The sequence below is a fragment of the Desulfuromonas carbonis genome, assembly GCF_054658035.1.
Window position 1 is genome coordinate 281,848 of the sequence record NZ_BAAHXR010000002.1, and the last position, 56,800, is coordinate 338,647.

Annotated in this window: 55 protein-coding genes (2 of these 55 running past the window's edge); 37 read left to right on the plus strand and 18 right to left on the minus strand. The window is 58.9% G+C overall.

Annotation, left to right across the window (positions count from 1 at the left end):
* Positions 1-260: the beginning of an IclR family transcriptional regulator gene (locus ACYQ8E_RS03575; protein ID WP_459860119.1), read on the minus strand. It extends 526 nt beyond the left edge of the window; the window shows 260 of its 786 coding nt (coding positions 1-260); it begins with the start codon at positions 258-260; its stop codon lies off the left edge, out of view.
* A gap of 388 nt (positions 261-648) precedes the next feature.
* Between ACYQ8E_RS03575 and ACYQ8E_RS03580 the strand changes: the two genes are divergently transcribed.
* The 6 genes from ACYQ8E_RS03580 to ACYQ8E_RS03605 all read left to right on the plus strand — a co-directional run bounded on the left by ACYQ8E_RS03580 (position 649) and on the right by ACYQ8E_RS03605 (position 5,276).
* Positions 649-807, plus strand: a complete 159-nt coding sequence (locus tag ACYQ8E_RS03580; RefSeq protein ID WP_157471853.1) for a hypothetical protein — start codon at positions 649-651, stop codon at positions 805-807.
* 286 nt (positions 808-1,093) lie between these two features.
* Positions 1,094-1,678, plus strand: coding sequence for an isochorismatase family protein (locus ACYQ8E_RS03585; protein ID WP_066727099.1), 585 nt, complete (start codon positions 1,094-1,096; stop codon positions 1,676-1,678).
* Positions 1,679-1,691: 13 nt separating this feature from the next.
* Entirely contained in the window at positions 1,692-2,072 is a 381-nt protein-coding gene (locus tag ACYQ8E_RS03590) for a nucleoside triphosphate pyrophosphohydrolase family protein (RefSeq protein WP_231875310.1), read from the plus strand.
* Positions 2,073-2,140: 68 nt separating this feature from the next.
* Positions 2,141-2,695, plus strand: coding sequence for a nitroreductase family protein (locus ACYQ8E_RS03595; protein WP_066727101.1), 555 nt, complete (start codon positions 2,141-2,143; stop codon positions 2,693-2,695).
* 176 nt (positions 2,696-2,871) lie between these two features.
* Complete coding sequence (locus ACYQ8E_RS03600; RefSeq protein ID WP_066727102.1) at positions 2,872-4,623, plus strand: AAA family ATPase; 1,752 nt, start codon at positions 2,872-2,874, stop codon at positions 4,621-4,623.
* Positions 4,620-5,276, plus strand: coding sequence for a hypothetical protein (locus tag ACYQ8E_RS03605; RefSeq protein ID WP_066727104.1), 657 nt, complete (start codon positions 4,620-4,622; stop codon positions 5,274-5,276). The genes ACYQ8E_RS03600 and ACYQ8E_RS03605 overlap by 4 nt, the downstream gene beginning before the upstream one ends.
* An 81-nt stretch (positions 5,277-5,357) precedes the next feature.
* Here ACYQ8E_RS03605 and ACYQ8E_RS03610 read toward each other — a convergent pair whose 3' ends face one another.
* The 4 genes from ACYQ8E_RS03610 to ACYQ8E_RS03625 all read right to left on the minus strand — a co-directional run bounded on the left by ACYQ8E_RS03610 (position 5,358) and on the right by ACYQ8E_RS03625 (position 9,307).
* The gene (locus ACYQ8E_RS03610) at positions 5,358-6,167 is read right to left on the minus strand and encodes a ChaN family lipoprotein (RefSeq protein WP_066727106.1); all 810 of its coding nucleotides are present in this window, start codon (positions 6,165-6,167) and stop codon (positions 5,358-5,360) included.
* Between the two features lie 44 nt (positions 6,168-6,211).
* Positions 6,212-8,308 (minus strand): M1 family metallopeptidase, encoded by a 2,097-nt coding sequence (locus tag ACYQ8E_RS03615; protein WP_066727108.1) that lies wholly within the window; start codon positions 8,306-8,308, stop codon positions 6,212-6,214.
* Between the two features lie 114 nt (positions 8,309-8,422).
* On the minus strand, positions 8,423-8,767 hold the full coding sequence (locus ACYQ8E_RS03620; protein ID WP_082820277.1) for a hypothetical protein: 345 nt from the start codon (positions 8,765-8,767) through the stop codon (positions 8,423-8,425).
* 18 nt (positions 8,768-8,785) lie between these two features.
* A complete protein-coding gene (locus tag ACYQ8E_RS03625; protein WP_066727110.1) occupies positions 8,786-9,307 on the minus strand; it encodes a glycine/sarcosine/betaine reductase selenoprotein B family protein in 522 nt (173 codons plus the stop codon).
* A gap of 346 nt (positions 9,308-9,653) precedes the next feature.
* On the opposite strand from ACYQ8E_RS03625, the gene ACYQ8E_RS03630 reads away from it, so the two are divergent.
* The 16 genes from ACYQ8E_RS03630 to ACYQ8E_RS03705 all read left to right on the plus strand — a co-directional run bounded on the left by ACYQ8E_RS03630 (position 9,654) and on the right by ACYQ8E_RS03705 (position 27,796).
* Entirely contained in the window at positions 9,654-10,529 is an 876-nt protein-coding gene (locus ACYQ8E_RS03630) for a cation transporter (RefSeq protein WP_066727112.1), read from the plus strand.
* A 123-nt stretch (positions 10,530-10,652) separates the two neighbouring features.
* The gene (locus ACYQ8E_RS03635) at positions 10,653-11,093 is read left to right on the plus strand and encodes a DUF2318 domain-containing protein (RefSeq protein ID WP_231875311.1); all 441 of its coding nucleotides are present in this window, start codon (positions 10,653-10,655) and stop codon (positions 11,091-11,093) included.
* Positions 11,094-11,105: 12 nt separating this feature from the next.
* Positions 11,106-12,260 carry an ABC transporter permease gene (locus ACYQ8E_RS03640; RefSeq protein WP_066727116.1) on the plus strand — a complete coding sequence of 385 codons (1,155 nt, stop codon included), beginning with the start codon at positions 11,106-11,108 and terminating at the stop codon, positions 12,258-12,260.
* 24 nt (positions 12,261-12,284) lie between these two features.
* Complete coding sequence (locus ACYQ8E_RS03645) at positions 12,285-12,992, plus strand: ABC transporter ATP-binding protein (RefSeq protein ID WP_066727118.1); 708 nt, start codon at positions 12,285-12,287, stop codon at positions 12,990-12,992.
* Between the two features lie 7 nt (positions 12,993-12,999).
* Positions 13,000-13,269 (plus strand): double zinc ribbon domain-containing protein, encoded by a 270-nt coding sequence (locus tag ACYQ8E_RS03650; protein WP_066727120.1) that lies wholly within the window; start codon positions 13,000-13,002, stop codon positions 13,267-13,269.
* A complete protein-coding gene (locus tag ACYQ8E_RS03655) occupies positions 13,266-13,556 on the plus strand; it encodes a hypothetical protein (protein WP_066727122.1) in 291 nt (96 codons plus the stop codon). Before ACYQ8E_RS03650 ends, ACYQ8E_RS03655 begins: the two co-directional genes overlap by 4 nt.
* Complete coding sequence (locus ACYQ8E_RS03660; RefSeq protein ID WP_231875312.1) at positions 13,553-14,710, plus strand: two-component system sensor histidine kinase NtrB; 1,158 nt, start codon at positions 13,553-13,555, stop codon at positions 14,708-14,710. The genes ACYQ8E_RS03655 and ACYQ8E_RS03660 overlap by 4 nt, the downstream gene beginning before the upstream one ends.
* Positions 14,711-14,721: 11 nt before the next feature.
* Positions 14,722-16,071 (plus strand): sigma-54-dependent transcriptional regulator, encoded by a 1,350-nt coding sequence (locus ACYQ8E_RS03665; protein ID WP_231875313.1) that lies wholly within the window; start codon positions 14,722-14,724, stop codon positions 16,069-16,071.
* Positions 16,072-16,310: 239 nt separating this feature from the next.
* Positions 16,311-16,457 (plus strand): hypothetical protein, encoded by a 147-nt coding sequence (locus ACYQ8E_RS03670; RefSeq protein WP_157471855.1) that lies wholly within the window; start codon positions 16,311-16,313, stop codon positions 16,455-16,457.
* Between the two features lie 409 nt (positions 16,458-16,866).
* Positions 16,867-18,186, plus strand: coding sequence for a TolC family protein (locus ACYQ8E_RS03675; RefSeq protein ID WP_066727126.1), 1,320 nt, complete (start codon positions 16,867-16,869; stop codon positions 18,184-18,186).
* Positions 18,183-19,706 carry an efflux RND transporter periplasmic adaptor subunit gene (locus ACYQ8E_RS03680; protein WP_066727128.1) on the plus strand — a complete coding sequence of 508 codons (1,524 nt, stop codon included), beginning with the start codon at positions 18,183-18,185 and terminating at the stop codon, positions 19,704-19,706. The genes ACYQ8E_RS03675 and ACYQ8E_RS03680 overlap by 4 nt, the downstream gene beginning before the upstream one ends.
* Positions 19,707-19,747: 41 nt before the next feature.
* Positions 19,748-22,972, plus strand: a complete 3,225-nt coding sequence (locus tag ACYQ8E_RS03685) for an efflux RND transporter permease subunit (RefSeq protein WP_459860126.1) — start codon at positions 19,748-19,750, stop codon at positions 22,970-22,972.
* Entirely contained in the window at positions 22,965-25,283 is a 2,319-nt protein-coding gene (locus ACYQ8E_RS03690) for a heavy metal translocating P-type ATPase (protein WP_082820278.1), read from the plus strand. Before ACYQ8E_RS03685 ends, ACYQ8E_RS03690 begins: the two co-directional genes overlap by 8 nt.
* Before the next feature lie 34 nt (positions 25,284-25,317).
* Positions 25,318-25,644, plus strand: coding sequence for a P-II family nitrogen regulator (locus ACYQ8E_RS03695; protein ID WP_066727132.1), 327 nt, complete (start codon positions 25,318-25,320; stop codon positions 25,642-25,644).
* Between the two features lie 422 nt (positions 25,645-26,066).
* Complete coding sequence (locus tag ACYQ8E_RS03700) at positions 26,067-26,645, plus strand: hypothetical protein (RefSeq protein WP_066727134.1); 579 nt, start codon at positions 26,067-26,069, stop codon at positions 26,643-26,645.
* Between the two features lie 185 nt (positions 26,646-26,830).
* Complete coding sequence (locus tag ACYQ8E_RS03705) at positions 26,831-27,796, plus strand: HD domain-containing phosphohydrolase (RefSeq protein ID WP_066727136.1); 966 nt, start codon at positions 26,831-26,833, stop codon at positions 27,794-27,796.
* A gap of 34 nt (positions 27,797-27,830) precedes the next feature.
* On the opposite strand, the gene ACYQ8E_RS03710 is transcribed toward ACYQ8E_RS03705, so the two are convergent.
* Positions 27,831-28,472, minus strand: coding sequence for a lysophospholipid acyltransferase family protein (locus ACYQ8E_RS03710; RefSeq protein ID WP_066727138.1), 642 nt, complete (start codon positions 28,470-28,472; stop codon positions 27,831-27,833).
* Between the two features lie 89 nt (positions 28,473-28,561).
* Here ACYQ8E_RS03710 and ACYQ8E_RS03715 point away from each other — a divergent pair, with 89 nt between their 5' ends.
* From ACYQ8E_RS03715 to ACYQ8E_RS03730, 4 genes are read left to right on the plus strand one after another with little or no spacing between them, the layout of a single operon-like run.
* On the plus strand, positions 28,562-29,014 hold the full coding sequence (locus ACYQ8E_RS03715; protein WP_066727141.1) for a VanZ family protein: 453 nt from the start codon (positions 28,562-28,564) through the stop codon (positions 29,012-29,014).
* Positions 29,011-31,692 carry a PD-(D/E)XK nuclease family protein gene (locus tag ACYQ8E_RS03720; protein WP_066727144.1) on the plus strand — a complete coding sequence of 894 codons (2,682 nt, stop codon included), beginning with the start codon at positions 29,011-29,013 and terminating at the stop codon, positions 31,690-31,692. The genes ACYQ8E_RS03715 and ACYQ8E_RS03720 overlap by 4 nt, the downstream gene beginning before the upstream one ends.
* A complete protein-coding gene (locus ACYQ8E_RS03725; RefSeq protein ID WP_066727146.1) occupies positions 31,689-35,000 on the plus strand; it encodes a UvrD-helicase domain-containing protein in 3,312 nt (1,103 codons plus the stop codon). The genes ACYQ8E_RS03720 and ACYQ8E_RS03725 overlap by 4 nt, the downstream gene beginning before the upstream one ends.
* 45 nt (positions 35,001-35,045) lie before the next feature.
* Positions 35,046-35,747: an MgtC/SapB family protein gene (locus ACYQ8E_RS03730; protein ID WP_066727149.1), complete on the plus strand. Its 702-nt coding sequence runs from the start codon at positions 35,046-35,048 to the stop codon at positions 35,745-35,747.
* A gap of 15 nt (positions 35,748-35,762) precedes the next feature.
* Here the strand turns inward: ACYQ8E_RS03730 and ACYQ8E_RS03735 are convergent, their stop codons facing one another.
* The 8 genes from ACYQ8E_RS03735 to ACYQ8E_RS03770 form a co-directional block, all read right to left on the minus strand.
* Positions 35,763-36,263: a hypothetical protein gene (locus tag ACYQ8E_RS03735; protein ID WP_066727151.1), complete on the minus strand. Its 501-nt coding sequence runs from the start codon at positions 36,261-36,263 to the stop codon at positions 35,763-35,765.
* A gap of 102 nt (positions 36,264-36,365) precedes the next feature.
* Positions 36,366-37,259: a HAMP domain-containing protein gene (locus ACYQ8E_RS03740; protein WP_066727154.1), complete on the minus strand. Its 894-nt coding sequence runs from the start codon at positions 37,257-37,259 to the stop codon at positions 36,366-36,368.
* 52 nt (positions 37,260-37,311) lie between these two features.
* Positions 37,312-37,914, minus strand: coding sequence for a chemotaxis protein (locus ACYQ8E_RS03745; protein WP_231875314.1), 603 nt, complete (start codon positions 37,912-37,914; stop codon positions 37,312-37,314).
* A 31-nt stretch (positions 37,915-37,945) separates the two neighbouring features.
* Entirely contained in the window at positions 37,946-38,311 is a 366-nt protein-coding gene (locus ACYQ8E_RS03750; RefSeq protein ID WP_066727156.1) for a hypothetical protein, read from the minus strand.
* Positions 38,312-38,320: 9 nt separating this feature from the next.
* On the minus strand, positions 38,321-38,962 hold the full coding sequence (locus tag ACYQ8E_RS03755) for a DUF8082 domain-containing protein (RefSeq protein ID WP_066727158.1): 642 nt from the start codon (positions 38,960-38,962) through the stop codon (positions 38,321-38,323).
* 32 nt (positions 38,963-38,994) lie between these two features.
* Positions 38,995-40,050 (minus strand): response regulator, encoded by a 1,056-nt coding sequence (locus tag ACYQ8E_RS03760; protein ID WP_066727161.1) that lies wholly within the window; start codon positions 40,048-40,050, stop codon positions 38,995-38,997.
* The gene (locus ACYQ8E_RS03765; protein ID WP_066727165.1) at positions 40,047-41,192 is read right to left on the minus strand and encodes a sensor histidine kinase; all 1,146 of its coding nucleotides are present in this window, start codon (positions 41,190-41,192) and stop codon (positions 40,047-40,049) included. The genes ACYQ8E_RS03760 and ACYQ8E_RS03765 overlap by 4 nt, the downstream gene beginning before the upstream one ends.
* 295 nt (positions 41,193-41,487) lie before the next feature.
* Positions 41,488-42,702, minus strand: coding sequence for an IS256 family transposase (locus ACYQ8E_RS03770; RefSeq protein ID WP_066725531.1), 1,215 nt, complete (start codon positions 42,700-42,702; stop codon positions 41,488-41,490).
* Between the two features lie 178 nt (positions 42,703-42,880).
* Here ACYQ8E_RS03770 and ACYQ8E_RS03775 point away from each other — a divergent pair, with 178 nt between their 5' ends.
* Positions 42,881-44,497 (plus strand): AAA family ATPase, encoded by a 1,617-nt coding sequence (locus ACYQ8E_RS03775; protein ID WP_066727168.1) that lies wholly within the window; start codon positions 42,881-42,883, stop codon positions 44,495-44,497.
* 2 nt (positions 44,498-44,499) lie between these two features.
* Complete coding sequence (locus ACYQ8E_RS03780; RefSeq protein ID WP_066727170.1) at positions 44,500-45,120, plus strand: general secretion pathway protein GspB; 621 nt, start codon at positions 44,500-44,502, stop codon at positions 45,118-45,120.
* Between the two features lie 83 nt (positions 45,121-45,203).
* Here the strand turns inward: ACYQ8E_RS03780 and bioA are convergent, their stop codons facing one another.
* The 3 genes from bioA to bioB are packed head-to-tail and all read right to left on the minus strand — an operon-like array spanning position 45,204 to position 48,299.
* Entirely contained in the window at positions 45,204-46,553 is a 1,350-nt protein-coding gene (bioA, locus tag ACYQ8E_RS03785) for an adenosylmethionine--8-amino-7-oxononanoate transaminase (RefSeq protein WP_459860133.1), read from the minus strand.
* A 29-nt stretch (positions 46,554-46,582) separates the two neighbouring features.
* On the minus strand, positions 46,583-47,323 hold the full coding sequence (bioD, locus tag ACYQ8E_RS03790; protein WP_066727175.1) for a dethiobiotin synthase: 741 nt from the start codon (positions 47,321-47,323) through the stop codon (positions 46,583-46,585).
* Entirely contained in the window at positions 47,313-48,299 is a 987-nt protein-coding gene (gene bioB, locus ACYQ8E_RS03795) for a biotin synthase BioB (RefSeq protein ID WP_066729769.1), read from the minus strand. The genes bioD and bioB overlap by 11 nt, the downstream gene beginning before the upstream one ends.
* 198 nt (positions 48,300-48,497) lie before the next feature.
* Here bioB and ACYQ8E_RS03800 point away from each other — a divergent pair, with 198 nt between their 5' ends.
* From ACYQ8E_RS03800 to ACYQ8E_RS03840, 9 genes are all read left to right on the plus strand, one after another.
* Positions 48,498-49,064: a helix-turn-helix domain-containing protein gene (locus ACYQ8E_RS03800; RefSeq protein WP_066727177.1), complete on the plus strand. Its 567-nt coding sequence runs from the start codon at positions 48,498-48,500 to the stop codon at positions 49,062-49,064.
* A gap of 26 nt (positions 49,065-49,090) precedes the next feature.
* Positions 49,091-49,657: a helix-turn-helix domain-containing protein gene (locus ACYQ8E_RS03805; protein ID WP_066727179.1), complete on the plus strand. Its 567-nt coding sequence runs from the start codon at positions 49,091-49,093 to the stop codon at positions 49,655-49,657.
* Between the two features lie 209 nt (positions 49,658-49,866).
* Positions 49,867-50,961: a tetratricopeptide repeat protein gene (locus ACYQ8E_RS03810; protein WP_459860135.1), complete on the plus strand. Its 1,095-nt coding sequence runs from the start codon at positions 49,867-49,869 to the stop codon at positions 50,959-50,961.
* A gap of 134 nt (positions 50,962-51,095) precedes the next feature.
* Positions 51,096-51,371, plus strand: a complete 276-nt coding sequence (locus ACYQ8E_RS03815) for an HU family DNA-binding protein (RefSeq protein WP_066727183.1) — start codon at positions 51,096-51,098, stop codon at positions 51,369-51,371.
* Positions 51,372-51,862: 491 nt separating this feature from the next.
* Positions 51,863-53,314 (plus strand): OmpA family protein, encoded by a 1,452-nt coding sequence (locus ACYQ8E_RS03820; RefSeq protein ID WP_066727185.1) that lies wholly within the window; start codon positions 51,863-51,865, stop codon positions 53,312-53,314.
* Positions 53,311-53,793, plus strand: a complete 483-nt coding sequence (locus tag ACYQ8E_RS03825) for an OmpA family protein (protein ID WP_082820281.1) — start codon at positions 53,311-53,313, stop codon at positions 53,791-53,793. The genes ACYQ8E_RS03820 and ACYQ8E_RS03825 overlap by 4 nt, the downstream gene beginning before the upstream one ends.
* 9 nt (positions 53,794-53,802) lie before the next feature.
* Positions 53,803-54,276 (plus strand): cyclic nucleotide-binding domain-containing protein, encoded by a 474-nt coding sequence (locus ACYQ8E_RS03830; protein WP_082820282.1) that lies wholly within the window; start codon positions 53,803-53,805, stop codon positions 54,274-54,276.
* A gap of 43 nt (positions 54,277-54,319) precedes the next feature.
* Positions 54,320-54,964, plus strand: a complete 645-nt coding sequence (locus ACYQ8E_RS03835) for a hypothetical protein (RefSeq protein ID WP_157471857.1) — start codon at positions 54,320-54,322, stop codon at positions 54,962-54,964.
* A gap of 95 nt (positions 54,965-55,059) precedes the next feature.
* On the plus strand, positions 55,060-56,751 hold the full coding sequence (locus ACYQ8E_RS03840) for a Na/Pi cotransporter family protein (RefSeq protein WP_066727191.1): 1,692 nt from the start codon (positions 55,060-55,062) through the stop codon (positions 56,749-56,751).
* 10 nt (positions 56,752-56,761) lie between these two features.
* Here the strand turns inward: ACYQ8E_RS03840 and ACYQ8E_RS03845 are convergent, their stop codons facing one another.
* Positions 56,762-56,800: the final stretch of an ISL3 family transposase gene (locus ACYQ8E_RS03845; RefSeq protein WP_066726437.1), read on the minus strand. The gene runs 1,218 nt beyond the window's last position; the window shows 39 of its 1,257 coding nt (coding positions 1,219-1,257); its start codon lies beyond the right edge, outside the window; the stop codon is at positions 56,762-56,764.

Here is a 56,800-nt window from a genome sequence, read left to right on the forward strand (position 1 = left end):
CCCATGTGGGAGAGAAACTTTTGCCCGATTTCATAGGCGGCCATGCCCAGGCGGTACTTTCTTGACCCGGGTTCTCTTTCGACATATCCGCGATTTTCAAAAGTCGCCAGCAGGCGAAAGAGGCTGGCCTTGGTCATGCCGAGGCGATCGCTTAACCCGGAGAGGCTGACCTCTTCGCCTTCCTCGCAGAGGGCTTCGAGGAGAGCAAGGGCATTTTCAACCGAATGAATACAGTAGGTTTCTTTGCCTCGTACCGGCACATCACCCTCCTCCCGAAACGGGATGCCTGATTTTCATAATTCCGGAAATACTCCAGATTGTCTGACAAAATAATACGACGTTTTATTCCTGTCAATAGCCAATTTCAAATAGTTACGTCGAAGAACCATCAAAAAAATTATAGAAAAAATTAACTTTAAAACAGGTTCTTAAGAAATTTATTTATTTGAAACAGGATAGGACTGAAAATGAAACGACTTTTCCAGTGCTACTTCCTTTTCCCGGGCAGGCGCCAGTGGGTGGACAAAAAGCCGAGCCAAACAATGGCGCCGGATCTTTGGTACGGCATTTGCTCCCCAGGTTGGAAATCCGGTTCGGAAAAGTACCGGGGAACTGTTGCCGCCCAATGACAAAAAAGGAGATGCCGATATGGAAGAGGCGAGTTCCGGTTTTGAGAGCTGCAAGCGGCAGGAAAAGGAGATTGTTGCCGGGTTATGTCTCTCTTTTGACCTGCTCAAAGGGATCTGCATGGAGACGAGTCTGCCCTGTGAAATCGAGGCTGGCGGCGAGCTGGAAACAGAAGCCTGATTTGGCACTTCCCTGCGCCACCGGGGTGATATCCCACCCTTGAATGACCCTTTCCGTGCAATTTTTGCATTGTTTTCTATGCAAACATGTCTATAGTTTTCCCTTCTCCTGATGGCGCTGACCCCTTTTCCTCTCGCCTTACGATTTCCCCTCCAGGCCGATTCCCTCTGCCCGGGCAATTCATGATTTGCAATCCGGCGCTCTCCTCCCGCATAATGCGTTCAAGCCGCCTTCGCTTTCGTTCCTGCCGATGGGGGCAAATCCAGCTTCTGAAAGGAAGATAAAGATGACCAATCCCCTTGCACGGTTTCAGCTCGACAGAAGCCGCGTTGGCCTCGTGGTAATTGACGTCCAGCAGCGGCTGGTTCCGAGCATGCCGGAGAAGGTTTATCGGGAAACCCTGAAAAGTATCGCATTTCTTGTCGCTTGCTGTGACCTGCTGAAGGTCCCGGTGACCGTGACGGAACAATATCCCCGGGGGCTGGGTCATACCGTTGCTGAGCTTGCCGGAGCCGGCGGAAGGCCTGCGATTGAGAAGGTCAGCTTCGGATGCTGTGGTGAGACAACTTTTAATCAGCGCTTGCAGGAGCTCGGCTGCTCGCAGATTATCGTCGTTGGCATGGAGGCCCATGTCTGTGTCTACCAGACGGTCCTCGGACTGCTCGCGAGTGGGTTTGATGTCCATCTGGTCAGGGACGCTATCATCTCCAGAGGGAAGGGCGATTACCGCAATGCGCTGGAACTTGCCCGCCAGGCCGGGGCTGTCATTACGACCGCCGAGACCGCCGTCTTTCAACTCTTGCAGGCAGCCGACGTTCCGGAGTTCAAGGCGGTATCGGCGCTTGTAAAGTCCAGGTTTCTCGCTGAATGACAGCCGGAGTACGATGAAAGCGAAAAAGACCGCGATGAAGGATGAACCGGGGAGGGAAGGGGGCGCCCTGTCGAATACTGAAGATTCGCTTGCCTGCGTTACCCGCCACGAACTCGAAACTCTATTCCGCGCCACCCTTGCCACCTGGGGCGAGGAAGCCCAGTACGACCAGGCGGTGGAAGAGTGTGCCGAATTGATCGCTGCCCTGAAACACTACAAGCGGCGCCGGATTGATACCACCCAGTTGGCCGAGGAACTCGCTGATGTGACCCTCATGGTGGGCCAGCTTTCCTGGATGCTCGGCAACGATCTGGTGGAATCAGCTGTAGACCGCAAGTTAATCAAACTTCGGAAATTACTTGCAGCCGAAGAGCAGAACTGCGGTAACCAGTAACCGGCTTCCTTCGATATACCTTGGTGGTTGGAAATCCAGGTCCGCAAAGCCCGTTAATGGAGGGTTTCATGCTTTTGTCCCTGCTCCAAAGTCGCCGCAGTATCCGCCAGTTTCAACCGCGCCCTGTTGAAGCCGAAAAGGTGCAACTCCTGGCTGAGTCTCTGTTGCGGGCCCCCTCCTCCCGGGGACGCAACCCCTGGGAATTTGTCGTCGTCGACGATGCGGAAAAGTTGCAGGCGCTGGCACGCGCCAAAGCGCATGGTTCCGCCTTTCTCGATGGTGCTCCGCTGGCGGTGGTCCTGTGTGGCGACCCCGAGCGCAGCGACGTCTGGATCGAGGATTGTGCCATTGCCACCATCATCCTCCAACTGACTGCCGAGTCCCTTGGACTCGCCAGTTGTTGGGCTCAGATTCGTCTGCGGCTCCACCGCGATGGGCGCACCGCCGAAGATTATCTGCGCCCTCTGCTCGGCCTGCCGGAGCGCCTTCGGGTCCTCGCCATCGTCGGGATTGGCTATCCTGCTGAATCGAAGAGTGGGCATGCCCGCGAATCGCTGGAATGGGGCAAACTGCATCGCAATCAGTTTGGCGTCGACTGGCCAGTCGGTACTTCGTCGGAGTAAACCAAAACCGGGCATTTCCCCTGCGGGGAATGCGGTGGGAAAGATTCCCGGGACTATGATGCTGATACCATCGAGGTCGTCACCACTTCTTTTTTCGGTTGCGAGGCCGAGCCGGATATGAAGAATTGGCCATTGCGGTTGCCGATGAAAAACAAGCACCTACAAGGTTGGAAGCTATGTACCTCGAATTTTTCGGGCTGACGGAAAAGCCTTTTACCATCACCCCCAATCCGCGTTTTATCTTTCTCAGCAAAAACCACAAGGAGGTCTTTGCCCATCTCCTTTACGGTATTCGCAACCACAGCGGTTTCATCGAGGTGACCGGTGAGGTCGGCGCCGGAAAAACGACCGTGCTGCGGACCCTTTTTGAACAGCTCGAGGGGGATGATTACCGCCTCGCTTTCATCTTCAACCCCAGTCTTTCCGCCGGTGAACTGCTGCGCGCCGTCTGTCGGGAATTTCACATCGAGGTCACCGGTTTCAGTACCGGAGAAATCCTCGACGCTCTCAACGATTATCTGCTGCGGGAAAACCAGGCCGGCCGGACCGTCGTCCTGGTGATCGACGAGGCGCAAAATCTCACCCCCCAGGTTCTGGAACAGGTCCGGCTTCTTTCCAACCTGGAGACCGAGGGGGACAAGCTGATCCAGATTGTCCTGGTCGGACAACCCGAATTGGGCATCCTGCTCGATCGTCCCGACCTGCGCCAGCTCAATCAGCGGATTGTCGTTCGCTACCACCTCCGGCCTATCGATGCTGAGGATACCCGCGCCTATATTCGGCACCGGCTGGAGCTGGCCGGGGTTCGCGACCGGGAGCTTTTTTCGCCGGGCGCCCTTCGCAGAATCTACCGGTTCTCCGGCGGCCTGCCACGCCTGATCAATATCCTTTGTGACCGCGCATTGCTCGTGGCCTACAGCGAGGATCGGCGGCAGGTCTCCACCGCCGAGGTCAAGCGCGCCATCGGCGAGTTGCGTCGGCAATCCCGCGACCGTCGCTGGTGGCCGTTACTGGCGATCAGCGGCGGCGCTTTGCTTCTTTTGGCCGGAATCCTCTTCGCCTGGGATATTCTCCTCCCCGGAGCAGGCCGGGACCTGCGGCCGGCCATATCGGAATCGCGAACAATTTCGGCAAGTGCCTCCTCGGTCCCGGCTGCTGGCCTGGACGAGACGATGGCCGCCCCTCCCGCTGCCGGTTTTAAATCAGCCTCCGTACTCCTCCCAGGCGCCCCGATTCAAGTAAAGGAGGAGGATGAGCTGCCTGCCGCAGCTCCTACCGCTACCTTGCCACTTCCAGCCCGGGGGGGCGTTGACTCCGGCTTTCCACTGGTGCATGGCAAGGGGCGGGGGGACGAATTAGCCCACAAGACAGTCCCGGTCTCCATGGCCAGGGCCCAGTATGACAACGGCAAGGCCGATAAACCGGCAGATGCTGCTGCCAGGAAAACGGTATCACCCACGGCGCTTACGCAACTGACCGGGCCGCTCCGCTTTGGGTTTGTACCGGCTGCGAGCGGACCGCTGGAAACTCCCGCACAGGCGGTCCTGCTCGGCGATTACCTCGGCCAGTTGCTCGGCCAGCCGGTAAAGGTTGAATCTTTTAACAATGAGTCGGCACTTTACGAGGGGATCTATCGCTATCGCCAGATCGACCTGGCCCTCTTTCGCCACGAGATACCGAGCCGGATAAACCACTTGCCGTTGCAGCCCCTGGTCGGGTGTCGCAGTCAAGGGGCACAGGAGACTTCTTCCTGTCTGCTGGTTGCCCGTCGCGGCCTTTACGATGGAGCCGCAGAGCTGTTGCAGACCACGTTGGAGAACCTGGGGACGAGGGAAAAAGGGCAGCAGGTACTGGCCGCGGCTGGCGGCCTTGCGTTCATCCCCCTGCAGGCCCAAACCCTGCCTTCCCGGTCTGGAGATCTGCCGTGAGTTCAATCCTCAAGGCGTTGAAAAAACTCGAACAGGAAAAGGTCCTGCGCGGCGAGCGAACGGTCGACCTCGCTTTGGATATTCACCGTGGCGTTCCGCGACGCCGGAGCGGTTCGCCGCTGACCATCCTGTCGGTTATTTTACTGCTGGTCATTCTAATTGCGGGTAGCTGGGTGTTGATGATGCCGGACGGGGAGCAGCGGGAGTCGCTTGCCGGTGGGACCATCGTCGAGACGCCGCCGCAACCGGTGGCCGTCAGCCCCGAAGCAACGCCGCTGGTTGCGCAACCTGCTCCCCCGGTGGACCCTCCCCCTGCCGCGCTGGAAGAACCGTCGGTGGCCAGGACCCAGAAAGATTTTGCCAGGACACCTGCCGCCCCCGCAGCGCAGCCGCCTGCCGCCTCCCCCAACAAGACCCGCTCTTCCACTTCACCGGTTCACAAGGAGGCCAGAAACCAGTTGCGGCAATTTGCCGGCCTGAAGCTGACCGGAATCGTCTGGCAGAGCGATGCGTCTTCCCGGATGGCAATCATTGACGACCTGCCAGTCATGGTCGGGACCGTGATCTCCGGCGCTACCGTGGTCGAAATCCTGACCGACCGGGTGGTTTTGTCCCACGATGGCCAGACCTCCGAGCTGCTGCTGGAACCCTGAAGCAGGCCGTTATAGCATCCCGTTCCAAGGATAATTCGCGCCAAATAAGAGCGGGAGCCGGCCAGGCTCCCGCTCTTATTGTCAGTGCAAAGGACCTTCCTCCGGCCCCAGCAGCAGATAGTCGGCCTCACTGGGCGCCGCATCCCCCTTCTCAATCCGCCCGGGAATTTCCGGCAGGACGATTCGCATCGGGATGTCCAGGTGGCGGCGGACCTGTTCGGGGATGCCGAATTTCCAGGCGTGACCACTCCCGGCGAGGACGACCACCAGCCGCTGCGGATGCTGGTCGAGGTATTCGATCAGGCGTTTTGCCATGACGGCGTCCCAAACCATCTGCGCCTCACAGAAATTCTTGAAAGCTACTCCCTGGTGGGCATGGCTGCCGAGGACCCGGCGCATGTAGTTCTGGTAGGCCTCATCGACATCGCAGCGTACCAGGGGAATGCTGCCGCGCTGGCTCGGGCTGAGGGAGAAAAATCCTGCCTGGGATACCTGGCGGGAAATCTCCCGTGGGATATTCAGGCCGATCATGGGGATGGTTTCCTGCCGGGCATACTGAAAAATATCCCGGTAGACCGGCCAGAGGCTCCAGTTCTCCTCAAAGACTTCCCGGAAACGGTCTTCCTTCATTCCACCCGCAGTCCATCGGTCCAGAGCCTCCTGGCTGTTGCTGCGAAACATTTCCAGGCCGATGGCGACCGGAATTCCAGCCTGCTGCAGGCCGCGGATAATCTGCAGCTGGGCCTGGTGGTGGCCGCGGTTGTCGTGCAGCTCGCCGATAAAAACCAGCCGCGCGTTCGCCAGGTCGGCCAGCATCCGGGGAAAGGTCGTGAATTGACCCTGGTTAACATCCCAGGTGTGGGCGCCGGCCTGGAGCGGGGAGAGCAGCATGGCCAAACTCGTTATGCATAGAAGGTGTTTCAGTCTGGATATCGTCATGGCTTTCCGGCCTCTTGGCTGGTAGGGATGAATTGATGAGTCAGGGGGGAGCTCGTGACCGGCCACACCCCTTTCAAACGATTGTTCCCCTCGCTGAAGGCGAGGTAGCTGAAGGTGCCGTAATGAGGAATCTTGCGGGCGGCGATTTTTGCTCCCGCAGGCGACAGCGGCAGGAAAAGGCCGCATTGCAGGGCAGGGGTTCTTTCGCGGGGAAAGACCGCGAAGAGCACGGCAGAAGGATCTGGGTAGAACTCCCCCCTGAGGATGAAACCCTCCGGATTAATGGTGAGTTCCCCGGGCAACTGCGGTCGCAAAGCCGGCGAGCGCGGCCAGCCAACCAGGAGCAGGTCAGACCTGGAGAGGTCAGCGGCCAGGGCTTGCTTCTCCCGATACCAGGTCGCCTCGCGGCCAAGTCCCGTGAGCAGGTCCGCGGCGGCCTCACCGACCAGGCGATCCACGTCGTCCGCGAGGATGACAACCAAATCCCGGCCTTCGCGCAGGCTGTTGACTGTTGCCGGCACCTCGCTTGGGTCAAGGCGGCGGAAAAAATCCGCCTCCGGATCGATAAGCAGGCGCCGTGGTTGTGACGGACTGCGCAGCAAAAACGGGGTGACCTCCCCGCTGGCGGCCAGGCTCCGGGTCAGCGGGCCGGCTTCGGTCTCAAGGAGCAGGGGGAGCTGCAGCCGGTAGGGCTGACCCTGCTGGATCAGCTGGCCGCTGACGATCCACTCCTGGCCCTGGCGGACCTGTTTGACATCGGCCAACCGCAGCTGCGGGGCGCCGGCCCGGTCGACCCATTGCCGAATAAATTCGGCCAGCTGCAGCTTCCCTTTCGGATCCCAGGCCGCAGCGAAATCGTTCCAGCTCGCCTGGCGGAACATCCTCTCCCTGGCAACCTTCCGCAAACCTCCCCAGAACGCGTCCTCACCCACCAAGTGGCGGGCCATGTGAAAGACCATGGCGCTCTTGCCGTAGCCGATCGCCTGATCGAGTTTGCTCCTGCGCGCGCTGAAATGGCTCAACGGATAGTCCCTGGCAGCCGGGACCAGAGTGGCGTAGTCGCGCAGCAGTTTACGGCGGTAGTCGCTGGCAGCCTGGGTCGATTCGAGTTCCTTGAACAGGTAGTCGGCGACGTAGGTGGCCAGCCCCTCCGACCAGTTCCCCTGGCTGTTGTCGGGGCGTACCCCGGTCCCCCACCAGGAATGGGCAATTTCATGGCCGAGGCTGGTGGTGACGATGAAGGGGAGGGGGACGACGCTGCTGCCGAGCAGGGTCCAGGAGGGGAACCCGTAGCCGGTGGGGAAAAAGTTTTCGACGACGGCGAACTTGGCAAAAGGGTAGGGCCCGAAACGGGATTGGTAGAGCTCCAGCCAGTTCCGGGCGGCCGCCAGGTAAGCGTCGGCCAGGTGCGCATTGGCCGGACCGAGAAAGGTGTAGATCGCCACGCTGCCGTAATCTTCCGCTTTGAAAGACCAGCTGCCGGCGGCCAGGGTCAGGGCGGGCAAGGGGTGGTCCGTTTCCCAGATGCTCACGAACCCCTCCGGCGTTTCGCCCCTTTCAACCAGGCGGCCGGCGGTCACCGCCGAGATGCCGGCAGGCGCCGTAATCTTGACTCGGAACAGGGCTGCGCCAGGAAGGTCAGGGTACCAGCCGGCACCGCCGGCGAGGAAGGTTCCCTGCGGTGTTATCGCCGTCGCGACGCCGTAACTCGGGTCTTCGTTGTTGAGGGGGGCCTGGGGGACCGGATCGGCAAAGGTGCCGTGGTAGGAGATGGCGAGAGTCGCGTCCGCGGGAAGGTTTGGCGGCAGAGGACCGACCTGCAGTCGACCGCTGTCAAAACTCCAGCCCAGAGGTGCTCCAGCTACTTCGACAGCATCAACGCTGACCAATGGAGAAAGTTGAAATTTCAGGAAGCGGTCGGGCGGGGCCGGCAGGGTAATGTGGTCAACACCCTGCAGTGTTCCATTTTCGGAGTTGAGGTGAATAGTCAGGTCATGGCGGACCAGGTTTGCCGCAGCGGTTGCAACACTGGTAGCGGGAAACCAGAGAAGGGTGAGGCATGCGAAGAGCCTTAGCAGGTGAACTCTTTTCATGCTACCCAGTATACCGAGGCCGTTAAATCTTTGCAGCCACCGCACTTCAACACCACCGCACTTCGGCCATGGCCCAATCGGGTGGCCGAAGGGAGCCCCTGGCCTTGTCCTGGGTTATTCCGGCGCGGGAGGCGAGGGCGTAGCGCCAGAAGCGGGCTGGATCGGTTTGGGGAGGGGAAAGGGGGCTGGTTCCCGGTAATCGGCGTAGTCGAAGCGGCGCCAGGCAAAGGGGAGATCGATGATCGCGCCGGGGGTGGTGATCGAGTAGAGGGCCTTGAAGGCTTCGAACAACACCGCCCGCTGCTGGCGCACCGCTCCCGGTTCACCGAGGGGATGGCCAAAGGGCCAGCGCAGGAAGATGGTGCGAGGCGGCTGGATTTTCTCGCTGTAGCTGCGCACGATGGAGATGCCGATGGTCGGGATGCCGGCGGCTTCGATCACCCTCTGGATCAGTCCCACGGACTGATTGCAGAGGCCTCAGGCCGGTGTCAGCAGGACCAGATCGACCTCTGCGGCCCGCAGCAAGGCCGCCAGCTGCGGGGCCGTGCGCTCCTTCAGGGTTTCGAGGTGGGGGCCGACGATATGGCCCATGAAGCTGAAGTGGTCGTTGGCGACGCTCCCGATGATCCCCTCCTGCGCCAACTCCCGCAAGCGCTGCAGGGGGAGGACGATGTTCAGGTCCTTTTCCGCGTCGGTGTGATCGTAGTAGTCGTGGCTGATGGTGAAGTCATCGAAAATGGTTGCGCCATCCAGAACCCGCAGCGAGGGGTCGCCCTCCTGATCGAGCATGTTGAAAGGGCGTTGCCTGCGGTGATGGACGCCTGATGTGGTGACGACCGCAACACGACAGTTTCCGAGGGGTTTGGTGATGGGCGTCCAGGGGATCTGGCCCGCCGTTTCCTGGGGCAGATGCGCCGCGAGCAACGGGGCGGCCAGGCGCGGAAAACGGGTGATCAGTTTGGCAATGAGGCGGTTTTTCCATCGTTCCAAATTGGGCATCCGGACCTCCTGTCGTTCGAATTTCTGGTTTTAAGTCTAGCATGACCTATGTTGCATCGCGGGGGAAAGAAAACCGGGCGGGTAGCAACGGAATATTGAAGCTGGGCGGTAGCTGACCATAACCTGTAGAAAATTCTACAGGGAGGTTCGGAATATTCCTCACGTTGCGCGATGAGTGAGCGGCGGAAATTTTTTGTGATTTGCAAAAAAATCAGAAAATTAAGTACTTACAAGGTTATTCACGACTGGCACGAAGGGTGTATATGGTTGAGCTGCCTCCTGAACGGCAGAGTCCCGTTGTCCTGAGCATGACGCGAAAAGGCTCAATTTTTCCTTGGGAGATTACATGATGAAGAAATGGATTGTCCTGGTTGGCCTGACGGCAGTGATTGCCCTGGCCTTAGGTGTCGGCCTTTTTTGGCCGCAAAAGTTGCAGAGTGACCAGGCAGCATTGGTTGAACTCGGCATCGATAAACTGACGTGTGGATCCTGTGTCGAGAATGTGCGCGAGGCCTTGGCTGATCTGCCTGGGCTCGGCCTGATCGAAGTCAATGTTACCAGGGGGAGCGGCCGGGTCGAATTTGATCCACAGCAAGTCGATGCGGAGATTATTGCCCGGCGCATCTCGGCGGCCGGCTATCCCAGTCGGGTTGCCGCCCGCCTTTCGGTATCCGAATACGCAGCTTTGCGCAACCGGCACCAGGACCTTGCCGGGAAGTACGTCGCCCAGATCGGCAACCGCTTTCTTTCTCGCGCCGAATTTGAGACCACTTTAGCACTGCGCAGTAAGACCATTGCAGGCAAGGAGCAAACTGCGGGTCCCGCCCTGCAACAGGCTGTGTGGCAGGATCTTTTACAGCGGGAGTTGTTGCTTAACGCTGCCGAGATCCAAAAAGTGGTTGTCCAGGACGGTGAGGTCGACCTCCGGTTAAATAGTATCCGGAAGTCCCATCCAGACTTTGCCAAGCTGGTAACGGAACGTTTCGGTACCCTGGAGAACCTGCGGCACCAGGTAAAGAACGAAATGATTATTGAAAAGAACCTGCGGGAGAATATCCTGCCGACCGGTTTAAACGCAGACGAAAAGTCGGTCTTTTTTGAGCGCTGGTATTCCACCCTGGTCGACGCCACTCCGGTAACGATCTTTGATCCTTCCCTGGCAATGGATGCCACCAGACGCGCAAGCGGTTGCGGTGGGTCGTGCTGTAACCAAAAATCCTGAAAATCCGGATCAGCCAAGCAGATCTTCAGCCCCCTAGCTATGGAGCCACCCATGGACGGACGTCAACAAAAGAAAGCCCAATTCCAGCAACCCCGCAAAAACAAACGCCCCCTATTGATCGCCATGACACTCATAATTCTTGTCGGCATTGCCGTCGCCTGGGCGTTGCTGCCAATGGGGGTCGGTCATTCGCGACTGGTTGGTGCCAAAGGGGGGCAGGTCATTCTTCCGGTGGGGTCATTAACCGGGGGGGAGGCCCACTTCTTCCGCTACGCCGGAGCAGGTGGCGAGATCGCTTTCTTCCTGGTGCAGAGCCGCGACGGGGTGATCCACGCTGCCTTCGACAGCTGCGATGTCTGCTACAAGTCCCGCAAGGGGTATCGCCAGGAGGGGGACTTTATGGTCTGCAACAATTGCAATCAGCAGTTCCGCACCGATTTGGTCAATGAAGTCCAGGGCGGTTGTAACCCAGCTCCCCTGCGCCGTGAAGTGCGCGGCCAGCAGGTGGTCATTCAGGCGACCGATCTCGAAGCCGGGAGCCGCTACTTCCTGGCTGCAAACTAGGGGGAATCGATAATGCAGCTCAACACGATTGCCTGGAACAATCTGCGCCGGCGCAAGGGCCGTCTGATCTTTCTGGTCGCTGGATTATTACTGGGCGTAGCGACCGTGGTGACTCTCATGTCCCTGGTGGCGGCCCTGACTGCTGAGGCCGAGCATAAGCTGGAGAAGTTCGGAGCGAATATCCTGCTTACCCCGCGCAGCGACAGCCTGTCCCTCTCCTACGGCGGGATCGAGCTCGGCGGTGTTACCGTCGCAGCGCACGACATCGCCGAGGTCGACCTGGCCCGGATCGCGGAGATTCCCAATTATCGCAATGTCGCCGCGGTGGCGCCCAAGGTCCTCGGTGCAGTCGCAGTGAAAGGGGAGCAGGTGCTCTTGATGGGGGTCGATCCGGCCGTGGAGTTCAATCTGAAACGCTGGTGGAGTGTGACCGGAGAACCGCTGCATGCGGCCAACGATCTGGTCGCTGGAAGTGCGGCCGCCAAACGCCTTGGTCTTGCACCGGGCGGAGAGGTTGCAGTCGGAGGAAGAAATTTCATCGTCAGTGGCGTTCTCGCCGAAACCGGCTCTCAGGACGATCAGCTGCTGATCGTGGCGCTCCCGGTCGCCCAGCAGCTGCTGGGCAAGGTTGGCCGCCTGAGCCTGGTCGAAGTGGCGGCACTCTGTGGTGATTGTCCGGTGACCGATATGGTGGGACAGCTCGGAGCCGTGCTGCCCGGGATTGAGGTGCGGGCGATCCAGCAGGTGGTGCGTTCGCGGATGCACGCCCTGGAACAGTTCCGGGCGTTGTCCCTGGCGGTTGCCGGGGTAGTCGTCCTGATCGGAGGATTGGTGGTCTTTGTCACCATGATGAACTCGGTGGCCGAACGGACCCGGGAAATTGGGATATTCCGCGCCATCGGCTTCCGCCGTTGGCATATCATCCGGATCCTTCTCTTTGAAGCGCTGGTCGTCGGGCTCCTGGCCGGGGTCCTTGGCTACCTGGCGGGGATCGGGGTGACCTGGCTGGCACTCCCCTTCTTTGGCGGCCATCATGGCCCGAGCTGGGATCCGGCGCTCGCCGCCGGATCCGTCCTGCTGGCGCTGGTCGTCGGAGGGGTGGCGGCCCTCTATCCGGCCTGGCAGGCCAGCACTCTGGAACCGAGCGAAGCGCTGCGCGCTCTTTGATAACTGCTGAAGGAAGCTAAAATTATGGCACTGATCGAAATAAACAACCTGCACAAAAACTATCTCAATGGCAACGATTGCGTGATTGCCCTAGGGGGGGTCGACCTTGCTATTGAAGAGGGGACCTTCCTCGGGGTCATGGGGCCATCAGGATCGGGGAAGAGCACCTTCCTGGCCCTGCTCGGCGGATTGAGCGCTCCCACCAGCGGCAGGGTCCGGATTGATGACATCGACCTCTATAGTCTGCCCGGCGAGCGGCTGGCCGATTTCCGGCGGGAATTTCTCGGTATTGTCTTTCAGTCGTTCAACCTGGTCTCCTACCTGACCGCGCTGGAAAATGTGATGCTGCCTCTGGCCGTAAAATCGCTTTCCCGTCGGGAAAAGCAGGGTCTGGCGGAACAAGCTTTGGCCCGGGTCGGACTGGCCGGACGCCTCGGCCACCTGCCAACGCAACTGTCAGGCGGTGAACAGGAGCGGGTCGCGATCGCCCGGTCGCTGGTCAATCGCCCTTCTCTGCTGCTGGCCGATGAACCGACCGGCAGCCTTGATTCGGAGACCAGCCGCGAGATCATGGGGTTGTTCGCCGAGCTCAACAAGGCCGGGCAGACCATCGTCATGGTCACCCACAATCTGGAAAATCTCGACTACTTCAACCGGACCATTCATCTGCGTGACGGTCGGATCGTCGATGATCGGTGCAGGTTTGCCGGGCCACGACTTGCGGTAGGGTAAAAATTCCATGCTGCTGATATTTCTTCTGATCTTTGCCCTTCTCGCCCTCGCCATCGTCCAGCAGATCGAACGGCGCCCGGCGAAAGCGGAACCACCGTACGGCAACTGCCCCGGGTGCGGTGGCCGGGCCGAGGTCGACTGGCTCATCTGCCCGCGTTGCAAGGAGCTGTTACAGTGTCAGTGTCCAGGGTGCGGGGAACGACTGCCGGTATTTCATCGCTTCTGCACGGCTTGCGGCACCTCCCGTAAAGGCAGTTTCGGAGCCGATCCGCCATGACGATTCGATCTGTTCTCATCCTGCTCGGCGGCGGCGCGGTCATGCTCGGCGTCCTGGGTTACAACCTCTGGTCGTACAGCTGCGGTTACTGCACGCTGCGTTCGCTGCTGACCCTGGGCCTACCCGGATACCTGCTGTTGGTCCTGAACCTGATCCTGTTAAGCGTCTGGTTGATCATGCGGCGCCGCCGGGCCAGGGAGGTCAAGGGCGACCATTGCCGTTGTGGTACCGCTCTGGCCGGCGAATGGCACTATTGCCCCGGTTGTGGGGAGGCAACAGGTCGATGAGCGCCCGGAGCATGCCATCGTCGCGGGATATCACTCCAGGATCGGGCCCAATCACTCTCGGAACCGTCTTCCAGCCGCGCGTCATCATTCTCGCGGCGGTCATTGCTGCCATTACCCTTGGCCATTATCTGACCGGCATCCAGTTCCACCATTACCATGACATCTTTCGCCGGCTCTATTATCTGCCGATCATTCTCGGCGGCATCTGGTTCCAGTTGCGGGGCGGTCTGGCCACGGCTATTGTGGTGTCGATCGTCTATGCTCCGCATGTCGTCCTGCAGTGGGGCGCCCATCCCGATGCTCAGTTGGAGCAGTACCTCGAAATTATCCTCTACAATGTCATCGGGGTTCTTACCGGCGGATTGGCCCGCAAAGAAAAGAGCCAGCGGCAGGTTCTGGAGACCACGGCGCATGACCTGGAAGTGAGTTTTCAGGAACTGAAGGAACAGGCCAAGCTGATCCTGACATTTGAAGAGCAGTTGTTGCGTGCCTCCAGACTTTCCGCCCTCGGTGAACTGGCCGCAGGACTTGCTCATGAGATCCGCAATCCCCTGGGCTCCATTCGGGGTACTGCGGAAATCGTCAAGGACTCCACTCTCAGTGAAGAGCAACGGGTCGAGTTTTCCGCCATCATGATCCGGGAGGTCGATCGCCTGAATCAGGTCGTCACCAACTTCCTAAGCTTCGCCAGGCCGGCTCCCACGGAAATGAATGCCTGCGACCTGAATGCGGTTCTGAATGAAATCGTCGAGTTTTCAGCCGTCCAGTGTCAAAAGAGCCAGGTCTCGGTTCAGCTGGTCCAGCACAAATTGCCGCTGGTTTCTGGCGATGCCGACCAGTTTAAGCAGGTATTCCTCAACCTTTTGCTTAATGCGGTCCAGGCGATGCCCGGGGGCGGGCTGCTGGAAGTCACCACCCAGCTGCGGGACGGAATCATTGCCGTCACTTTTAAAGACAACGGGCCCGGGATTCCTAAAGAAATTCTCGGGAAAATCTTCAATCCATTTTTCTCAACCCGCCATACCGGGACCGGCCTGGGGCTGGCTATTTCCCAGAGGATTATTCAGGCCCATGGTGGCCAGATTGAAGTTTCGAGCGAAGTGGGGGAGGGCGCCCGCTTTGAAATTCAGCTACCTGTGGTGGACGAAATATGAAAGAGGCTAATTTGGCACACGAAACTATTCTGGTAATCGACGACGATGATTCGTTGCGCAAGATTATCGAATTCACCCTGCGCCAGGCCGGCCATAAAGTCGTCGCCTGCGCCAACGGCGAGGAGGGACTCAAGGCATTCGACCGGTTCAAACCCGGTCTGGTTATCACCGATGTCCGGCTTGGCGACATTTCCGGCTACACCATCCTCAAAAAGGTCAAGGCGGCAAGGCCCGCTACCCTGGTGATCGTCATTACCGCCTTCGGGTCGATTGAGAATGCGGTTGAGGCTATGAAACTGGGTGCTTACGACTATCTTGCCAAGCCCTTCACCCTCGATCAGCTCAAGGAGCTTGTCAGCAAAGCCACCCGTTTCCAAACCATCCAGGCATCCATGCCCGAGCAGAGTAGCGCGGCGAAGGTCACCCCCCGCAAGGCTATAGTCGGTCAGTCCCAGGCGATGCATTCGGTGATGAATCTGATCGAAAAAGTCGCCGCTAGCGAAGCCAGTGTGTTGATACTCGGGGAGAGCGGTACCGGCAAGGAATTGGTCGCCCGCTCCATTCATCAGAAGAGTGTGCGGGCCCAGGGCCCTTTCATCGCCGTCAATTGCGCGGCGATCCCCAGGGATCTCGTCGAAAGTGAGCTCTTTGGCCACATCAAGGGCTCCTTCACCGGTGCAGTGAAGGATCGGGCCGGCAAATTCGAACTCGCCCGCGGGGGAACGATTTTTCTGGACGAGATCGGCGACCTCCCGCTGGAACTCCAGCCGAAACTGCTGCGAGCCCTGCAGGAACGGGTGGTTGAACCGGTCGGGGGAGAGAGCCATTCGGTCGATGTCCGGGTCGTTGCCGCCACCAACCTGGATATCGAGACTGCTGTTGCCAAGGGCACCTTTCGTGAGGATCTTTATTACCGGATCGCCGTAATTCCTGTGAGCCTTCCTCCCCTGCGGGCGCGGCGGGAAGATATCCCGGCACTGATAGATCATTTCCTGGAGAAATTCGGCCGCGGATCCGAGGTGACTTTCACGGCGACCGCCATGCAGTCCCTGCGTGATTACCGGTGGCCCGGCAATGTTCGGGAGCTTGAAAATGCCATTGAACAGTTGCTGGTCCTGGCCCCGTCCAACACAATTGAGGAGAGTCAACTTCCGCCCAGGATCAGGCAGAACAGGGGATTGGCTGCCAGGGAAATTCTTCAGTTGCCGGAAGAGGGATATTCCCTGGAAGAGTTGGAAAAGGAGGCTGTATTGCAGGCCCTGGAGCGAAACGATTGGAACAAAACCCGGGCCGCTGAGTTTCTGAAAATCCCGCGCCACATCCTGCTTTACCGTATGGAAAAATTTGGCATAACGAAATAACTAAACCCGGTCTGTCCGCTGACTCCACGCCCTTTCCGGAAAGACTTCAACCCCCGCCATTCAGGAAATTCGAATAGTCTCCAGCGTCGACGAAAATCCTCCACTAAATTTCACTCAGTAATATTTCACCTGAAAAAAAATCAATAAAAACAAATGGTATCGGTGTTCCAGGGTTGGCACGCTGATTGAAACACTCTCTGTTCAAGTGTTTCCTTAACCCCTGGAAAGGAGAAATCATCATGAAACGATTGACGCAAACCGTGACATTGGCCCTGGCTCTTTTGGTGCTTGCCGCCTGTTCCTCGGTGGTCGGTGGCGGGTCGGTTCCCAATGCGCGGCTGAATCACCAGACCCAGATTATTGGACCAGCTGCCGATGGGCCCTGACTGGTTACCTACGGAGAACGAAAAGAGGGCGGCTACTTCAGTCGCCCTCTTTTCGTTCTCCGGGGAAGGTCCGCGAACTTCATCGATGGTCAAAGCAAGAGCGGGAAGACCTGAATTGGGTAGGTCAGGGCTCTGGGGAATATTCGACGAAGAATCGAGGAATATTCCTCAGAATGGTCTGTCTGCAGCTACAACCTGAACTGAAAATAGTATGATATCGATAGGTTGCGTTGTGGCATGGAATCTGTAGAGTTGTATCTGAAGCTGGTCGCCAACAGGGAGAGACGAGGCACCTTTCGGCCGATGCTTTTCGCCGGGGGGGCGAGTGAGCCCTGCGACCACCAAATAAAGAAATGGCATACTATAAAAGACATCAATAGCCGCTGGTATTCCTTACGGAGTTGAGCCCATGAAGTTCTGGACCCCTGTATTATTCTTCCTTGTCGCCAGTCTCTGCCTGGCGCCAGCCGTCCTCGCCGTGGAGCAGTCCCCCGCTCCGCCCGTGCTGCAGGAACTGGTCGCCGAAGCGCTTGCGAACAATCCTGATCTGCAGGCTGCCCGGGACCGCTGGGAGTTGTTCGGGCACAAGGTCGCAGCAGCCCGAACCCTCGATGACCCGATGCTTGGAGTGGCCTTTTCCAATTATCCGATCGACAGTTTCCAGGCTGATCAGACAGCGATGACCGGCAATGAGATCAAGCTTTCCCAGAATTTTCCTTTCCCGGGCAAGCTTGCGGCCAAGGGAAATCAGGCCGAGGAGCAGGCGCGCTGGTATCAGTCGGTCTACGAGGACAGCAAGCTGCTGCTCGCCCAAAAAGTGAAGGATGCCTATTACCGGCTCTATTTCCAGGACCGGGCGATTGCGGTCAATGAAGAAAACCTCGATATCCTGGAAAATTTCGTCAGCCTCACCAAAACCCGTTACGAGGTGGGGACGGGACTGCAGCAGGATCTGCTCAAGGCACAGGTTGCGCAGTCGCAATTGATCGACAGGCAGTTGACCCTGCGCCAGCAGCGCAGCAGCGTTCTGGCTGAAATCAACCGGCTGTTGGCGCGACCAGCGGCACAGCCCCTGGGGACGGTTTCCGAATTGGCCATGACCCCGGTGGAAGTCGACCCGGCGGCGCTGCTGGAGAGAGCCCGCGAACACCGGCCGATGTTCGCCTCCTTTGAGTCCCTGATCGAACGCTTCGCCAGCCAACGCAAGCTGGCCAAGCTCGATTATCTCCCCAATTTCAATCTCTGGGCCAGCTACCGATTCCGGGACGATGGCCTGCCCGATCGCGGCACCGACTTCGTCAGCGCCGGTTTCGGCATCAATCTGCCACTTTGGCAGGAAAAGCGCTCCGAAGCCGTGGCCGAAGCTGATTCGGGACTGCGCATGGCGCGCCGCCAGCTGGAGGACTTCAGCAACCAGCTCGGTGCATCCATTCAGGATATCTATGCCCAACTCGAGAAGAATCGCGATCTGGTCCAACTCTTTGCCACCGGAATCATCCCCCAGGCGCAGCAATCCTTCGATGCCAGCCTGGCGGCCTACCAGGTCGGCAAGGTCGAATTTCTCAGTCTCCTTGACAGTCTGATGTCTCTCTACCGCTACCAACTCGATTACCAGCGCGCCGTGTCCGACTATCAGCGCAATGTCGCCAAGCTTGAAGCTGCCACCGGCGTGACCCTTTCCGGAACGGCGGCGCTGCAAAATCCATCAACCGACAGGATGAAACCATGAAGCGAGCCCGCAAACCCCTGCTGATTTCCGCCCTGACTCTGGTCCTGCTCCTTTCAGGTGTTGGCTGGTATGCGGCGCAATGTATTGTGGCCATGAACGATTGGCAAGTTCGTGAACCGGGGGTGGCGTTGGCTGCTAGCAAGTACACCTGCGGCATGCACCCCTTCATCATTACCGACGAGCCGGGCAATTGTCCGATCTGCGGCATGGCCCTGACCCCCTTAAAGGCAGGAACGGCCGGAGGGGAGGCGGAGGCAAGGCCGGCCGCGTCCGGTGAGCGCAAGATCAAATACTGGGTGGCGCCGATGGATCCCACCTACATCCGCAATGAACCGGGAAAATCGCCCATGGGGATGGATCTGGTGCCGGTCTACGAGGATCAGGCGCCCGGCGGTGCGGTGATTTCCATCGATCCGGTGACCATGCAGAACATGGGGGTGCGAACCGCGTTGGCCACACGTAGGGACCTGGCGCGGACCATCCGCACCGTCGGGCTGGTCGGTTATCAGGAGCCGAAGCAGTACACGGTCAATACCAAGATCAACGGCTGGGTGGAAAAACTCTATGTCAACGAAACCGGCCAGCAGGTGAAGAGAGGGCAGAAGCTTCTGGAGATTTATAGCCCCGACCTGGTCAGTGCCCAGGAGGAATATCTGCTTGCCCTGAAGAACAGGGAGGCGCTGGCCCAATCGCCCTTTCCCAAGATTGCCGAGAGCGGCCGGCAACTCCTTGAAGCGTCCCGGCGTCGTCTGCAGCTCTGGGATATATCCGAGAAATCGATTGCTCGCCTGAAAGAGACCCGCCAGGTCGAAAAGAGCCTGCCCCTCTACGCGGCCCATAGCGGCATCGTCTCGATGAAAATGGTTCAGGAAGGGCAGGCCGTCAAGAGTGGCATGGATCTGATGACCATCTCTGACATCTCCCAGGTCTGGGTGCTGGCCGATATCTATGAATATGAACTCCCCTGGGTCAAGGTCGGGCAGCAGGCCGATATCATTCTTCCCTTTGTCGGAAGTAAAAAAGTCTCCGCCACCCTGAGCTATCTCTATCCCTACGTCGAGCCCAAAACGCGTACCGTCAAGGGACGGTTTGTTCTCGACAACCCCGGCTTCGAACTCAAACCTGACATGTACGTCAATGTCCATCTCAAAACCAGCCCGGTTCAAAACGCCCTGACGGTCCCCGTCGAGGCGGTCCTCCGTTCCGGGGCGAAGAATACGGTATTTGTTACCCGTGACACCGGGAAGTTCGAACCGCGCGAAGTGAAGATCGGGGTGCAGGACGACCAGGGGAACCTGCAGATCGTTCAGGGGCTGCTGGAGGGGGAACGGGTGGTGACCAGCGCCCAATTCATGCTGGACTCGGAGAGCAAGCTGCGCGAGACGATCGCCAAGATGCTCGAACCCAAGGCTGTGGAAGCAACGCCTCCAGGGAAGGCTGCCGGCGCCGACCAGGTGAATGACCTGTTTCAGGACGAAAAAGGGAAGACTCCGGCAAAGCTGGATGACCTGTTCCAGTAAACTGGTTAAGGTTTTACCTCCTTTGCGGATAAGGAATTGACATGCTGGAAAAAATTATCGACTGGTCGATCAAGAATAAATTTCTGGTGGCTCTGCTGACTTTTTTTATCATTGTCGGTGGCCTCTACACCATGTTCAATACACCCATCGATGCCATCCCCGACCTGTCGGATGTGCAAGTCATCGTCTTCACCGAATATCCCGGTCAGGCACCGCAGGTGGTCGAGGACCAGGTCACTTATCCCCTCACCACCCAGATGCTCGCTGTCCCCGGGGCCAAGGTGGTGCGCGGCTACTCCTTCTTCGGCCTCTCTTTCGTCTACATCATCTTTGACGATGGTACTGACCTTTACTGGGCTCGTTCCAGGGTACTCGAATATCTCAACTACGCCGCCGGCAAGCTCCCCAAAGGTGTTACCCCGAGCCTCGGCCCCGATGCCACCGGAGTCGGGTGGGTTTATGAATATGTTCTGGAGAGCGACAACCACGACCTGCAACAGCTTCGCTCAATCCAGGACTGGTTTCTGCGCTACGAACTGACCGCCGTCGAGGGTGTTTCCGAGGTTGCTTCCATCGGTGGCTACATCAAACAGTATCAGGTGGAAGTCGATCCCGACCTGTTGCTCGCCTATCACATCACCATCCCCCAACTCAAAATGGCGATCCAGCGGTCCAACAACGATGTCGGCGGGCGTCTGGTGGAGATGGCCGAAACCGAATTCATGGTGCGCGGGCTCGGCTATCTGAAGTCGAAGGAGGACATCGAAAGGGTCGTCGTCGGCACCGATATGAAGGGGACGCCAATCCTGGTGCGGGATCTGGCCACCGTGACCATCGGACCGGAACTGCGCCGCGGGCTGGCGGAACTGGACGGGCAGGGGGAGGCGGTCGGCGGGGTCGTCGTCATGCGCTTTGGCGGCAACGCCCTGAAGACCATCGAAAACGTCAAGAAGAAGCTGGCCGAACTGCAGCAGGGGCTCCCCGATGGGGTGCGGATCAAGGCGGTTTACGATCGTTCCGGCCTGATTGAGCGGGCGGTGGAGACTCTGAAGGGAAAACTGATTGAGGAGAGTATCGTTGTCGCGGTGGTGACCGCTCTCTTCCTGTTTCACTTCTCCAGCGCGCTGGTGGCGATCTTCACCCTGCCGGTGGCGATTCTGATGGCTTTCATCATCATGCATTTCCAGGGGATCAACGCCAACATCATGAGCCTGGGCGGTATCGCCATCGCGATCGGCGCGATGATCGATGCGGCGATCATTATGATCGAGAACGCCCACAAACATCTCGAGCGCGATCGCGGCAAAAAGCCGCACTGGGAGATTATCGCCAACTCGTCCAAGGAGGTGGGACCTGCGCTCTTCTATTCCCTCCTGGTCATCACCGTCAGTTTCTTCCCCGTCTTTGCCCTTGGGGAGCAATCAGGGCGGATGTTCAAGCCCCTGGCCTATACCAAGACTTACGCCATGGGAGCGGCGGCGCTGTTATCGGTGACGGTGGTGCCGGTACTGATGGGCTGGTTCATTCGCGGCAAGATCCCCGACGAAGAAAAGAACCCGATCAACCGGGTACTGATCCGCCTTTATCATCCGGTGGTCGATTCCGTTCTCAAGTGGCGCTGGTCGGTACTGATTGTCGCCCTGCTCATCACCCTGAGCAGCATCATCCCGCTAAAAAAAATGGGCTCGGAGTTCATGCCGCCGCTTTACGAGGGGGACCTGCTCTATATGCCGACCACCCTGCCGGGAATCTCGATTGGCAAGGCCAAGGAACTGCTGCAGCAGACCGATCGGATTATCGCCACTTTCCCCGAGGTAGAGCACGTCTTTGGCAAGGTCGGACGGGCTGAGACCGCCACCGACCCGGCACCCCTCTCCATGCTGGAAACGACGATTATGCTTAAACCGGAAGAGGACTGGAGCAAGGTTCATCACCAGCGGTTCTACAGCGGTTGGTCCGACTCCTTCGAATGGGTGAAAAAACCGTTGCGCTGGATCGTGCCGGAAGAGAGCACCATTACCGTGGAGGAACTGAAAAACCGGCTCAATGAAGCGATCCAGTTTCCCGGTTTGACCAACGCCTGGACCATGCCGATCAAAACCCGTACTGACATGCTCTCCACCGGCATCAAAACCCCGGTCGGGATCAAGATTATGGGCGATGATCTGGCAACCCTCTCCCGGTTGGGGGAGGAGATCGAGGCGATTGTCCGTGATATTCCCGGCACATTAAGCGCCTTTTCCGAACGGGTGGTCGGCGGCAACTATCTTGATTACGAGATCGATCGGGATGCCCTGGCACGCTACGGTCTGACCGTGGGGGATGTGCAGGATATTATCAGCTCGGCCATCGGCGGCATGAACGTTACCCAGACGGTCGAGGGGCTGAAACGGTACCCGGTGAATATCCGCTACCAGCGTGACTACCGCAACGACCTGCAGGCGCTGGGACGGGTGCTGGTACCGATCGCCGGTGGCAAGCATATCCCCATCTCCCAGGTGGCCAAAATCAGCATCAAGAAGGGTCCCCCGGGGATCAAAAGCGAGAATGCCCGGCGCACCGCCTGGATTTACGTCGATCTCAAGGGTAGTGATGTCGGCTCCTACGTGGAAAAGGCCCAGAAGATCATCGCCGAAAAGGTCCAGCTGCCGGCCGGTTACAACATCGTCTGGAGCGGCCAGTACGAATATATGCAGAAGGCGAAGGCGACCCTGATCGTGGTTATCCCGCTGACGCTGCTGATCATTCTGGTTATCATCTACATGAATACCAAGAGCCTGGTGAAGACCGGTATCATCTTTGTCGCTCTGCCGCTTTCGCTGGTCGGTTGTTTCTGGTACCTCTACCTGCTCGGTTACAACACCTCCGTCGCGGTCTGGGTCGGGGTGATCGCACTGGCCGGGATTTCGGCAGAAACCGGGGTCGTCATGCTCCTTTACCTCGATCTTGCCTATGAACTCTGGCTGAAAAATGGCCGGATGCAGACTTTTGGCGACCTGACCCAGGCGATTCATCATGGCGCGGTCAAACGGATCCGCCCCAAGGTCATGACCATCTGCGTAATCATTGCCGGCCTGGTACCGATCATGTGGAGCCACGGCGCCGGCGCCGATGTCATGAAACGGATTGCCGCGCCGATGATCGGCGGGGTGGTCACCTCCGGCCTCATGGAACTGCTGGTCTTCCCGGTCATCTATTTCATGTGGCGGGGGCTGAAACTCTCCCATGATTTCACACCGACGGGACTGGAGGATATCCATGAGTAGGGACGATGCCCTTGAAAAGGGAGCTCTGCAGGATCCTGTGTGCGGCATGACCGTCAGTGAAGAGAAAAACGCCGGTCGCTTCAGCTACCAGGGGCGGGAATATCTCTTCTGCTCCAACAAATGCCTGAAAAAGTTCAGCTCCGACCCCGAGGCCTATCTTAAGCCGCAATCGCCCGAACCAACGGACGCGGAGTCCTCTCGGGAATACACCTGCCCGATGCACCCCGAGGTGGTGCAACAGGGGCCGGGGTCCTGCCCGATCTGCGGCATGGCCCTGGAACCGCGAACGGTGTCGGCAGGAGAAGAGGAGAACAGCGAACTGGTCGATATGACCCGGCGCTTCTGGGTCTGCCTGGTGCTGACGGTCCCTGAACTGCTGCTGGCGATGGGACCGATGGTGGGAGTACCGGTCGAGCGACTCGGCTCGCCGCGAGTGCTGGGATGGATTGAGCTGGCCCTGGCGACGCCGGTTGTGCTCTGGGGGGGCTGGCCCTTCTTCGTGCGTGGTTGGCAGTCTCTGGTCAGTCGCCATTTCAACATGTTTACCCTGATCGGGCTGGGAGTCGGTGTCGCCTACGGTTACAGTCTGATTGCGGGTCTCTTTCCCGGCCTGTTCCCGGCGGCCTTTCGCGGCGCCGACGGGGAGGTCGCAGTCTATTTCGAGGCGGCCGCCGTGATTGTTACCCTGGTCCTTCTGGGGCAGGTGATGGAGCTGCGGGCACGCAGCCAGACCGGCGCCGCCATTCGCGCCCTGCTCGGACTTGCTCCAAAGATGGCCCGTCGCCTGGAGCAGGACGGCAGCGAGCAGGACGTTCCCCTCGATCAGGTGCAGCCGGGTGATCGGTTGCGCATTCGTCCCGGTGAGAAGGTGCCGGTCGATGGCAAGGTGGTCGAGGGAAGCAGTTCCGTCGACGAGTCGATGGTCACCGGCGAGTCGATGCCGATGCAGAAAGGTGTCGGGGAACATGTTATCGGTGCGACGGTGAACACTACCGGCTCACTGGTGATGGTCGCCGAACGGGTTGGCTCGGAAACCCTTTTGGCACAAATCGTCCAGATGGTCGCCACTGCCCAGCGCAGCCGGGCGCCGATCCAGAAACTGGCGGATCAGGTTGCCGGCTACTTCGTGCCGACTGTGGTCGCTGCCGCGTTGCTCACCTTTGCCGTCTGGGCCTGGTTCGGCCCGGAACCGCGCCTTGCCCACGCTTTGATCAACGCTGTTGCGGTCCTGATCATTGCATGTCCCTGCGCCCTGGGACTGGCGACCCCGATGTCGATCATGGTCGCCACCGGCAAGGGCGCCGGTCTGGGAGTGTTGTTCAAGAATGCCGAAGCGATTGAGGTGATGCGCCAGATCGACACACTGGTGGTCGACAAGACCGGTACCCTCACCGAAGGAAAACCAAAGCTGGTCTCGGTGTCGGTTGCCACCGGCGGCGACGAGTCCACCTTGCTGCGCCTGGCGGCCAGTCTGGAGCGGGGGAGCGAACACCCTCTGGCAGCGGCGATCGTTGCCGGCGCGCAGGAACGCGGCGCCGACCCGGCGGCGGCCGAGGATTTTGCTTCTCTCACCGGCAAGGGGGTCACCGGCCGGGTTGACGGTCATCAGGTGGCCCTCGGCAATCTCCAGCTCCTCGACGAGCTCGGTATTGAACCTGGCCCCTTGGCCGAGCCGGCGGAAGAACTGCGAACGGCGGGGCAGACGGTGATGTACGTCGCCGTCGATGGCGCGGTGGCCGGGATCCTCGGCGTCGCCGATCCGATCAAGGAGACGACCCCGGAGGCGATTCGCCAATTGCAGGCAGAGGGGATCCGCATTGTCATGCTGACCGGGGACAATCGCACCACGGCCGCGGCCGTTGCCAGCGAACTGGGACTCGACGAGGTGGAGGCGGATGTCCTCCCCGATCAGAAGGTGGCCGTGGTCAAGCGCTTCCAGGCGGAAGGTCGCAAGGTAGGCATGGCTGGCGACGGCATCAACGATGCGCCGGCGCTGGCCCAGGCGCAGGTGGGAATCGCCATGGGAACCGGCACCGACGTCGCGATGGAGAGTGCCGGCGTCACCTTGGTCAAGGGCGATCTGCGGGGCATTGTCCGGGCACGACGGCTCAGTGACGCCACCATGCGCAACATTCGCCAGAACCTCTTCTTCGCCTTTTTTTATAATGCCCTCGGCGTGCCGATCGCTGCCGGGGTGCTCTACCCCTTCTTCGGCCTGCTGCTGAGTCCGATGATTGCTGCTGCCGCCATGAGTTTCAGCTCGGTTTCGGTGGTAAGTAATGCGTTGCGGTTACGAAAACTCAGACTGTAGCTCCAAGGGTTCACATCTTTAGAGAGGGAAGTCTATGAAATGGAAAAGGATTGTGGCCATCATCCGCGGTTCGGTGCTGGAACAGGTCGAAGATCGCCTGAAGCAATTGGGTGTCAGGGGGATTACCGTCTCTCAGGTCAAGGGGTATGGCGAATATGCCAACCTCTGCAAGGGGGACTGGCTGGTCAGCAACGCCCGGATCGAGATATTTTCCCAGCAGTCCCAGGTAGATGGCGTTGTTGCGGCGATTCTCGAAGCTGCCCACGCCGGGGTTCCCGGCGATGGTCTGGTGGCGGTGATGCCGGTTGAGAAGCTCTATCGGATTCGTACCAAGGCCGAGATCGCGCCTGGTGAGGTCTGAGAGGGCATGTTTCCGGATTGGCAGCTCGAATCGGCAGTAAGCGTTGGATAGATGTGCCATAGATGTGCCAGCTCTTGAAAGAGACTGCCGGTTCGGAATAAGACCAGGTTTCAGGTTTCGCGTCGGTCCAGACGAGGCATGGGTGCAGAATATTCCACAATGACATTTAGATTATCCTTCAGCAGTGACCAGGTGGTGAACCTGGTGTATAAGGAAGGTCGCAATTGGGAGAAAAATTTCTAAAAAGAACGGACGGTTACGGTAGGACGTTGGGAAAAGGAGATCGGGCACGGAAGCTGCTATCACCTGGGTAAGTAATGACTTCCCGGGTCGCACAGTTGACAGCTTCGCGCTATGTTAAACTAACGGAGCAAAGATATTCCAGGGGCATGATTGCCCAATACACGAAAAGGAGATTCAGTATGAAACGGATCGCTATCGTTAGCCTGGTATTTCTCATGGGGCTGCCCGTGTACGCCCTGGCTGCGAGTCACGAGGGGATGAGTAACATGGATCACGGCAAGATGGAAGGCATGGATCACGGCAAGATGGAAGGGATGGACCATGGCAAGATGGAAGGGATGGACCATGGCAAGATGGAAGGGATGGACCATGGCAAGATGGAAGGGATGGACCATGGCGGTATGGCTATGTCTGGCAACATGATCATGCTTGGGGAAGAGACTGAGGGTGGCGTCAAGGCAATGGCGCACCTGAAGGACGTCAAGGAAGCCATGGCCAAGATGGGCATGCCCGGGACGCACCACTTCATGGTGATGTTCTCTGATGTCGCGACCGGCAAGCCAATCGACACCGGCAAGGTCGCGGTCAAGATTGAAGGCCCCAATGATTTCAAGGCCGGTCCCATCGAGTTGATGGGTATGCAGGGGCATTTCGGCGCAGATATCGCCCTTCCGGGGCCGGGAAAATACGAATTCAAGGTTGGGAGCAAGCTGGCCGACGGCAAGAAACGACAATTCGAATTCTATCTCAACAACTGACCTGGCATCGATATCGGGGAAATCAACCGAATCAGGCCACAGCAACGCTGTGGCCTGATTCGGTTTGGATTCACCCGGTTGGATAATGCCGGCCATTTACCTTTTCCGGAAATATGTTAGAATCCGATGCAAATATTGAATAATAGATGTATTTCCTTGCGTTGTGTCCAGCAATGGGAGGGCCCATGTCGCGAACGGTATTGTTTGTCGATGACGAAGAGAACATCCTCAGCTCGCTCAAGCGGCTGTTTCAGAAGTCCGATATCCAGGTCCTGACCGCGACCAGCGGTAGTGAAGCCCTGGAAATCCTGCGGCGCATGGATGTGGCGGTCATGGTTTCGGACCAGCTGATGCCGGGGATGAAGGGGGATGAACTGCTGGTCAAGGCGCGCAGCGTTTCGCCCGATACCGTACGCATCATGATGACCGGACATGGCGACCTCCCGACGGCTTTGCAGGCCATCAATTCAGGGGAGGTCTTTCGCTTCCTGCTAAAACCCTGGGAAAATCAGATCCTGCGCAATATCATCGAAGAAGCCCTGGCCCGTCACCTCCTCTTCCGCAGCATGCGCAACGCCGAGGAGTCGACCCTGCTGGCCCTTGCCCAGACCATCGAACTGAAGGATTCCTATACCCGCGGGCATTGCGAACGGGTGGCCGATTATGCTCTGCGCCTGGCGGCGGCCCTCGATTTCAGCGAGGATCGTTCCCGCAAAATCAAATTCGGCAGCTGGCTCCACGACTGCGGCAAGATCGGGGTGCCCGAATCGATTCTCAACTACAAGGGGCCGCTGACCGCCAACGAAACGGAAACCATGCGCAACCATCCTCGCTGGGGGGCGGAGGTCGCAACCCAGGCCCACCTGCCGGCAGAAGTTGTCAATATCATCCTCTATCATCACGAACGGTTTGACGGCAGTGGCTACCCCCATGGAATCACAGGGGCGGAAATCCCGCTGGAGGCGAGGATCGTCGCCATTGCCGATGTGTTCGATGCGCTGCGAACCGACCGGCCCTATGAAGAGGGGAAGAGCCTGGAAGAGGCGATAGAAATCCTCCGCCAATTGTGCGGGAGAAGTCTCGACCCTGAATTGACGGACCGATTTATCCAACTGGTAGCCGATGCCCCGGTTGAGACCGGGCCAGCTTAGGTTGCTTTGGGTTTTCCGGGGAGGGTGGAGGGCGTCAGGCGGGCGGCTCCTGGCCAAGAAGGGCGGCAATGGCCGCCATCAGGCGATCGACGATCAGCTGATGTGTCTCCTTGGTGTCTTCCCGTTCATAGAGATCGGAAAAATCGAGGGGGGGACCAAAGGTGATGCTCGCCGGTTGACGAACCCCCGGGAATTTCCAGGTGTTGAGACCGGCGAGGGCGGTCGGGATGACGACCGGTTGAACCGTGTAGATCAATTTGCCGACCCCGCGATTTCCACGCCCCAATTGGCCGTCGGGGTGGCGGGTCCCCTCGGGATAGAGCATCACCTTGTCCACCCGCAGCAGATCCTCCAGAATTCGACCCGCCTTAAGATCTCTCCCTCTTTTTACCGGAAATGCTCCCCAGGAACGAAATATGGCTCCGAGGAGGGGATTTTTGAAGAGCTCTTCCTTCGCCGGGGCCCAGACCATCTGAAACGGTTGCGCCCGGCACAGGGCCCAGGGGAGAAATACGGTTTCATAACCGGTGATATGGTTGGCGGCAATCATGACCCCGCCGTTGCGGGGCAGGTGCCCGGTGCCATGAATCTTCAGGTCGTTGATGAAAGACGCATAGAACCCTATGACATAGGTGGAAATGGTGACCCATATGCGGCGCAGCAAGGAACGGTTCAAGTGAGCCTCGTTACTAGAAGGGTTTGAGGGACTAATTTATAACATCCAAGGTATTTGCGGGCAACGGAAATCGCTGAAGGCCCTTTTGTTTGCCGGAGATTTCCGGTATCGTGGGTACTGGTTTCACCTTCTTTTTGGAGAACAATTTTTTGCCAAGAAAATCGACGTTATTCTGGATTTCCGGCTGTCTCACCTGGGCCGGATTGGTGCTTTGGCTGTCGCTGACGCCCCACCCGCCCCGGCTTAATAGCACCCTTCTCTCCTGGGACAAGTTCCAGCATTGCATCGCTTACCTGCTGCTGACGTTGCTCGCGGGAAACAGCGCCCTGCGATTATGGCCCCGGCAGCGGTATGCCTGGCTGCTGGCCGGCGCCGCCGCGCTCCTCTTCGGTGCCATGATCGAGGGGTTGCAGTTTCTTGGCGGCCGGGGCCGGGTCGCCGATTTTCATGATCTTCTGGCGAATGCTGTTGGCATCATCATCGCCTGCCTGGCTGCATCCGCCTGGCAGATTATTTCCCGGGATCCGAGGAACAAAATTTGAACCACGACGATTTCAGCGCCAAGATCCTGGGTGCGGCGCGCGACGGCGCCCTGGTGCTGACCGCAACCCGGCGTCTTGCGCGCCATTTACTGGACCTTTATCGGCAGGAGCGGGTCACTCGCGGAAGGACCGCCTGGCTATCGCCCGCGATCATGAGCAGCCAGGACTGGGTGAACCGTCAGCTGGTGCTGTTGGGCGACGACTGGCGAGTTCTCACACCGGCAGCCTCCCGCCGCCTCTGGGAGGAGACGATCGAAAACGATGCCAGGTCGGCCGGTCTCGACCTGTTGCAGGTGGCCGCCAGCGCCAGCCGCGCCGAGGAGGCTCATCAGCTGTTGCTCGACTACCGGGGCAATTGCGGCAACTACTTGCTGAGTGAGGATCACCAGGCATTTCTCCGCTGGCGGCAGGGCTATCTGAAACGGCTCCACGAAAGGGGCTGGCTGGACGGTGCGGCCAGCACCGACCGGGTCCTGGCGGCTCTCGCCACGGGCCAACTGCCTCCCCCTCCATTTCTGTTGCTGGTCGGTTTTGACGAATTGCCCCCCGGTATGAGCCGACTCGCCACCCTTGTCGCCGATTCCAATCGGGTCGAGATTTTGCCGCCGCCCCGGGCTCCCATCGCTCAGTCCGGCAGCTGCGCCTGTGACGATGCCGCTGCCGAGGTCCGGACCGCAGCACGCTGGGTTCGGCATCTTCTCGGCCAGGGGGAATGCCGGATCGGGGTTGTTGCTCCCGACCTGTCCAATTATCGGGACCTCATCGACCAGATCTTTCTTGAAGAACTCGATCCCCTGGGACTGCTCGCCCTTGACGACATGGAGGGGCGGTTCGGACTCTCCCTCGGCGTCCCTCTCGGTCAGCAGGGGCCGGTAATGGCGGCGCTGCAGCTCCTCTCCTGTGACAGGGAACCCGAGTGCGGACAACTCGGAGTGCTGCTGCGAACCCCTTACCTTGGCGGAGGAGTCCGGGAGGAGGCGGCACGGTCCCGTTTCGATGTCGCCCTGCGCCGACTCCGCCGTGAGCGTGTTCCCCTGCAGGGGCTGCTGGCCGCGACCGGTTCGCCATGGGCGCTTCCCCCCGGGTTCGCCCGTATCCTCAGAGAATTACTTCGCTTCTCAGCTCTGGGGCGAAAGGAAACACCGGCTTTCTGGGTTCAGCACTTTCGCAGCGTCCTGAACAATGTCGGCTGGCCTGGCGACCGCCCCCTCGACAGCCGTGACTTCCAGGTCGTCAAGGCCTGGGAGGAAAAACTGCTCCCCCGGTTTGCCAGTCTTGACGGCATCTGCCGCCCCCTCGATCGCCAGGAGGCCGTGGGGCTGCTCCGCCGACTTGCTCTGGAGGAGGAGTTTCAGTTGGAAATGCCGAACCCGGGGATTCAGGTGTGCGGTGTTCTCGAAGCGGGAGGGCTCTCCTTCGACCACCTCTGGATTCTCGGTCTTCACGAAAATGCCTGGCCACCTCCGCCTCGCCCCAATCCCTTTTTGCCAAGGCGTTTGCAGATCGATCTCGGCATGCCTCACGCCGATGCCGGGCGCGAGGCGGGCTATGCCCGGATGGTGCTGCAAAGGCTGCTGGCGACGGCACCGCGGGTAGTCTGCAGTTATCCGCAGCAGGAAGCGGGCTGTCCCCTCCGTCCGAGCCCCCTGCTGGCGGGGATCCTCCCGGTTGCGCCGGAACTCGCCCCCACGGTGGCCCCGGCGCCCTGCCTGGAGCGGCAGGGCGCGGCGCTGCAGGGCTGCACGGACCCGGGCGGTCCAGCGCTTCCGGCCGGGAGCGAATTGCCTGGTGGCACAGCCGTCCTGCGCGACCAGGCCCTCTGCCCGTTTCGTGGTTTTGCCCGTCACCGGCTCGGTGCGCGAGCCCTCGAAACCCCGGTCACCGGAATCGACCCGGCCACCCGCGGAACTCTGGTTCACACCTGCCTGGAGCTCCTCTGGGGCCGGGTTTCCGGCCATGCTCAGCTGCGGCTCTGGAGTGAAGAGGAACGGCACCTCCAGGTTGCGGCCAGCGTCGATGAAGCGCTCGCCCGTCATTTCGAACATCCGCTGCGGGTTCTTGCTCCGGCCCAGTTGACGATTGAACGGGAACGGCTCACTAACCTGGTCAACGAATGGCTGACCGCGATCGAATTCGAACGACCGGCAGCAGCGGTGGCCAGTTTTGTCGAGGAGGAACAGCAGGCGGAGTTTGGTGGCTTGTCGATTGGAACCAAGATTGACCGCCGGGATATCCTTGCCGACGGCCGCAGTTTGATCCTCGATTACAAGACCGGCAAGGTCGATCTTGACGACCTGCTCGGGGAACGCCTGCTGGAACCGCAGTTGCCGATCTATGCGGTTGGCCAAAACGTCGATCAACTGGCCGGAATCGCCATCGGCCAGGTCCGGCGTGGCGAGTGTCTCCTCAAGGGGGTCGCGCGGGAAGGTGAAATTTTTGCCGGCATCCGACCTTTTGCAGAGTCCCGGGAGGCTGGCAGGCATGGTTTGGGGAGTTGGGCCGAGCTCCTCGGGCGCTGGCGGCTACGCCTCGATGAGCTCGGCCGCCAGGTGCTGGCTGGTGCTGCGGCCGTCGATCCGGTCAGTGACAAGAAAGCCTGTCGCTACTGCGACCTGCAGGGATTTTGTCGGATCGGCGACAGGCCCGACGGAAGCGCCGGCGAGAAGGACTTGCCATGAGGGTAAGGGACCAATCTGCACGCCTGCGGGCCCTCGATCCCGCTCAATCTTTCATCGTTCAGGCGCCGGCCGGTTCCGGCAAGACCGAACTGCTTACGCAGCGCATCCTCTCCCTGCTGGCAGTCGTCGAACAGCCCGAAGAGATTCTCGCCATCACCTTTACCCGCAAGGCGGCGGGGGAAATGCGGCACCGGTTGCTGCAAGCTCTTGAGTCAGCCTCTTTGCCGGCGCCCGGAGCAGACCATGCGCGGCAGACCTGGGAACTCGCCGGAAAGGTCATGGCCCGGGATGGCGCTCGCGGCTGGAATCTTTTGGACACACCATCGCGGCTGGCGATCCAGACGATTGACAGTTTCAATGCCGGACTGGCGCGTCGCATGCCCTGGCTCTCCCGCTTTGGTGGCGTGCCGAGGGTGACCGATGATCCGCAGCGCCTCTACCGGGAGGCCGCCCGCCGGGTGCTGGCGCGGGTCGGCGGGGAGCGCAGCGGCGCCCATGCCGGGGCCCGGGTGCTGGCCTATCTTGACAACCGCCAGGAACGACTTGAACGATTGCTGGTCAGCATGTTGCAGCGACGGGACCAATGGCTCCGCCACCTCGCCGGTCGCAGTGTCGACCAGGAACGCCGCGGTCTGGAGGGAGCCCTGGCTGCCTTTGTCGAAGAAATCCTCGCTCTCAGCGAATCTCTCCTGCCCGGGCCCTTGTGGGAGCAACTGGCGCCGCTGGCCCGCTATGCCGCCAGTAATCTCGAAGCAGAGCGGCCCTTGCGGCGGTTGGCGGCCGTCACCGACCGGCCCGGTGCGGGCGCCGAAGATCTCCCTCTCTGGCAGGGACTTGCCGACCTGCTCCTTACGGCGAAGGGGGATTTGCGCCGACGGCTCGATAAAAGCTGCGGCTTTCCTCCGGGGAAAGCGGATACCGCGGCGGCAATGAAGGCGGCCATGCAGGACTGCCTCGATAGTGACGCTATGCCTGGACTCGCTTCCTGGCTGCATCGGCTGCGCAGCCTGCCAGCTCCCCTTTACGGCGAGGAGCAGTGGTCGATTCTCCAGGACCTGGTCGAGTTGCTCGGTCTGGCCGCTGGCGAACTCTGGCTTGTCTTTACCGCTTCCGGGGAAACCGACTTCGCCGAAGTGGCGCTGCGGGCGCTGGCAGGTTTGAGTGATGGCGATGCGCCGAGTGAACTGCTGCTGCGTCTCGATGCCGGCATCCGGCACCTGCTCGTCGACGAATTCCAGGACACCTCCTATCTCCAGTTCCGGTTGCTGGAGACCCTTACCGAAGGCTGGTCGCCCGGAGATGGCCGCTCCCTCTTCCTGGTCGGCGACCCGATGCAATCGATTTACCGTTTTCGCGAAGCGGAGGTCGGCCTGTTTCTCCGCGCCCGAAGGGAAGGGGTCGGTACCGTTCCCCTCGAAGCACTTCACCTCGAAACAAATTTTCGCTCCAGCGCGTCTCTCGTTGACTGGTTCAATGCCTCCTTCGCCAGCATCTTTCCGCGTTTTGAGGAGATTACCCGGGGCGCTGTCACCTATTCTCCGGCGTTTTCCTTCGCCACCGGGAAGGGAGAGGGTGCCGTCACCATCCTCCCCCGGCAGGGACGGGATGACGCCGCCGAAGGAGAAGAGGTGGTGGCGCTGACCCGGGAAGCCCTCGGGCGCGGGGAGCGGGTTGCGATCCTGGTCCGGGCGCGCAGCCACCTCGGCAACATCCTGCCGTTGCTGCGGGGAGCCGGCATTGACTACCTGGCCCAGGATGTCGACCTGCTTGCCGAACGTCCGCTGGTGCGCGACCTGGTTTCGCTGACCCATGCACTGCTCCACACTGGGGACCGTCTCGCCTGGCTCAGCGTTCTGCGCGCCCCCTGGTGCGGGTTGCTCCTCTCCGACCTCGCCCGGCTGGTCGAAGGGCGCGCGGCGGCGACCCTGCCCGAACTTCTCGCCGATCCCGGTCGGCTTGAGACCCTCTCCGCAGATGGCCGGGAGCGGGCCGGCCGGGTCTTCGCCGTGCTGCAACGGGGGCGGCGCCAGCGGGGACGCCTCGGGTTGCGGCGTCTGGTCGAGGGGTGCTGGCTCGCCCTTGGCGGGCCCGCCTGCTATCCCGGGGGCGAACTGGAGGATGCCGAACAGTTCTTTGCCCTGCTGCAGCGACTCGATCGGGGCGGCGATCTCGAAACCCTGGAGGCTCTTGCCGAGGCGCTGCAACGTCTCTATGCGGCCCCCGATGGCAAGGCGAGCGGTCAGTTGCAGGTGATGACCATTCACAAAGCCAAGGGGCTGGAATTCGATACGGTGATTATTCCAGGGCTGGGACGCAAGCCCGGCAAGGATGACCCGCCGCTCCTCGCCTGGCTGGAACTGCCGGCCACCGGCCTGCTGCTGGCGCCGATTCCCGCCCCCGGGGGGGAGGGAGACCCGATTTACAAAACCATTCGCGATCTCGAGGCGGAGCGCCAGACCCTGGAGGTTGTCCGTCTTCTCTACGTCGCCGCAACCAGGGCCAGGGAACGTCTCTACCTGCTCGGCCATTGTGAATTCGATGCAACGGGATCAGCACGTCCCCCTGCCGGCTCCCTGCTGGAGTCATTGTGGCCTGCGGTTGCCGCATCCTTTGCCACTCACGATTTGAAACTGCCGGTTGAAGTGGCCGCCCCGAACCAGCCCCCGGCACAATCGGAGCTGCGACGGCTGCCTGCCACCTGGGCTCTTCCTGACTTCGAGTCGCTGCCGCTGCCGACGGCAAGTCCGATCCGCCCCGCTTCCGGCGATGACCAGGTCCTGCAGACGGCCGGACTGGCGCGCAGGCATGCGGGGACGGTGCTGCATGCAATGCTTGAGAGAATTGCCCGCGATGGCCTTGCCGCCTGGGACCTGAAGCGAATCGAAGGGCTGGAAGAAGAGTTGCGCCACCGGTTACAGCGCCTGGGGGTGACCGGTGCCGACCTGAAGGAAGCGGTGCACCGCGTGCAGGCCGGCATGAGAAGCGCGGTCTCCGGTCTTCATGGCCGACGAATCCTCCGGTCGTGGCCCGACGCAGGGTGTGAGGTCGGCCTGGCAGGGCCGGCCCTGGCCGGGGTGGTGGACCGGACTTTCGTCGATGAGTCGGGAGTTCGCTGGGTGGTTGATTACAAGACCAGCGAACCGCCGCCGGGCGAGAACCCGGACGCTTTTTTTGCCGCCGAGGTTGACCGCTACCGATCCCAGCTGGCATGCTATGCTCAGTTGTTCCAGGGGCTTGAGCCGGAAAGAAAAATTCGCGCTGGCCTCTATTTCCCCCTTTCCGATATCTGGAGGGAAGTGCCGGTCTAGTCGGCGCCTACCTTGTGACCCCGTTCTCCAGTGGAGGTATTTGGCATGTTTCTCCCCGAAACCCTGGCCGGAAGCTACCAGTTGGCAATTCTGGTCAAACTCCTGCTGGCAACCCTGGCTGGCGCGATCCTTGGCGTCGAACGGGAAAAACATGGGCGGCCGGCCGGATTGCGGACCCATCTGCTGGTTTCCCTCGGGGCCTGCCTGATGATGATCGTCTCCGAAGCCTTTCCGGTCAAGTACGCCGCCTTTACTGTCGACAGCGCGTTGCGGATCGACCCTGCGCGCGCCGCGGCGCAGATCATCTCCGGCATCGGTTTTCTGGGGGCGGGGGTGATCCTCAAGGAAGGCATCTCAGTACGGGGGCTGACCACGGCGGCCAGTCTATGGATGGCTGCCGGTCTGGGCATGGCCTTCGGTATGGGGCTGGTGGGACCAGGCGCCATGGGGACCTTTATTGCGCTCTGCTCCCTGATTTTTCTGAAGAAGCTCGAACCGTTCATCAAGAAGGACCGGTATCTCTTCCTTACCGTCGTTGCCCGGCAGCGGGCCGGGATTCTCCCGGAACTTGAAACAATTTTCGGTCAACACCGGCTGCGCATTGCCAATATCGAATCGGACCTGGACCTCGACGAGGGCAAAGTCCGCTTCGAGTTCATCATCACTCAGCACCACCGGCGCATCGGTCAGGAACTGACCAATGCCATTGGGGCGGTGGAAGGGGTGCAGCGGATCAAGTTCAAATAATCGTGATCCCGCAGATCAGTTGGTTTTGGGTGTTTCACGGAGCAGGGGAGGGATTTCTCCTTCGGCCACCTTGCGGCAGGGGATGTCGAGGCGGATGATGGCGCCACGGCGACCGATGAAGAGGTCGGGCTGGGCGAGGTCGGGCTGGAACGAGGCCCCCTGGCAGGAGAGCTGGTAATTCCCCTCGTATTTCAGGCCCGGGATGAACGCCGGGATCGTGTAATCGATGCCGTCCAGGGAACAGCTGAGCTGGCCGGAGAGGTCTGTTTCACCCGGGTCGCGACGACCGTTGCCATTCTGGTCGGAAAAGGCATCGATGATGAGGATGCCGCGCTCGGTGGCAAGGGGGGGCGCGCTGCCGAAAATCAGGCTGAGAAGGTTTTCCTGCGGGGCGCGTTTGCGATCGAGATTGTACTCGGCCTCGGTGGCGGCACCTGCCTGACTGGCAAGGATCAGCAGAAAGGCTGCCAGGAGCAGGGCCAGTCCTGATTTAACAAGGGAGAGAGAGGGCGACATGGCGCTATCATAACCCGGAGTGCGGGGTTATTTCCATGTCGAATTTGCTCATCCAGGGGCTGGGCAGCGGTACCTGTCAGGGTGCCGCCGCCCAGCCTTTTGTTACCGGGGTCGGGTCAGTCGGTCCATGGCGGTTTTAAGGCTGACCCGCAGGCGTTCGAGGACATCAGCCAGCTGGCCAATCTCATCTTTACTGGTTGCGGCAATTTTCTGGTCAACCTTGCCGTCCGCCAGTTCTCCTGCAATCCGGGTGAAATGGACGAGAGGAGCCATGGCCCGGTTGACGACCACGAAGACCAGGACCAGGGACAAAACCAGGATTACCCCCATGATGGTCAGCAGCTTGATCATAAGCTCTTGCTTGGCCTGCTGGGTCTTCTCCAGCGAGAAGCCGATACGGAACCCTCCCCACTGGTTCCCCTTGACATAGATCGGAGTTGAAATATCCCACATCGTTTCTCCGGTATCGCGGTGGTAAACCTGCAGGAAGGCTTCCTCCGTATTGCGCGCCGCCTTGAGCCCGATCGGGTCATTGAAGATTCGTTTGGTACGGTTCCCTACCAGGTCTTTCTGCTGGTCACCGGTAATCGGGCGCTGGAAACGGGTGTTGTGGGTTGGCAGATAGCCGTTGCTGTCGACCGCCACGGCGAAGACCACGCTCTCATCCTTGAGAAACTCGTCCTGCATGGCGAGAATCGCCTTGTCGAGGTAGGAGTCGTAGCTGGTGTGGTACTTGGGCGGATCAAAGCCCGGAATCGGCGCATATTCCTTGTCAAATGCCTCCTTGACCGAAAAAACACCGTTGTCGATCGCCTCTTCGATCACCTTGCCGATCAGCTTGGCGCCGGTAATCGACTCGATGCGTCCCCTCTCAAGCAACTGGTCCTCAAGGCTGCGGCTCTGCTGGTTGATGATATAGAGCGACCCGATGGCAATGATGACCAGCAGGGCGAGGTTGACGAGGACCGCAACCTTGACACTGATTTTATTGAACATTCCGACCTCCTTGCAGGGAAAATTCGGGGCCTCGCCCCCCATGACTATTGAATTACTTGTAGCCGATCCGCAGCGCGCCCCAGTGTTGCCCTTCAACAAAGATCGGCACCGACAGGTCGCTCATGATCTCACCGGTATCACGGCTGTAGCGCTGCAGCAAGTAAGGCTCGAGGTTGCGGGCTGCGGCGAGACCGGTACGGTCGTTGAAAAGGCGCTTGGTCCGGTTGTGAACGGCATCGGCTGCCTGGTCCCCGGTCAGGGGCTGTGAATAGCGGGTGTTGTGGGTTGGCAGGTAGCCGTTGCGATCGACTGCGACCACAAAGATGAAGCGCTTGCTCGCCTCAAGATAGCTGTCAAGGATCGGCCGCAGGATGCCATCGACCATCCCGTCGTACTGGGTGTGATATTTCTGGGGGTCGGTTCCGGGGATCGGAATGTAAAAGGTGTCAAAGAGCTGGGCTACGGTCAGCTTGCCTCCCGTCAGCAGCAGTTTGAACTGTTGCTGGATCTCGTCCCTGCAGTCTTCGGCAAAATGCCTGGCCTTGATGTCAAAGCCGCGCAACGGTTCTTCTGCCTGGCAAGAAAGGGGTGTGGCCAGGAAAAATGAAAGAACAAGGCTGGCAACGACAGGAACCCGCAGGTAGCGGTAAAGCATGGGACCTCCTGTTGGATTTGCTGCGAACGACCTAGTTGCGGTCGGCTGTGGCCGCTGTGGAAGGGCGGCTGAACTGCATCAGGAAATGGTAAATCTGTTCGACGAGGTCGTCGGTTGTTGCATCCCTTCGCTGGGTAATGCCGAGCAGGTGCTGTTCGACCGGAAAGATAAGGAGATGCTCCTGGCTGGCCCGGCGTAATTCCAAATGCCGGAAATGCTGCAATCCCATCCCCCTGCGGATCGCCTCCCCGACCTTGCCGCCGAGGTGAATCAGGGCCGTCTGGTCGGCGTCGCCAAAATTGTGGGCGAGTGCTTTGCCATCCGGACGCACCAGGCAGTAGCTTTTGATGCCGGGAATCAGGAGCAACTGCTGGACAAATTCTTTCGCTGTCGCCATGTCACTCTCCTAGGACTTGGATGGGCCCTGCAGGTGCGGTGCGATCAGTTGCCGATAGGTGCGGACTTTCTCCGGATCGCCAATCTCCCGGGCCAAAAGATCAAAAAGAGCCGGCAAGGCACTGCGGCTGGGGGCCTGGCGGGTGAGCCATTCCTCGGCCGTTTCGCGAAAAATAATCGGGGCAATCGGTCCCATGACCTTGGCGAGCAGTGTTTGCATGGCCATCAGCGGTGCTGCGAGGGGACCTTCGGCGAGGAGCGAGTCGACCGTGTGGGCCGGCTTCCCCGGCCTTGGTGACGCTGGCGACCCAGTCCCGGACGATTCAGGCAACTCGTTGAGGGTGGTGTTGAGTGCCAGGGTCAACAGATTGCTGTTGTAGCCCGGCTCGGCTATGACCACCAGCAAGGTCTCTGCCTGCGCCTCCCGAACGATCAGAACAAACTCCTCGTAAACCAGGGTAATCTCCGACAGGTCGTTGAAAGATCCCCGTCCGGCGGTTTGAATCCTTGCCAGCAGGCGTCCCATGGCCTGGAGTTTTTCGGTGCGAAAGAGGGGAGGGAGAGTGCTGGCCAGAACGCCCTGGCGTAACGAGAAGAGATAGCTGCCGACGACGCCGGCTACGGTTTGCAATTCCTCCAGGTTGGTCCGCATATCTTCATTCCTTGTCGGGAGAGAGATTTCCTTCAAAAGATGGGGAGCCTTTCCATCCGGTCAAGCAGTTCCAGTGGCCGGTACCCTGGTTTGAGGGCGGCAACGACCCGTTTCTCACCCTGGCTGAAAAAGAGGTAACGAACCAGGCTGCGCGTGTTGAACAGCAGGTAACGGAGCACTCCACCGCCCAGAAGCGGGGAAAGTGCATCGGCCTGTTTGAGGTGGCTGACAAGCTCAAGCCTGGTCAGCCCGCAACCGTCGGGATATTGGAATTCGACGAAGTTGCGATTGTCGAGGACCACCATTTCGAGGACCCCCGGAGTGGAGCGCAAGAGACCGCGCAGGGCCTCCAGCCATGCCTCCACTTCCGGCCCTCGCCTGGCAGCGTCGGGTGATCCACGGCTGGTAGTGGGGTCACTGGCGCGTTCATCCCGGAGTCGGTGGGCTTCCATCAGCAGATGCTCGAGGCTGGTGGTGATCCGCTCGTCCCGGACGCGACAGACGGTATCCATTTCAATTTCCGTATCATCCCAGGTAACGATGTCGAGAGCGGCATCTTCTCCCTTCGCGGTTGTCGATTCAGCATCGATCAGCCGCCCCTGGCGGATAAAGAGGTAGCCAACCCGCGTTCCGGTCCGTACCTTGAGGGAACAGGTTTTCTTCTCCATGCTGATGAGTTGCAGGAAGGTCGCCAGGGTGATGCCGCGAATATAGCTGCGGCCCTCCGCGCTAAGAGAGCGGTCGATGGCGGCAACCAAAACCGCGAAATCGAGGGGCTTTTCCAGGTAGATTAGGCTGTTCATCCGACTCAGCCGGGCTTCGATTTCCGGCGTGCCGAAGGCAGTCATGACGATGACCGGGAGCTGGGGACGAAAACGGCTTACCCAGGCCAGGAGCTGGAAACCATCCATGACCGGCAGCTTGAGGTCGGTAACCAGCAGGTCGATCTTCTCCCGATGAAGAATTTCCGTTGCTTCCCGGCCGTTGCCGGCCAGCAGGATTGTCAGACCCGGGTTGTGGGCTGCGAGGCCGTCACGGAGACTGAGGAGAAAGCTCCGCTCATCATCGACGATCAGGATACGTTTCACTCCGCGCCTCCCTGCTCCGGTTCCCTCTCCTGCTCCGGCACGGCTGTCGTGGCCAGCAGGGGGAGAGAGACCGTAACGGTGGTCCCGACTCCCTCGCGGCTGTGGATCTCCACACTCCCGGTCATCAACGCCAGGAGTTTACGGGTAATCACCAGGCCGAGGCCGTTGCCGTTGGCCTTGGTGGTGTTAAAGGGCTGGAAGAGATGCTTGGCCTGGGCCTCCGTCATGCCGCAACCATTGTCGCGAACGATAAGCTGGGCCAGGTTTTCACGCTGGTAGGTGGTCAGGACCAGATGTGGGTTTTCCTTCTCACCCGCAAGGGCATCGACGGCGTTGGTTACCAGGTTTAGCAGAACCTGGTGCAGGGCCCGCTGGTCAATCCGAACCAGCAGAGGGGTGGGTGCCAGATGACAGCGTAGTTCGATCCCTTTCTTGTCAAGGTCGCGTTCGATCAGGGGAATGAAGTCACCCAGCAGTTCATTAAGATCAACAATGGTGCAGTCGACACTTTCAAACATGCTGAAATTTCGCAATGATCGCAGCAGAAACTCAATTCGCCCGATCTCACCGAGGGTTCGGTCAATATAGGTTTCAATTTGGGCCGGGGAAAAGTTTTCCAGATTGTTGCGCAGGACCGTCATTGTGACCTTGATGGAATTGAGGGGATTACCGATTTCATGACGAATTCCGGAAAAGATGAACCCGATGTTGTCCATGGTATTGACGGCCTGGGCGATCGATTCCAGGCGCGCCTTTTCGGTGATATTGCGAATAAAAAGACAGCAGCCTTCCGGCGAAATTCGGAAGAGGGAGAGACTGAGGATGCGGTCGCCATGGCGCTGGGCTGCCGTCCCCTGCAGGGGGATTGAACCGTCCTCACCTCGCAGGGGCTCGATCAGGAGGCGGTGCAGGGCAGGGTAACCAAGGGGAGCTTCGGTGTCGCCGAGGATTTCGAAGGAGGCTGCATTGCGGTAGCCGGTCTGGCGTGCGCCGAGGTCAAGGGTCAAGATCCCGATGTCAATCACCTGCAGGATGTCGTCCAGGGTGCCAGGCGCCAGCCCGGATTCCTGGCCGGTTTTTGCCGGGGAAGGGAAAAGTCTGTCATTGGGGCGGGGGGGACGCCCCCAGGGGAGTGGCCTCATGGGAGAAACCTGTCGGAGCCAGTTTGAAGGACGTGGTATTTTTAGAACGCGATTATAATTTAAACGAATATTCGTTACAAGGATTCCTTTCGCATGTGGATGATTTATTTCAATAATACAAAAAGCTACAAAAAATAAAAAATATAATAGTTTACGAGTTCTTAGATTCAGGATATTTAACGTTTTTTATGAAACGACTTTTTATTTTATGACATCTATCATGGGTTGAGAGCACGGATTCCTTCCGTGGTTGCTTTTCGCGCGGGTCTGTCAAACGAACTGTGTATCCGCTCTTTCAATAGACCAGATTCAACGGCACCCGGTCTTCGCCGAACATCACTTGGAATGTCTGCAGCGCTGGCTTCCAGTTGTGGATCATCTTCCAGTTGCGTGACGCCTGCCGGATTGCCAGATAGAGCGCCTTGATCGCCGATTCGTCGTTGGGGAATATCCTCCGGTTGCGGGTCAGCTTGCGCAGGCTCATGTTTAGCGATTCGATCGCGTTGGTCGTGTAAATGACCTTGCGAATTTCCGGCGGAAACTGGAAAAACGGGATGATGTTGTCCCAGTTGCTCCGCCACAAGCGGATTACCGAACGATAGGACTTGCCCCAATCGGCGTCCAGTTGTTCCAACTCCGCCGCCGCTTCTTCGGCGGTCGCCGACTGGTAGATACGCTTGAGGGCCGCGACCACGGCCTTGCTGTCCTTGACCGTGACGTAACGCAGGCTCGCCCGCACCAGATGGACGATGCAGAGTTGGGTCAGGGTCTTGGGGAAAATGGCGTTGACCGCTTCCGGCAGCCCTTTCAGCCCGTCCATGCAGGCGATGTAAACATCCTGCACGCCGCGATGGCGCAGTTCGGTGAGGACCGAGAGCCAGAACTTGGCCCCTTCGGTCTCGGCGATCCACAGGCCGAGAACTTCCTTCTCGCCGCGCAGGTTGACGCCGAGAACCACATGGGCCGACTTGTTGACCACCTGCTTGCCGTGATGAATCTTGACCGTCAGGCCATCGAGCCACAGGATCGGGTAGACGGCTTCCAGTGGGCGATTCTGCCAGGCCCGGACCTCGTCCAGAACCGATTCGGTCACCTGGGAGATGACGGCATGGGAAATCTCCACGCCGTAGAGATCCTTCAGGGCGTCCTCGATGTCGCGGGTCGTCATCCCTTTGGCATAGAGGGTCAGGATCTTTCCTTCCATCCCGGCCAGGCGAATCTGGCGTTTGCGAACCAGTTGCGGCTCGAAAGACCCCGCCCGGTCGCGGGGCGTTTCGATCTCCAGTTCGCCGAAGGTGCCCTTGACGGTTTTACTGCTCTTGCCGTTGCGGGTGTTGGCGCGTTTCGCCGGCCCGGCTTCGCCGGCTCCGTAACCCAGATGCGCGGTCATTTCGGCGTCCAGGCTGCGGTTGATCATGCGCTGTAGCAACCGCGAATAGAGTTTGTCGACGTCCTCGGGGGTTTTGCAGTCGACCAAAAGCTCGTCCAATTTGTCTGATTTAATCGCCATCGTTTCTGCTCCTCGGTGGGGGAATTGCCCCACTCTCTCATGGAGCAGATACACAGTTCAATTTACAGGCTCTTTCGCGCCGTTCGCTCCCTTCCTGGGAATTGTCATATCTGTCCAATTCATGGTATGAATTCGTTTGACTTTCCCCCTCCTCGATTGATGAGAGCGCCTACTGTCAATGTATTGCGAGCATTTTGGCCTGAAGGAAATTCCCTTTTCAATCGTGCCGGACCCGCGGTACCTCTATTTGAGTTCGGCTCATCGTGAGGCCATGGCTCATCTACTGTTCGCGCTGCGGGGGGAGGGTTGCTTTGCTTTGCTGACCGGTGAGGTCGGCACGGGGAAGACCCTGGTCTGTCGGTGCCTGCTTGAGCAGCTTCCCGAGGAGGTTCAGGTTGCGCTGATTATCAACCCGCGCCTGACCGTCAATGAGCTGCTGATCACTATCTGCGATGAGTTGGGGGTCTCCTGCCCGAGTGACCAGGCTGGTACCAAGGGGTATGTCGACCGCCTGAATCGCTATCTGCTCGATGCGCATGGTGCCGGCAAGACCGTTGTGCTGATCATCGATGAGGCGCAGAACCTTTCCGCCGAGGTGCTGGAGCAATTGCGCCTGTTGACCAACCTGGAGACCCGCAGTCACAAACTGTTGCAGGTTGTTCTTGTCGGTCAGCCCGAACTGCGGGCATTGCTGCAACGCCAGGATCTGCGCCAACTTGCCCAGCGGATTACCGCCCGCTACCACCTTGGTCCCCTTGGCCGGAACGATCTCGCTGCCTACCTCACCCATCGTCTTGAGGTTGCCGGCGTGCGCCGCCCGCTCTTTTCGGCGGCTGGTAGGCGACGACTCTTTCGATTGAGTGGCGGAATCCCGCGGTTGATCAATATCATCGCTGATCGTGCCCTGCTCGGTGCCTATGGCCAGGGCCGCCACCAGGTAAATGCCGCCCTGGTCTCTGCCGCGGCCCGGGAGGTTGGAGTCTTGGTTGCGCCGCGATGGCTCTCCCGCCGGCTGGTTGGCGAGATTGTGTTGTTGCTGGTGGTGGTCTGTTGCTGGTGGTGGATTGAAGTCCGGCAGCCAGCCGAGGCCGTCAATCCGGCGCTAACGCCGATGGTTGCTGCCAGCCCGGTTAGCCAGCAGCCGCCTCATGCCAAGAGCGACCCGGTTGCGGATGAAACCTGGTTTTCCAGAACCGACGCGGCCGGAAGCAGTCCCCAGGTGGCCTGGACCGCCTTGCTGCATCTTTGGGGGGACCCGTTTCCGGTTTCTGATGCGACTTGCCAAATCCCCCCGGAGAGCGGATTCGCCTGTCTTGAAGGAAGTGCCACTCTCGAGACCCTGCGCGCCCTCGACCGGCCTGCCATCCTGCGCCTGCAGAGTGCCGATGGAACCGACCTCTTCGCCTTGCTTGCCGGCCTGGATGGTGACCGTGCTGTTCTGGCGATGAAGGACCGGGTCGGTTTTCTTTCCGTAGCGCGGCTGCAGGAGTTGTGGTCCGGGGATTTTTCCCTGCTCTGGCAACCCTCGACTGCACCGGTCGCCCAGCTCCAGGCCGGAAGCTCGGGGCCTGCTGTCGAGTGGCTTGACGCTTGCCTTGCCCTGGCCGGGGTGCCGGGCCGGGAGGGGGATTCGAAATCGGACTTCGACCCGGCGTTGACCGGTCGGGTCAAGCAATATCAATTACGACAGGGGATTCTTCCTGACGGGATCGTCGGCCCACGCACCATGATTCTGTTGACCAATTTATTGGCGGCACCTGGGCCGCGATTGACCGACCTGTTCGGAAAGAGCTGACCATGTCGCTGATTCTTGATGCACTGAAAAAGGCTGAGGCAGATCGCCGCCAGACCCAGCCGCCATCACCTGTCACCACTTTTACGGCCGAGGCGCCGCCACGGTCAAGGCGGAACTGGCTGCTTGGATTGGTAATTCTCGGCGGATTGGGGGGCGCCGCTATTCTGATCTGGTGGTTACATCCCTGGGCTTCTGTGGTTGGCTCGGTCGAGGCCTCCAAGGTTACTGTTCAGCCCCCCTCGATCAGCCAGTTCCAGGAAAAGGAACCCGCTGCTCCGCCCAAAGTAATCCCCCCCCCGGTTCTGCCGGTTACGGCGCCGAAGCCTGAACCTGATCCACCCCTTGTTACACCATCGTCGTCGAAACCCGCGGTAGCCGTAACACCGAAAAGGGTTCCATCGCTTCGGGAACTGGCCCCGGCCGATCGGGTCCGGCTGCCGGAGATCAATCTCCAGCTCCACTTTTATACTGCGGACCCTGCCCGGCGCCTGGTGCGCATTAACGGGACCAATCTGCACGAAGGGGAGGAGGGGGGCGGCCTGCACGTCATCCAGATCCGTCCTGCCGATGTGGTCCTTGGTGTCGGTGGGGTGGAGTTCTCCTTGCCCGCAGGAAGGCCTTGATGAGGCGATCGGTCATATCTTCGGAATGACGACGGGCAGCTCCTGGGAGCTGCCCGTCGTCGTTCCGAAGAGTGCCGCCGCTGTTATTTTTCGGTGACGGCAACAATGGCCTGGTAGGCGATGTCGAGGAGCGAGTCGAGTTCATCGGCATTGATCGTTAAGGGTGGCATGAAATAGACAACATTTCCCAAAGGACGGAGCAGGGCGCCGCGCGCCAGTGCTTCGCGGTAGACTGCCAGACCGCGGCGCTCCTGCCAGGGGTAGGGAATCTTCCCGTTGCGGTCCTGAACCAGCTCGACCGCTGCTACCATGCCGCAGCGACGGAATTCCCCGACCTGGGCAAGGGCGGTGAAACGCGGGGCGGCGGCCTGGAGCTGGTTCATGCGCGGCGTCAACAGCTGAAGAATCTGTTCCTCTTCGAAAATCCGCAGGACTTCGACGGCGATTGCGCAGGCGAGGGGGTTGCCGGAGTAGGAGTGGGAGTGAAGAAAGGCCTTCATCGTGGCGTAATCATCGTAGAAAGCCCGGTAAATCTCTTCGCTCGTCAAGGTCACCGCCAGGGGCATGTAACCGCCGGTTATCCCCTTGGAGAGGCAGAGGAGGTCGGGTGTGGTTCCGGCGTGTTCATTGGCAAAGAGTCGCCCTGTACGGCCGAATCCGACCGCGATTTCATCGGCAATGTAGTGGACATCGCAGCGGGTGCAGAGCTCCCGGAGCTTGCGCAGGTAGACGGGGGGATAGACACGCATCCCGGCGGCCCCCTGGATCAGCGGTTCGATAATGACCCCCGCAATCTGTTCGTGCTCCTGCAGCAGCAGTCGCTCCATCTGTTCAAAGCACTCGGCATTGCAGCTTTCCCGCTGTTTCTGGTAAGGGCAGCGGAAACAGTCGGGCCCCTGGACCTGGAACCCCTCCAGCAGGATCGGGCGATAGATCGAGCGGTAGAGGTCGCAGCCGCCGACCGAGAGAGCGCCGAGGGTTTCGCCATGGTAGGCGTCGGTCAGGGAGACAAAGCGGGTCTTCTGCCGGACACCGACCTGCTGCCAGTACTGGAAGCTCATTTTCAGGGCGACCTCTACCGCCGCTGAGCCATTGTCGGCGAAGAAGACCTTGGTCAGCCCCGGTGGCGCCAGTTCGCAGAGCCGGGCGGCGAGTTCAGCTGCGGGCTGGTGGGTGAACCCGGCAAAGATGTGGTGGGCGATTTTTCCGGTTTGCTCGGTGAGGGCCCGGTTGAGGCGGGGGTGGTTGTGGCCAAAGAGGTTGACCCACCAGGAAGAGACGCCATCGATAATGCGGTTACCGTCGTAGTCGACCAGATAAACGCCATCGCCCCTGGCGATCGGCAGGGGGGGCAGGAGTTCGTGGTCCTTCTGCTGGGTGCAGGGATGCCAGACGTGGGCTGCATCGAGCCGTAAAACTTCTTCCTTTTTCATCGGTTACCGAAATTCTCCACGAAAATACTTCAAGGAATGGGGGCGGGCAGATTGAGGGCGTCAAGTAGCCAGGGGAGGGTAGGAAGGGCCTGCAGGTGATCCGCCAGGGCTGTCATCTTTTCGCTATCCTCGCCACTGACCCTGGGCAACACCCCGAGCAGATCGGCGGATGCCAGCGAGGCCAGGGCGTGGGGTGCACTTGCTTCAGCCTGGTCGGGTTGGTCCGGGAGTCCGTTGATCAGGTAGCCTGCCAACCCGATGCCCATGGTGCGGGCGGCGAAGAGGGTCAACAGGGTGTGGTTGATCGTTCCGAGCCCGGGACGGCAGATGGTGAGTAACGGCAGGCCCGCATCGCGCGCCAGGTCGGCGACCAGGTAGCCGCCGGCCAGTGGCGTCATCAGTCCGCCGGCCCCCTCGACAATGAGAAACTGGTGTCGGCTGCCAAGCTTCCTGATCCCTGCGATCAGGTTTTCCGGGTTGATCCGCACCCCTTCCTGTTCAGCGGCAACCGAGGGCGCCAAGGGGAGGGCCAGCCGTACCGGGGCGAGCAGCTCCTCGTCGATTGCCACCTCGGCACCGAGGCGCAGCAGCCGGGCGTCCGGACCGGGTTGGGAGGGGTCGAAAACACCGCTTTCAACCGGCTTGCAGACGCCGACATCAATGCCGCGCCGGCGCAGAAAGCGGGCCAGGGCGGCGGCGACCAGGGTCTTGCCGACGCCGGTGTCGGTGCCGGTTATGAAAATGCCGCGCCGGTCCCGGTCAGCAGCCATGGACTAAAACCTCGGCATCCTGAAACATCTGCAGGTCGATATCCCGATTCCGTCCCCTGGTCGTCAGGTAATTGCCGACCATCGTTCCGCTGGCGCCGGCCATGAAGATCCAGGACTGGAATTCCCGGAGGTTGTGTTCCCGACCGCCGCAGACTCCGATTCGCTGGCGGGGGAGGAAGTAGCGGAACAGGGCGATAATGCGCAGGCAGTCCATCGGGGTCAGATAATCCGCTGCAGCCAGCCTGGTACCTGGCACCGGGTTGAGAAAATTGAGGGGAACCGAGTCGACCTCTAGTTCCCGGATTGTTCGGGCGAGTTCGACCCGCTGGGAGAGCGACTCTCCAAGGCCGAAGATGCCGCCGCAACAGACGCGCATGCCGGCGGCCTTGGCCACCCGCACGGTTTGAATGTCCTCTTCGTAGTCGTGGGTGGTGCAGACCTCGGGAAAAAACGTTCGCGCGGTTTCGAGGTTGTGATGATAGGTGGCGCAGCCGGCTTCCGCCAGGCGCTTTGCCGTTCCCGCGTCGAGAATGCCGAGGGAGGCCGAAGGATCGATCCCGCCCAGGGCGCGAATTTCCCGCAGGGCCTGCAGGACCCTCTCGAATTCTGGGCCCTGGGTGACGCGGGTGCCGCTGGTGACGATGCCAAAACAGTGCGAGCCTTCCTGAAGCGCGGCCCTGGCACCGGCGACCATTTCTTCGACACTTTTCAGGGGGTAGACCGGTGCATCGGTGCGGGCATGAGCAGACTGGGCGCAAAAGGCGCAATTCTCGGCACAGCGCCCTGATTTGGCATTGATAATAGAGCAGAGTTCGGCGTGATTGCCGAAGGCCGTTTCGCGAAGATGATGGGCGCCGGCGAAAATACGGGTCAGATCCGCACCGCGGGCACCGAGAATGGCCAGGCCTTCCGCTTCCGTTGGGATTTCGCCAGTCTTGACTCTCTCCACCAGGCGGTCGATCTCCTGAAATGTCATGGTCACAGTCGCGCTCCTTGAATGAAAAGTTGGCGAGGATTATCGGGGAGGTGTCGCCATTTGTCAACCGCTAGCAGGTGAGTGGTTGACAAATGGTTAGGGAATTACCATTTAGTGGATATTGGGAATCATATCGTATTGACAGGGTTGTCTGGAAAATGATAGAACAACATCTCATTTTATTCGAGGTGACAGGTTATGGTGAAAAAACTGATCGGGCGGAAACTGAAGGCCACGCGCCTGAAAAATGATATGACTATCCAGGAATTGGCCGAAAGATCCAAAGTCTCTTCCAACATGATTTCAAGAATCGAACGGGGTCTCACAATCCCTTCCGTCGAAATTCTCATGAAGCTCGCCGGGGCCTTCGGGATGAGCGTCAATTATTTTGTCGAAGAAGCCTCGCACGGCACGACGGTTGTTCATACCCGAAAGGGAATGGGACAACCGATTTTCTTTTTTGAAGACAAGCACCAGATTACCAGCCTGACCCAGGGGATTCGCGATCCGAGTTTTGCCGTTTTCTACGACACCCTCGAAGCAGGGTGTAGCAGCGGGGAAGGGGGGATGGTCCATACGGGGGAGGAATTCGCTCTGGTTTTAAGTGGCAGAATGGAATTCTTCATTGAGGGGGAGTCCTTTTTGCTCGAAGAGGGGGATTCCCTGACCTTTAAGGCCTCCTTGCCCCATCGCTGGCGGAATCTGCACCCTGGACAGACCCTGGTGCTCTGGGTTGTTTCTCCAGCCCCGAACCTGGCTCAGTAACAGCAACGCGCTGCGGAGATAACCGGATGAAGATCAAGAAAATTGTCGGCAAAAAACTGAAATCGATCCGCCTTAAGAATGACCTGACGATTCAGGAGTTGGCGGCAAAGTCACGGGTGTCGTCCAACATGATCTCCCGCATTGAACGCGGATTGACGATCCCCTCGGTCGAAATCCTGATGAAGCTGGCCGGTGTTTTTGATAAAAGTATCAATTATTTCGTCGAAGAAGTTACCACGACCCACGAAGTCGTCCACACTTCTCCGGGAGCGCGCGACAAGACTGTCTACGACGACGAGTACAACATGCATACCGAGTCCTTTACCTCCGGATTGCGAGACCCCCAGTTCTCCTCGTTTTTTTGTACCGTCCAGAAAGGCGGGACCAGTGGCGAACAGAACATGTATCATCCCGGGGATGAACTCATCTATGTTCTCGATGGTTGTTTGCGGGTGACCATTGCCGGGGAAACCCATATCCTCAATTCCGGAGACAGCCTCTCTTTCAAGTCGCATTTGCCGCATCGATGGGATAATATCGGTGACAATGATGCCAAGGTCATCTGGACACTGTCCCCCTTTACTACCATCTGAAACCCCCAAAAAACGGTTAAACAATGGCATTTTTTAAACGACTCTTCGCGTCAGGAAATCCTCTTGACGCGACTCGCCGCGCCTTTGCCCGTGGGGAATGGGCGGAGGTATTGGCGCTTGCCGAAGGGGCAGACCTTTCTCTCCTGGACGAGGAGGGGCGCATTGCTCTTGAGGATTGCCGATCCCAGGCCTGTAACCGGCTTGGAGAATTGAACCTGCGCGAAGCTGAGGCCTTTTTGCGTGCAGGCGATCTGGAACGAGCCAGGGATCATCTCTCCCTGGCCGAATCCCAGGCAGAAGATTCACTCCTCCTGGCAGAAATCAGGCGAATCCAAGAACAATCCGTTGCTGACCAAAAGGAAGTCCCCCCCTCCTCAAAGGCCGCAACGGATTGCAGCAGTGGCTGCGGACCCGGATGTGCTCCAGGCGCGGATCCCCTCCCCGCCCCAACCGTGGAGAGCTCTGGCCTCGACCTGGATACCCGGCTCGAACTCTGCCTGGGCGGTTATCCTGAGGACCTGACCGAGCGTTACCTAGGCCTCGATGAGGAGTTGAAGGGCGCTATCCTTCTCGCCCATGGCGGCGAGGACGAAGCCGCTATGAAGGCTTTCGGCTGCTTGTCAGAGGAGTTGCGGGACGAGCATTTCTATTATGAACGCGGTCTTGTTGCTGCCCGGATGGGAGAGTCCGAGGCCGCTCTCGCTGATTTGCAGCATTGCCTGCAATTGTTCTCCGCCCATCCCTTCGCCGGTGATGTGTTGGTAAGCCTGCTGCTTTCCTCTGGGCACCACCAGCAGGCGGATGATTTATTGACCCAGCTAGCTGCCGCCGGCTATCCGGAGGCCTTTTGTTGCGCTCGCAGAGCCTTTCTCGAAACCTTTCGCGGCAATCGTGAGATCGCCCTGTCCAACGCTGAAAAGGCATTTCAGGCCGGCAACCGCGAGGGGGAGCTACTCGTCCTGCTTGGCCAGCTTCTGGAAAGGAAGGGGCTACTGGGTGAGGCGGAGCGGGTCTTTGCGATGACCGGGGGCGCTGGTGGCTGCGGGGGTGGTAGCGGGGTGCCGCTGGCGCTTGCCGAATTCTGGCTTCGTCAGGGGCGGGAACTCGACCGGGCCCTGGATGGATTCAAGGCGGCCTGGCAGAAGGAGCCGGACAATCCGCTCTGGATGGTGCGTACCGCCCAGGCCTACCTCGCCAAAGGTTGGCAAAAAGAGGGGGTGGCCTTGATCAACCGGGTTCTGGCCCGGCAGGATGTGCCCGAATCTCTCCTGGAGGAAGCGCGCAAAGCTCTTGAGGGCAATTGATTACTCCGCGTGGTATTAATTCACCGAGACCGCTATTGACAGGATTTAACTCCTCGCTATAGTTGTGCTATCCGGGAAATACGCTTTAGCAAAAGGGACGCAGGCATAAAGTTGAAAACCATCGGGGAGGCGCTATGAACAAATCGGAATTGGTCGATGCTCTCGCAGGTGAGAAGAATCTGACCTACAAAAAAGCCGAGGAGATTGTAAATATCATCTTTGATTCCATGGCCTCCACGCTCTCCAGCGGGGGCCGGATTGAGATACGCGGCTTCGGCAGTTTCGTTGTCAAAGACTACAAGGCGTATATGGGGCGCAACCCCAAAACCGGGGAGGTCATCAAGGTGAATCCCAAAAAGCTCCCCTTTTTCAAGGTCGGAAAGGAGTTGCGGGAGAAGGTCAACATCTAAAGGAACAGGTTCCGCCAGGAAAATTCTGTCGTCTACGTTTTTTGCCCGGGATGATTCAGCTATTATCCCGGGCATTCGTTTGTCGCCCCCCAGGAGCCAGAAATCTCTGAGTGGACGGGACAGGCCCCGCTCTCCCGATTCAAAGTCGCCAAGCCTTCAGTAAACCAAAGGTTTTCCCCATATTGTTATATCTTCGGAAGAAATGATTTCGCAGGGTGCTCGTTATTCTCCTGATGGGGGTCCCTTGGCACAATCCTTGATTACATCACGACTGTTTATGGCCGTATTTTTTCCATTCCGGCGTGGAATTGCTCCTAGAGTTGCAGAGATTATCTACCGGAATCGGGTGAAGTGAATGCACCGGTGTCGTTGGTTGCGGTAAAGATATGGAAACAGTTGATTTTTACCTGTCGCAATGCTATGTAAGACGGCGTTTGCACTACCCTCTGAGTATCGTTTTTCGCTGATTCGTGATGGCGAGAAGGATTTGCATGAAACACGGGTTCCTTGCATGTTTTCTGGGTGTTCTCCTGCTGGCTTTTTTTCCTGTGCCGGTCGATGCAAATCCGACCCAGTATGGTGATACGGGGCTTTTTTCGCAACCGACCGCCGACACGCTGAATGCGGGAAATATCTGCATTGGCCTCTGGGCCAACTGCTCTTCCGGTCCGGACGAATCGAGCGCGACAATCGCCCCCGTTGCCATCACCCTTGGCCTGGGAAGTTTTCTGGAAGCCTACGGGTCATATCCCAATATACTTTTCAATGATGAGGATCTGGCCAGCGGACGTGGATTTGCCAATCTCGGCATGAAGGCCCGAATCCTTGGGCAAAGATCCTCCCCATTCAAACTCTCTCTCGACGGGCAGGTTCGAAGGAGTATATCCGACAATAAAAATCTTGACGGGAAAACAGACTACCTGACGAGGGCAATAGCGAGTTTCAAGTTGGAGCGGATCGGTCTCCACGCCAATTTCGGTTACCAGTCCAACCAGTTGACTTACGACAACTACCTTTATGGTGGTGGCCTGGAGTTTTTTCCCTCCTCTCGTCTCCGTCTTATTGCAGAAGTTGAGAGTGGGACCGAACGAGTCCCAGGAAAGGGCGGCCCTGGCGAGGTTATGGCGGGGTTTCAATATTTCTTCTCTCCTCATCTGACCGTTAATAGCGGACTCGGGTTTGGTTTTGCTGACAGGAGTCCCGACTGGAGATTCATTTTTGGCTTGAGCGCCTGCCAGGGGATTGGCACATACTCGCGCCCCATTCCGAAACTGGTTGAACCTGAAGCGGAAGTCTCCGAACCCGTGGCCGAGCCCGTCAAGGTGGTCAAGATCAAGACACTGACCCCCCTGATACCCAAAACGGTTGTCCCGGTCGCAGAGCCTGTCAACAAGCTCGAGGTTCCGGTGGAGCAGGGGAAAGAAGAGATCATCCTCTATCCGGAAGACAGCCTGGCGTTTCCCGCAACGGCATTGTCCGGTGCGGCGTTGCCAATCTCTCCGGTTGGCAGCCTGCCAGCCATCACAACCTCGCAAACTCAGGCTACGGTTATTTCCAAACCGGTCAGAACTCTGGTGTACCGGAAATTCGTCCTGCCTGAACTGACTTTTGATTTTAACCAGTGGGTCCTCTCCGCTGAAGGCGAGCAGGCTGTGGCAGAAATCGCCGAGCTATTACGTAAAGATAATCGCTGGTACATCATCAGGATGGATGGGCATACCGACAGTATCGGTTCCTATCGTTACAATGAAAGGCTTTCCCTGAAGCGGGCGATCTCCTATGCCAGTTATATGGTCTCCCATAATGGAGTGGACTTGACAAGAGTCTTTGTCAAGGGATTTGGCGAGAGTCAGCCGATTGCGGACAATGCTACACCGGAGGGCCGCGCCCTGAACCGCCGTGTAGAAATTCTGGTATTGATTCCCAAGGGAGGGGAGGGATGAAAGTCTGGTTGACAGCGTTAATGTTACTGATCTGTTATAGTGAAGCGACTGCTTCCGGAGAAGGATTAACCGAGGATCGCCTAAAACACTTTTTTACGTCCCAAACCGTTATCGCCAGCATCAAATTTTCACCGGGTTCGTTCAAACTTGACGCAGCGGCCAAGGAGGCCCTGGATCTGGTTTTTTCCAACCTTCAGGATTTGGATCTGAAGCAGAAGGTGATTCGCGCTGAGGGACTTCCAGGTGGCGGGATTTCCAACGGCAAAAATCTTGATCTCAATATCCGCCGCGTAAAAGCCGTTGAAGACTATCTTCGGACTCGGCACAAGCTGAAAATCGAACGCTATATGGTCGGCTTTGGTTCGGCGGATTCCAAGGATGCCAGGTTGGAGGAAAATCAGGTAGATATCGTCCTTTATGATAATATCTGGGACCTTGAGCAGGTTGGTGTCGAGACCGTGACCAAACTGCAGAAATAGACACCACCTATGACTGTCAATCTTGACTCGCTTAAAAGCTGTTTTATCTTTAAGGAGATGAGCGATGCAGAAATCCACCTTCTTGCGGAACTCTTTGTCGAAAAACGATTGAGCGAAGGGATGACGGTCTTTGTCGAGCACATGCCCGGCGAGTCCCTCTACCTCATCCAGGCCGGTACCATCCGAATCTCCAAAATGATCTCGGAAGGGGATGAGAAGACCCTGGTGATCCTCGGCCCTGATGATGTTTTCGGCGAAATGGCCATTCTTGATGGTGCCCCCCGGTCTGCCACGGCCAGGGTCATTGAAGAGGCCCGACTCCTTTCTTTGCGCAAGTCCGATTTTGAAACTCTTTGTAAGAAAAATCCGAGCCTCGGTCTGCGGTTGATGAGAAACATTGTTCGCGTGTTCAGCCAACGAACCAGAGAGAATCATGAGGATTACCGGTTGATGCTACTCTGGTCATTGGCCGAAAAGGCGTAAGGGAAGGAGTATGGTGTGTCCTTCCGGAAAGAGAGGGTTCGGCATGAGAATCGTTTTTCCTGGTGTATTTGCCTTGATATTGCTTCTCTCCGGATGCGGCATTACTGTCGTTCCCCGGCCCCAGAATTCAGACGCGTTGGTCAATCCCGCCGATCGCTCGATTACGGAAACCCGCAACGGCCTTGAAATTTCCGCTCGCGTCCAGGAGTTGGGTGTCGGCTCCTATCAAGTCGGCGAGAACATCACCTCCTTCTACCTCGTGGTTGTCAATCATCGGCAACAAGAGGTGACGGTCCCCCTGGAGTCGTTCTATCTGGTTGACGCAGGGGGTACCCAGGTGCGACCGTTGCCCCCCCAAAACGTCCTGGCGACTCTGGATCGGCAATCGGACTACCTGATCCCTTATCCCTATGTTGGATACTATTACCTCGAAGATTCCCGCTGGGCTGATTCGACAGACACCATGGGGAGTTCACTGCCGTACTATGCGACCAACCATCCCCAGGAGTTACTGGATGAGGCCCTGCCTGTCACTCCCGTGCTTTCCGGCGCCAGGGTCGCCGGCATGGTCTATTTTCCTGTTGATCTGGCGACCAAGAAATCGATCGAGTTAAGAGTCTATCTGCCCGGAACTTCCATCTCTGGTCCCCCCGATTTCACCTTTCCCTTTTCAATTGAAAAAAACTGACTCCTTGGTTATAGTGCCACGGGTGTTAATCCTTTCAACTTAAGGGAATTCCGACCCTTTTCGGTTCGAATGATTCCACCAGCGGAGTATGCCCGGTGCTTGATGCGGTATTAAACCAGCAGCTTATTTTTGGCCTCGTCGGCGGACTTGGCCTGTTTCTTTTTGGCATGAAGATCATGTCGGAAGGTTTACAAAAGGTGGCCGGCGACCGGATGCGCAAAATCCTCGCGGCGCTGACCAACAATCGGATTGTCGGCACCCTGGTTGGTGTTGCCGTGACCGCAATTATCCAGTCTTCCAGTGCAACGACCGTCATGGTCGTCGGATTTGTCAATGCCGGCCTGATGTCGCTGGTCCAATCGATTGGCGTTGTCCTTGGCGCCAATATCGGCACCACGATCACCGCCCAGTTGATCGCCTTCAAGATAACCAAGTATGCACTGCCGGCGATTGGCCTGGGGACCGGGCTGAAACTCTTCTCCAGCAGTAAGCGATGGACTTACATCGGCGAGATCCTGCTTGGTTTCGGTATCCTCTTTTTTGGTCTGCAGATTATGGAGCAGGCTTTCGAGCCGCTGAAAAAAAGCCAGGAATTCCGTGAAATGTTCATCATGGTTGGCGATCATCACCTCCTCGGGGTCCTGATCGGCACCGTCCTGACCATGATCGTGCAAAGCAGCAGCGCCACCATCGGTATCACGATCGCCCTTTCCAGCACCGGACTGATCTCCTTCGAGGCCAGCATTGCCCTGATACTCGGCGAAAATATCGGTACCACGATAACCGCCAATCTCGCCGCCATCGGCACCAATCTCGCTGCCCGCCGGACCGCCTTCGCTCACTTTCTCTTCAACGCCATCGGCGTTGCCTATATGCTGATTTTTTTCAATTATTTCGCTCATTTTATCAACAGTATCACACCTGGTGATGCTGATTTTATGATTCAAACCCAGCAGCAGGCCGCCAGCCTCGGCGGCGCTATTGGCGACAAGCCCTTTATTGCTCGTCATATCGCCAACACCCATACCCTGTTCAATATTCTCAATACCATCGTCTTTCTCCCCCTCGTCGGCGTACTGGCCAAATTGACAACCCTGATGATCCGGGGCCGCGAGGAAGAGATGGAGTTTCACTTGAAGTTTATCGACAACCGGGTTCTCAACACTCCGCCGATTGCTCTAGGCCAAGCCCGTTCCGAAACCCGGCGCATGGCTATGACGGCCCTCGAGATGGTCGATGAAACGGTCGCTTATCTTCAGGATCAGGATGAAAAAAGAATTCCTTCCCTGGAGAAGAAGGAGGAACTGGTCGATCTGTTGCAAAAGGAGATCACTGACTTTCTGGTGGCACTCTCCCAAAAATCGATTACCCAGGAAACCAGCAAGGATATCGCCTCGATGATGAACATGGTCAATGACCTCGAGCGGGTTGGTGACCATTGTGAAAATTTATGGCGCCTGGGGCAGCGGAAGCGGGAACAGAAAGTTCTTTTTTCGGAAATTGCCATTGACGAGATCGTCGATATGGCACGACATACCCGAGATTTTCTCGGCTTTGTCGTCGAAGCGATCGAGCGGGGCGACCGGACCATTCTCGACAAGGCCCTGCACATGGAATCGGTGGTGGACGATACCGAGGAGGTGCTTCGCAACAATCATATCTCCCGCCTCAATACCGGTGAATGTGCGGTGCTTCCCGGACTCATCTTTATCGACATGCTGCACAATTTCGAAAAGATCGGGGACCACACCTTCAATATTGCCGAGGCCGTGGTCGGGAAGAAATAAATGTGGCTCGTCAGCAGAATCTGTGGGTGCCTTCCGGTTCGGGTAGGCA

Coding starts and splice junctions, on each gene's coding strand:
- ACYQ8E_RS03670 (WP_157471855.1), top strand. CDS start 16,311: ATGAAACGATTGACGCAAACCGTGACATTGGCCCTGGCTCTTTTGGTG.
- ACYQ8E_RS03750 (WP_066727156.1), bottom strand. CDS start 38,311: ATGGCGACAGCGAAAGAATTTGTCCAGCAGTTGCTCCTGATTCCCGGC.
- ACYQ8E_RS03780 (WP_066727170.1), top strand. CDS start 44,500: ATGTCGCTGATTCTTGATGCACTGAAAAAGGCTGAGGCAGATCGCCGC.
- ACYQ8E_RS03650 (WP_066727120.1), top strand. CDS start 13,000: ATGCTGCTGATATTTCTTCTGATCTTTGCCCTTCTCGCCCTCGCCATC.
- ACYQ8E_RS03675 (WP_066727126.1), top strand. CDS start 16,867: ATGAAGTTCTGGACCCCTGTATTATTCTTCCTTGTCGCCAGTCTCTGC.
- ACYQ8E_RS03700 (WP_066727134.1), top strand. CDS start 26,067: ATGAAACGGATCGCTATCGTTAGCCTGGTATTTCTCATGGGGCTGCCC.
- ACYQ8E_RS03590 (WP_231875310.1), top strand. CDS start 1,692: ATGAAAGCGAAAAAGACCGCGATGAAGGATGAACCGGGGAGGGAAGGG.
- ACYQ8E_RS03635 (WP_231875311.1), top strand. CDS start 10,653: ATGACACTCATAATTCTTGTCGGCATTGCCGTCGCCTGGGCGTTGCTG.
- ACYQ8E_RS03705 (WP_066727136.1), top strand. CDS start 26,831: ATGTCGCGAACGGTATTGTTTGTCGATGACGAAGAGAACATCCTCAGC.
- ACYQ8E_RS03770 (WP_066725531.1), bottom strand. CDS start 42,702: ATGGCGATTAAATCAGACAAATTGGACGAGCTTTTGGTCGACTGCAAA.
- ACYQ8E_RS03640 (WP_066727116.1), top strand. CDS start 11,106: ATGCAGCTCAACACGATTGCCTGGAACAATCTGCGCCGGCGCAAGGGC.
- ACYQ8E_RS03655 (WP_066727122.1), top strand. CDS start 13,266: ATGACGATTCGATCTGTTCTCATCCTGCTCGGCGGCGGCGCGGTCATG.
- bioD (WP_066727175.1), bottom strand. CDS start 47,323: ATGGCTGCTGACCGGGACCGGCGCGGCATTTTCATAACCGGCACCGAC.
- ACYQ8E_RS03765 (WP_066727165.1), bottom strand. CDS start 41,192: ATGAGGCCACTCCCCTGGGGGCGTCCCCCCCGCCCCAATGACAGACTT.
- ACYQ8E_RS03695 (WP_066727132.1), top strand. CDS start 25,318: ATGAAATGGAAAAGGATTGTGGCCATCATCCGCGGTTCGGTGCTGGAA.
- ACYQ8E_RS03645 (WP_066727118.1), top strand. CDS start 12,285: ATGGCACTGATCGAAATAAACAACCTGCACAAAAACTATCTCAATGGC.
- ACYQ8E_RS03610 (WP_066727106.1), bottom strand. CDS start 6,167: ATGCTGCTCTCCCCGCTCCAGGCCGGCGCCCACACCTGGGATGTTAAC.
- bioB (WP_066729769.1), bottom strand. CDS start 48,299: ATGACATTTCAGGAGATCGACCGCCTGGTGGAGAGAGTCAAGACTGGC.
- ACYQ8E_RS03580 (WP_157471853.1), top strand. CDS start 649: ATGGAAGAGGCGAGTTCCGGTTTTGAGAGCTGCAAGCGGCAGGAAAAG.
- ACYQ8E_RS03830 (WP_082820282.1), top strand. CDS start 53,803: ATGACTGTCAATCTTGACTCGCTTAAAAGCTGTTTTATCTTTAAGGAG.
- ACYQ8E_RS03775 (WP_066727168.1), top strand. CDS start 42,881: ATGTATTGCGAGCATTTTGGCCTGAAGGAAATTCCCTTTTCAATCGTG.
- ACYQ8E_RS03690 (WP_082820278.1), top strand. CDS start 22,965: ATGAGTAGGGACGATGCCCTTGAAAAGGGAGCTCTGCAGGATCCTGTG.
- ACYQ8E_RS03835 (WP_157471857.1), top strand. CDS start 54,320: ATGAGAATCGTTTTTCCTGGTGTATTTGCCTTGATATTGCTTCTCTCC.
- ACYQ8E_RS03805 (WP_066727179.1), top strand. CDS start 49,091: ATGAAGATCAAGAAAATTGTCGGCAAAAAACTGAAATCGATCCGCCTT.
- ACYQ8E_RS03735 (WP_066727151.1), bottom strand. CDS start 36,263: ATGTCGCCCTCTCTCTCCCTTGTTAAATCAGGACTGGCCCTGCTCCTG.
- bioA (WP_459860133.1), bottom strand. CDS start 46,553: ATGAAAAAGGAAGAAGTTTTACGGCTCGATGCAGCCCACGTCTGGCAT.
- ACYQ8E_RS03660 (WP_231875312.1), top strand. CDS start 13,553: ATGAGCGCCCGGAGCATGCCATCGTCGCGGGATATCACTCCAGGATCG.
- ACYQ8E_RS03595 (WP_066727101.1), top strand. CDS start 2,141: ATGCTTTTGTCCCTGCTCCAAAGTCGCCGCAGTATCCGCCAGTTTCAA.
- ACYQ8E_RS03600 (WP_066727102.1), top strand. CDS start 2,872: ATGTACCTCGAATTTTTCGGGCTGACGGAAAAGCCTTTTACCATCACC.
- ACYQ8E_RS03815 (WP_066727183.1), top strand. CDS start 51,096: ATGAACAAATCGGAATTGGTCGATGCTCTCGCAGGTGAGAAGAATCTG.
- ACYQ8E_RS03585 (WP_066727099.1), top strand. CDS start 1,094: ATGACCAATCCCCTTGCACGGTTTCAGCTCGACAGAAGCCGCGTTGGC.
- ACYQ8E_RS03680 (WP_066727128.1), top strand. CDS start 18,183: ATGAAGCGAGCCCGCAAACCCCTGCTGATTTCCGCCCTGACTCTGGTC.
- ACYQ8E_RS03825 (WP_082820281.1), top strand. CDS start 53,311: ATGAAAGTCTGGTTGACAGCGTTAATGTTACTGATCTGTTATAGTGAA.
- ACYQ8E_RS03740 (WP_066727154.1), bottom strand. CDS start 37,259: ATGTTCAATAAAATCAGTGTCAAGGTTGCGGTCCTCGTCAACCTCGCC.
- ACYQ8E_RS03685 (WP_459860126.1), top strand. CDS start 19,748: ATGCTGGAAAAAATTATCGACTGGTCGATCAAGAATAAATTTCTGGTG.
- ACYQ8E_RS03820 (WP_066727185.1), top strand. CDS start 51,863: ATGAAACACGGGTTCCTTGCATGTTTTCTGGGTGTTCTCCTGCTGGCT.
- ACYQ8E_RS03730 (WP_066727149.1), top strand. CDS start 35,046: ATGTTTCTCCCCGAAACCCTGGCCGGAAGCTACCAGTTGGCAATTCTG.
- ACYQ8E_RS03630 (WP_066727112.1), top strand. CDS start 9,654: ATGATGAAGAAATGGATTGTCCTGGTTGGCCTGACGGCAGTGATTGCC.
- ACYQ8E_RS03625 (WP_066727110.1), bottom strand. CDS start 9,307: ATGCCCAATTTGGAACGATGGAAAAACCGCCTCATTGCCAAACTGATC.
- ACYQ8E_RS03725 (WP_066727146.1), top strand. CDS start 31,689: ATGAGGGTAAGGGACCAATCTGCACGCCTGCGGGCCCTCGATCCCGCT.
- ACYQ8E_RS03800 (WP_066727177.1), top strand. CDS start 48,498: ATGGTGAAAAAACTGATCGGGCGGAAACTGAAGGCCACGCGCCTGAAA.
- ACYQ8E_RS03615 (WP_066727108.1), bottom strand. CDS start 8,308: ATGAAAAGAGTTCACCTGCTAAGGCTCTTCGCATGCCTCACCCTTCTC.
- ACYQ8E_RS03755 (WP_066727158.1), bottom strand. CDS start 38,962: ATGCGGACCAACCTGGAGGAATTGCAAACCGTAGCCGGCGTCGTCGGC.
- ACYQ8E_RS03745 (WP_231875314.1), bottom strand. CDS start 37,914: ATGCTTTACCGCTACCTGCGGGTTCCTGTCGTTGCCAGCCTTGTTCTT.